The sequence below is a fragment of the Staphylococcus sp. HMSC055C03 genome (assembly GCF_001809385.1).
GTDB classification, from domain to species: domain Bacteria; phylum Bacillota; class Bacilli; order Staphylococcales; family Staphylococcaceae; genus Staphylococcus; species Staphylococcus simulans.
Genome location: NZ_KV797514.1, coordinates 230,687 through 288,357, shown reverse-complemented (window position 1 = coordinate 288,357; position 57,671 = coordinate 230,687). Strand labels below are relative to the sequence as shown.

Here is a 57,671-nt window from a genome sequence, read left to right as displayed (position 1 = left end):
GAACGTTATGAACAGTTGAACGAATTACTGAGTGATCCAGATGTGGTCAGTGATTCTGATAAACTGCGTGAATACTCAAAAGAACAATCTGATTTACAAAAAACAGTAGATGTTTATCGTGAGTATAAACAAAACAAAGAAGATATTGAAGAAATGAATGAAATGCTGAATGAAACAACAGACAAAGAAGAAGTTGACATGTTGAAATCAGATATCAGCGAATTAAAAAATACATTACCTGATTTAGAAGAACAATTAAAACTATTATTGATTCCTAAAGACCCAAATGATGACAAGAACGTTGTCGTTGAAATCCGTGCCGCAGCAGGTGGAGATGAAGCAGCCATCTTTGCGGGTGATTTATACCGTATGTATTCACGTTACAGTGAAGCACTAGGATATAAAACTGAAGTCATTGAAATGAATGACAGTGACCATGGCGGTTTCAAAGAAATCAGCTTTATTATCAATGGTCAAGGTGCTTATTCTAAATTGAAATACGAAAATGGCGCACACCGTGTACAACGTGTACCTGAAACTGAATCAGGCGGTCGTATCCATACATCAACTGCTACTGTAGCGGTACTGCCTGAAGCGGAAGATGTAGAAATTGAAATTAGAAATGAAGACTTGAAAATTGAAACATATCGTTCAAGTGGTTCAGGTGGTCAGCACGTCAATACGACTGACTCAGCAGTACGTATTACGCATTTACCAACAGGTATTATTGCGACATCATCTGAAAAATCACAAATTCAAAACCGTGAAAAAGCATTGAAAGTGTTGAAAGCACGTGTGTATGATATGAAATTACAAGAAGAACAAGAAAAATACGCATCTGAAAGAAAATCAGCAGTGGGTACTGGGGACCGTTCAGAACGTATTCGTACGTATAACTATCCACAAAATCGTGTCACTGATCACCGTATCGGTTTAACAATTCAAAAGTTAGATCAAATCATCGAAGGTAAATTAGATGAAATTATCGATGCGTTAACAATGTCAGAACAGACAGAGAAATTGAAAGAATTGAACAACGTTGAGTTATAAAGAAGCAGTTCAAGCTGCCTCAAAACAAGCGACTGCTCGTGGTTATGAATCGAAACGCGCAGAATGGCTGTTGCTAGATTTATTAGAATGGTCGTTGACGGACTATGTACTGCATATGCAGGATACCATGCCAGAAGAACATGAACGGTTATATCAACAAGCGGTCGAGCGTATGTTGACAGGGGAACCGATTCAATATATCACTGGCTTTCAAAGTTTCTTAGGAGAAAAGTTTCAAGTAGATGAACGTTGCTTAATACCAAGACCTGAAACAGAAGAAGTACTCATGTACTTTTTAGAACGTTTGCCTAAGCAAAGTGTGGTGGCAGATATTGGGACGGGAAGCGGTATTTTAGCTGTCTCCTTAAAACGTTTAGAACCAAGTTTGACAGTGTATGCGTCAGATTTATATGAAGGACCATTAACTATTGCTGAAGCTAATGCGAAGCTGCATCAAACAGAAATCACTTTTATACAAGGCAGTGATTTGGAACCTTACATTAAACAAGGTATTCGTTTAGATGGTTTGATTTCTAATCCGCCGTATATTGATGAAAGTGAATCTGTCGATATGGCCGAAACAGTTTTGGATTATGAACCACATCAAGCTTTATTCGCAGATGAACAAGGTTTAGCGATTTATCGTGCGATCATTGAAAAATTGCCGTATGTTTTAAATGATCAGGCACTTGTCGTCTTTGAAATTGGTTATAATCAAGGCGCAGTATTAAAAACGATGATTGAAACCATGTATCCAAAAGTACAAGTTGAAGTCGTCGCTGATATTAATCAAAATGATCGAATTGTCGCATTTAAATGGTCAGCTTAAACAGAGGATGAGAAGTTATGGGAGAAGAAGGGGAATCGCACATTCCCTGTTCTCGCATAACTTCTTATTTTGTTTTACAATTAAATTGAAAGGACGTGCAGCAGAAAATGATGACAAAAACATGGGATTTACGTAACCAATTACAGACAGAACAAGGTCAACGTGCTTTAAATGAAATCAGTGACATCTATCATGCGGGCGGTTTAGTCGCAATTCCGACAGAGACAGTTTATGGATTAGGAGCTAACGCATGTGATGATCAAGCCGTACGTCGTATCTATGAAGCGAAAGGACGTCCATCTGATAATCCTTTAATCATTCATATTCATGATAAAAGCCAATTGAATGATTTTGTGGCTTCTTATTCAAAAGAAGTGGAACAATTAATGGATGCGTTTTGGCCAGGGTCGATTTCTTTTATCTTACCGTTGAAACCAGGTTACTTATGTGAACGTGTCTCAGGAGGTCTTGACTCTATCGCAGTGAGAATGCCGAGTCATCCTATTGGTCGTGCTATTTTGAAATATACAAATCTGCCGATTGCTGCACCGAGTGCTAATATTAGCGGCAGACCTTCACCTACAACTTTCTCACATGTCTTTAATGATATGGACGGACGGGTAGAAGGAATAGTAAATGGTGATCAAAGTGAAGAAGGTTTAGAAAGTACAGTACTTGACTGCACACAATATCCTTATAGAATTGCAAGACCAGGTGCGATAACAGAAGAAATGATTGACTCTGTATTGCCAGGTTCTGTAGACCACGATGCACAATTAAATACAGAAAAACCAATCGCACCAGGTATGAAGTATAAACATTATTCACCACAAACACCTGTAGCGATGCTGACAAGTTTAACACAAGCTATTTCAGAGGATAAAGATTGGTCGCATACATTGTTTGCGGTACCTGCGACATTGCAGGCCTACTTGCCGAAAGATGCTATTTATCGCGAACTTGCAAAAGATGTCACTGATTTAAAATCCGCAAATCATATGCTATATCAAATTCTGCACGAGCTTGATACGGATGAATCCATTGAACAAGGTTATATTTATCGTTTTGAACCTACAGATGAAAGTACAGCTTTCTTAAATCGTTTAGAAAAAGCAACAGGTAATCAACAAATAGGAGCGGATCAACTGTGAAAATAATCTTTGTTTGTACAGGAAATACATGTCGCAGTCCAATGGCTGAAAGTATTGCGAAATCATTAATGCCTGAACATACCTTTTATTCAAGAGGTTTATTTGCGATGAATGGTCAAACTGCAGCTGCACATACACAATCCATTTTAGAAGAAAAAAATTTAGATTCGCCGACAAAGGCTTGTCAGTTGTCTGAAAGTGATTTAGATGCAGACTTGATTTTGACAATGATTGAGGGGCATAAGCAACAACTTGAAATGATGTATGCGCAACCATTACCGGTATATACGCTTTATGAGTTTGCAGGCCAAAAAGGTGAAGTTTCAGATCCCTATGGCGGAGACCTCAATCAATACCAACAGATTTATAATGAACTGAATTACTTATTGAACGAAGTGAAGTTAAGATTGGAAAAAGATGTTAATAATTAGTATGAGTTGAGCTTTAAATGCGTTATAATAGCAACTATATAGCATCGTTTGCTTTACATAAGCGAGAACTTTTCTGTTTTCGCTTGAGATGAGTTTACAAAGGGGTGGAATTAAATGGAAAATTTGAAGTTATTGCTTAATGAGTTAAAAGAACAAGATTTCTTCAAACCCGGAGAAATTTGTGTTATTGGTTGTTCAACATCTGAGGTTATCGGTGAGCGAATCGGCTCAGTCGGTTCAATGGAAGTAGCACAAGAAATCTTTGATGCTTTGATGGAAATCCGTAAAGAGACAGGTGTCACTTTTGCATTCCAAGGTTGCGAGCATATCAATAGGGCAATTACTATCGAAAGAGAACATTTCAATCCACTTACAATGGAAGAAGTTACAGTTGTGCCCGCAACGCATGCTGGCGGCAGTATGTCGACATATGCTTATCGTCACTTAGACAATCCGATGGTTGTTGAACATATCACTGCTGATTGCGGTATTGATATCGGTCAAACAATGATTGGCATGCATATCAAACATGTTGCAGTACCTGTACGTACTTCAGTGAAGCGTGTCGGGGATGCGGTCGTGACACTTGCGACTTCTAGACCTAAGCTAATCGGCGGCGAACGTGCTCACTATACTTTATAACTAAATGAATTGGGGGAATGATGTCATGTCATTTATCGAAAAGGAAGACAAAGCAGTATTTGAAGCTATTCAAAACGAATACAATCGTCAGAATAACAACATTGAATTAATCGCATCAGAAAACTTTGTGTCAGAAGCAGTAATGGAAGCACAAGGTTCAGTATTGACTAACAAGTATGCTGAAGGTTACCCAGGACGCCGTTATTATGGCGGCTGCCAATTTGTAGATGTAACAGAAACATTAGCGATTGAACGTGCGAAAGAGTTATTTGGTGCAGAACACGTTAACGTACAACCACATTCAGGTTCACAAGCAAATATGGCAGTTTATTTAGTTGCATTGGATTACGGTGACACTGTATTAGGTATGAACTTAAGCCATGGCGGTCACTTGACACATGGTGCTAAAGTCAACTTCAGCGGACAATTTTATAACTTTGTCGAATACGGTGTAGATAAAGAAACAGAACGCATCGATTACGAAGAGGTACGTCGTCTTGCGAAAGAAAACAAACCTAAATTAATCGTTGCGGGAGCATCAGCTTACCCAAGAGAAATCGACTTCAAGAAATTCAAAGAAATTGCTGATGAAGTCGGTGCTAAATTAATGGTAGACATGGCACATATCGCTGGTTTAGTAGCTGCAGGTTTACATCAAAACCCAGTAGACTATGCTGATTTTGTGACTACTACAACGCATAAAACTTTAAGAGGCCCTCGTGGCGGTATGATTCTTACTAAAAAAGAATATGCGAAACAAATTGATAAAACAATTTTCCCAGGTATTCAAGGTGGACCATTAGAACATGTTATTGCGGCAAAAGCAGTAGCATTCGGTGAAGCATTGCAACCTGAGTTCAAAGTTTATCAAGAACAAGTCATCAAAAATGCGAAAGCATTAGCTGATACGTTAATCAATGAAGGCTTCAGAGTGGTTTCTGGTGGTACAGAAAACCACTTAGTAGCGGTTGATGTTAAAGGTTCATTTGGTATTACAGGTAAAGAAGCGGAAGAAGCATTAGATGAAGTGGGCATTACTTGTAACAAAAACACAATTCCATTTGACCAAGAAAAACCATTCGTAACAAGCGGTTTACGTTTAGGTACACCAGCTGCAACAACACGTGGATTCGATGAAAAAGACTTTGAAGAAGTAGGTAAAATCATCAGCCTAGTTGTTCAAAATCCTAAAGATGAAGCGAAGTTAAAAGAAGCTTCTGAACGCGTACAAGCTTTGACTTCAAAACATCCACTATATAAATAAGAGAACTAGGAGGCTATTCCTTTATGGGAAAAGTACATGTATTTGATCATCCGTTAATTCAACATAAATTAAGTTACATCCGTGACGTCCACACTGGAACAAAAGAGTTCAGAGAGTTAGTAGACGAAGTCGGTATGTTAATGGCATATGAAGTGACAAGAGATTTGGAACTTCAAGATGTTGAAATCGAAACACCCGTGACTAAAACGGTAGCGAAAAGATTATCTGGTAAAAAACTAGCGTTTGTACCGATTCTTAGAGCTGGTTTAGGTATGACACAAGGTGTCTTAAGCTTAATCCCTGCAGCGCGTGTCGGTCATGTCGGTTTATATCGTGACCCAAAAACATTGGAAGCAGTCGAATACTTTGTTAAATTGCCTCAAGATATTGAGGAAAGACAAATTATTGTCGTAGATCCAATGTTAGCAACAGGTGCTTCAGCAATTGAAGCTATCAACTCATTGAAAAATCGTGGTGCGAAACATATTCGTTTCATGTGCTTGATTGCTGCGCCTGAAGGTGTGGAATTACTTCAAGAAGCGCACCCGGATGTTGATATTTATATTGCAGCACTTGATGAAAAATTGAATGATAAAGCATATATCATCCCAGGTTTAGGTGATGCTGGAGACCGTTTATTCGGTACAAAATAAGAAGTGTTCAGCAGTCACACATATTAACCTATGTGCATGCTTTAAATGGAAATAAGAGATAAATAGATATAAGAGTATGCAAATTGTTTAGCGTAGATGAACAGAAAGTTCAATCTGTGATGCCATAACATTGCATACTCTTTCTCTGTATAGGAGGCATTGACTTGAAGAAAATAATGACAATCTTCGGCACGCGACCTGAAGCAATCAAAATGGCGCCATTAGTCAATCAATTAAAACATGAAGAAGCGCTAGAACCTGTGGTTGTCGTTACGGCTCAACATAGAGAAATGCTTGATGCTGTACTAGAAACGTTTGATATTCAACCAGATTATGATTTAGATATTATGAAGGCAGGGCAAACGTTATCAGATATTACTTCTAGAGTTTTAAAAGGATTGGAAGCTATTATTCAACAAGAGAAACCAGATATGATATTAGTCCACGGTGATACGATGACTGCATTTGCCAGCGGTTTAGCAGCATTTTACAATCAAGTCGCTATAGGTCATGTAGAAGCTGGATTAAGAACTTGGAATAAGTATTCGCCTTATCCTGAAGAGATGAATCGCCAAATGATCAGCTGTTTATCAGATATTCATTTTGCGCCGACAAAACAAGCGAAGGCGAATCTATTAAAAGAGAATATACCTAGCGCTAAAGTTGTAATTACAGGCAACACTGCCATTGATGCTATGAATACTACAATTCAAAAGGATTATCATTCAGAAGTGATGAAACGTCATAAAGACAAGCGCGTTATTTTATTGACAGCGCATCGTAGAGAAAATTTAGGTGAACCCATGGCACATATTTTCAGTGCAGCACGAAGATTAGTGGAAGCTCATGAAGATGTGGTGTTGGTTTATCCTATGCATAAGAATCCTAAAGTACGTGAAATTGCACAACAGTATCTCAGTGATAATGATCGTATAGAATTGATAGAACCTTTAGATGTCGTAGATTTTCATAACTTTGCCCATCAGTCTTATTTGATACTGACAGATTCAGGCGGTATTCAAGAAGAAGCACCATCTTTAGGCAAACCAGTTTTAGTATTAAGAGATACAACAGAACGACCTGAAGGTGTAGAAGCGGGTACCTTGAAATTGACTGGTACGGATGAAGAAGATGTGTATCGAGAAGCTGAATTATTATTAACGGATCAAGCACTTTATCAGCAAATGAGTGAAACTGCCAATCCTTATGGTGATGGTAAAGCTTCGAAACGCATTTGTGACAATATTAAGTATTATTTTAATCTGACAAGCGAAAAACCTGTAGATTTTAATGAAAATAAAGACAATTATGAATGATTTGTTAAAAATGTGTCTAATTTGTGACAAAAATCACTCATAAGAATTGCATGTTTTGAATGTAATTGACACGCGTTCCATTGCTATATTATGATTAAAAATGTATGGATGAAATGGTTTACAAATGATTCGTATCTCCATGTGAAATGAGGCACAATAAATGAAACAGTTCAACTTAATTTTTAAGCAATATCTTCAATATTACATTTATTGGTTGTTAGCCTTGGTTGTAATAGCAATTTTTATACCAAAGCCTTTCATTATTGGTCTTATCATCGGTTCATTTGGTTCCTTGATCAATACATACATCTTTGAATTATATTTATCTCAGGCGCAGAAACAAGAAACGTCTCAGATATCTACAGGTGGGATATGGCGCTTTTTAGTGGCACTTGCTGCTTGTATTATCTGGGTTTATTTCAAAAACCAAGTGAATATTATTGGTGTAATGATTGGTTTAATGATTTCATACTTATTAATCATTTTTCGACCATTTCTTCACAAAATGTAATACAAATCAACGAATGAAAGAGGTGAGTATTATATGCAACATAAAAGCCCTGTAGTTACATGGGAGCTATTTGGTTTAGATATCAAATTCAACTTGGCTAGTATTTTAATGGTAATTATTACAGCAATTATTGTTTTAGCAATAGCCATAGCTTGTACACGTAACTTACAGAAACGACCGACTGGCAAACAGAACTTCATCGAATGGGTCTTTGACTTTGTTAGAGGCATCATCGAGAGTAACCTTGCATGGAGACATGGCGGTCAATTCCACTTCTTGGCAGTAACATTAATTATGTTTATCTTTATCGGTAACATGTTAGGACTGCCATTTGCGATAGTCATCGACCATACGCTATGGTGGAAATCTCCGACAGCTGATGCCACAGTTACTCTGACGTTGGCAATGTTAATGATTCTGTTGACACATTACTACGGTATCAAGTTGCGCGGAGCGAAAGGTTACTTTAAAAATTATGCTCAGCCTTTCTTAGCGTTAACACCTGTCAATATATTTGAAGAATTTACAAATACATTGACGCTCGGTCTACGTTTATACGGTAATATTTACGCTGGTGAAATTTTAATCGGCTTATTATCTACTTTAATCATAGGCCATGCAGCTTGGGGTTGGATTATCGGTATTCCAGGCTTAATTGCTTGGCAAGCATTCTCGATTTTCATCGGTACGATCCAAGCGTATATCTTTATCATGTTATCCATGGTATACATGTCCCACAAAGTTGCGGACGACCACTAGTTTTTCCACATTAAAATTTTATAAAAATATTTAGGAGGATTTTTTAATATGAATTTAATCGCAGCGGCAATCGCAATTGGTTTATCAGCACTTGGTGCAGGTATTGGTAACGGTCTTATTGTATCTAGAACAGTTGAAGGTGTAGCACGTCAACCAGAAGCACGTGGACAATTAATGTCAATCATGTTCATCGGTATCGGTTTAGTTGAGGCATTACCTATCCTTGGCCTTGTTATCACATTCATCGTTTTATTCATGTAATTTATACATCGATACTAACGGCGAAGTCTCACATCGACTCTCGCCATTTCTTTCGTAAACAACTATCGTAAGAGCCAATAGAGGACTTTGAATGAAAGGAGTGTCCAAGTACTGTGACTGCGACTACAAACACATTAGTTTTAGGTGCTGCAGGCGGCGGTGTTGAATGGGGTTCAGCATTAGTAACATTAATTACTTTCTTAATCCTTTTAGCATTGCTTAAAAAGTTCGCATGGGGTCCATTGAAACAAGTCATGGATAAACGTGAACGCGATATCAACAAAGATATCGATGATGCAGAACAAGCTAAAATTAATGCTCAAAAATTAGAAGAACGAAATAGACAAACACTAAGAGAAACTCAAGAAGAGGTTCAAAAAATCTTAGAAGAAGCAAAAGTTCAAGCGCGTGACCAACATGAACAAATCATTCATGAAGCTAACGTCCGTGCAAACGGCATGATTGAAACTGCACAAAGTGAAATCAACAGCCAAAAAGAACGTGCAATCTCTGAAATCAACGATGAAGTTTCTAAACTATCAGTTCTGATTGCATCTAAAATTTTACAAAAAGATATCTCAGAACAAGATCAAAAAGACTTGATCGACAAGTACATTAAAGAGGTAGGGGATAAATAATGGCAGATGTTGCTAAAAAATATGCCCAAGCACTGTATGAAACGTCACTCGATAAAGATGTTTTAGATTTAATGTACGATGAATTTGCTGTTATTGATGAAGCAGTAATTCCTTATAAAGAGAAATTAAAATCTTTCGATGAAGATCCAAAGAATATTGCACAAAACCGCAAAGCTTTTGTTGATGCAACATTCCAAGATATCAATGAATACTTAAAAAACATGTTATATGTCTTAGCTGAAAATCGTAATCTTGCGATTATCTCTGAAGTATTCAGAGCATTCCAAGGTTTATACAATCAACACTATAATCAAGACTTTGCAACGGTTGAGTCTGTATATGAGCTTTCTCCAGAAGAACTGGACAAAGTAGGGGAGTCTTTAATTCAACGTACAGGACTTGAAAGAGTCATTCTTACAAATGAAATCAATCCAGAACTCATCGGCGGTTTGAGAACAACTGTAGGAACTAAAGTATATGACGGCAGTATTCAAAATGATCTTATTAACTTAGAGAGAAGATTTACTAGAACGAAATAATAATTATAGAGGAGTGACATAGATGGCCATAAAAGCTGAAGAGATTAGTGCATTACTTCGCTCACAAATTGAAAATTATGAGTCAGAGATGTCTGTTACTGATGTTGGTACAGTAATTCAGATTGGTGACGGTATTGCATTAGTTCACGGATTAAACGACGTTATGGCTGGTGAGTTAGTAGAATTCCATAATGGTGTGCTTGGACTAGCTCAAAACTTAGAAGAATCTAACGTCGGTATTGTAATTTTAGGACCATACACTGACATTAAAGAAGGCGACGAAGTTAAACGTACAGGACGTATCATGGAGGTGCCTGTAGGTGAAGAATTAATCGGTCGTGTCGTGAATCCATTAGGTCAACCACTTGATGGACAAGGTCCAATTGAAACAAATAAAACACGCCCAGTTGAAGAAAAAGCAACAGGCGTTATGGCAAGAAAATCAGTTGACGAACCATTACAAACAGGTATCAAAGCGATTGACGCATTAGTACCAATCGGTCGTGGTCAACGTGAGTTAATCATAGGTGACCGTCAAACTGGTAAAACAACAATTGCAATCGATACAATCTTGAACCAAGCGGATCAAGACATGATTTGTATCTATGTAGCAATTGGTCAAAAAGAATCAACAGTACGTGCGACTGTAGAAAAATTAAGACAGCATGGTGCTTTAGATTACACAATCGTTGTAACTGCATCAGCAGCTGACCCAGCTCCATTATTATACATTGCGCCATATGCAGGTGTAGCAATGGGTGAAGAATTCATGTTCGACGGTAAACAAGTGTTAATCGTTTATGATGATTTAACTAAACAAGCAGCAGCTTACCGTGAACTTTCATTATTACTTCGCAGACCACCAGGTCGTGAAGCATACCCAGGTGACGTTTTCTATCTACATAGTAGATTATTAGAACGTGCAGCTAAATTGAACGATGAATTAGGTGGCGGTTCAATTACTGCATTACCTATCATTGAAACACAAGCCGGAGATATCTCTGCTTATGTTCCAACAAACGTAATCTCAATCACTGATGGACAAATCTTCTTAGAATCAGACTTGTTCTTCTCAGGGGTACGTCCAGCGATTAACGCCGGATTCTCAGTATCTCGTGTAGGTGGTTCAGCGCAAATTAAAGCAATGAAAAAAGTTGCGGGTACTTTACGTTTAGACTTAGCTTCATACCGTGAGTTAGAATCATTCGCGCAATTCGGTTCAGACTTAGATGAATTCACAGCAAGAAAATTAGAACGTGGTAAACGTACAGTTGAAGTTCTTAAACAAGGACAAGGTGAACCATTACCAGTTCAAAACGAAGTATTAATCATCTACGCATTAGTTAATGGCTTCTTAGATGATATCCCAGTTCAAGACGTTCAACGTTTTGAAGCAGAAATCATCAGCTGGACTAAAAACAATGCGCCAGAAATCTTAGATGAAATCAAAACAAAAGGTACTTTACCTGACAAAGAAAAAATGAACAGCGCAATTGAAAACTTCAAACGCAGTTTCAGTATTTCTGAAGAGTAAGATGAAGCGAAGTATAAATAAGGTGGTGAAATAATGGGATCTCTAAAGGATATTGATTCAAGAATCAAGTCGACGAAAAAAATGAATCAAATTACCAAAGCGATGAACATGGTAGCGAGTTCTAAGCTCAACAGAGCGCAACGTAACACGAACCAGTTCAAACCTTATATGGAAAAAATGCAAAATGCGATTACAGCAGTTGCAGGCCAAACGACTTCTAATCATCCGATGCTGAAGAAACGTCCGGTTAAAAAACGTGGTTACTTAGTTATTTCAAGTGATCGTGGATTAGCTGGTGCATATAACGCAAATATCTTGAAGAAAGTGGTACAAGATATCGAAGCGCGTGGTGAAAGTCAGAGCGATTATAAATTACTCGTTCTTGGTAAAGTAGGTATTGATTTCTTCAAAAACAGAGACTATGAAGTAGACTTTGCATTGCCGGATGTTCCAGATCAACCGTCATACAAAGATATTTCTTCTGTAACGAAGAAAGCAATCGATTTATATAGCAACGGTGATATTGATGAGTTGGAAATTTACTACAACAAATTCGTCAACGTTCTTGAAAATACGCCAACTGCAAGAAGAGTATTACCATTAGCAGAAGAAGATACAAGTTCAGGACATGGACAAATGTCTTCATATGAATTCGAACCAGATAAAGAATCAATTTTAAATATTATTTTGCCGCAATATGTAGAAAGCTTAATTTACGGCTCAATTCTGAATGCGAAAGCCAGCGAGCACGCATCTAGAATGACTGCCATGAAGAATGCTTCTGATAATGCGAGCGACCTTATTGACGATTTATCATTAGAATATAACCGAGCACGTCAAGCAGCAATCACACAACAAATTACTGAGATTGTCGGTGGCGCAACAGCTCTTGAATAGTATATTAAAGGAGGAAAAAAGAATGGGTGTAGGCCGCGTAACACAAATCATGGGTCCAGTTATTGACGTAAGATTCAATCATGATGAACTGCCTAAGATTAATAACGCATTAGTGCTAGATGTACCTAAGAAAGATGGCACGACTGAATCTCTTACATTAGAAGTAGCACTTGAATTAGGCGACGACGTAGTTAGAACTATCGCCATGGACTCTACAGACGGAATTAAACGTGGTGACGACGTTAAAGACACTGGTCGTCCAATCAGTGTACCTGTCGGTGAAGATACGTTAGGAAGAGTATTTAACGTTTTAGGTGATCCAATCGATAATGATGGACCGATTTCTGAATCAGTTCCACGTGAACCAATTCATAGACAACCACCTAAATTTGATGAATTATCAACAAAAGTTGAACTACTTGAAACTGGTATCAAAGTAGTAGACTTATTAGCACCATATATCAAAGGTGGTAAAGTTGGTTTATTCGGTGGTGCCGGAGTAGGTAAAACTGTATTAATCCAAGAATTAATTAATAACATCGCTCAAGAACACGGCGGTATTTCAGTATTCGCAGGTGTTGGTGAACGTACACGTGAAGGTAACGACTTGTACTTCGAAATGAGCGACAGTGGTGTTATCAAGAAAACAGCGATGGTATTCGGACAAATGAACGAACCACCTGGTGCACGTATGCGTGTAGCTTTATCAGGTTTAACAATGGCTGAATACTTCCGTGATGTTAAAGGACAAGACGTTCTTTTATTCATCGATAACATTTTCCGCTTCACACAAGCAGGTTCTGAGGTATCAGCATTGCTTGGCCGTATGCCATCAGCCGTTGGTTACCAACCAACATTGGCAACAGAAATGGGTCAATTACAAGAACGTATCACTTCTACAATGAAAGGTTCTATCACATCTATCCAAGCGGTATTCGTACCTGCCGATGACTATACTGACCCAGCGCCAGCAACAGCTTTCGCTCACTTAGACTCAACGACTAACTTAGAGCGTAAATTAACAGAAATGGGTATCTACCCAGCCGTTGACCCATTAGCGTCAACTTCACGTGCGCTTGAACCAAGCATCGTTGGTCAAGAACACTATGATGTTGCTCGTCGTGTACAATCAACATTACAAAAATACAGAGAATTACAAGATATCATCGCAATCTTAGGTATGGATGAATTATCTGATGAAGATAAGAGCACAGTTGAACGCGCAAGACGTATTCAATTCTTCTTATCTCAAAACTTCCACGTTGCAGAACAATTCACTGGTCAAAAAGGTTCATACGTACCTGTTAAGCGTACAGTTGAAGACTTCAAGGACATTCTTGAAGGTAAATACGACCACATCCCTGAAGATGCATTCCGTTTAGTCGGCAGCATGGACGATGTATTAGAAAAAGCTAAAGACATGGGTGTTGAAGTATAATATTAGGAGGTAAAGTTTAATGAACACAATGAACGTTAATATTGTTACTCCTAATGGTTCTGTTTATAACCAAGATGATGTTGAAATTGCGATTCTGCAGACAGTTGGAGGCGACATTGGTGTAATGGCCGGCCATTTACCAACTGTTACAGCAATTAAAACAGGTTATGTTAAAGTAAATTATACAGATGGGATTGATTTCATTGCGGTCAGTGATGGTTTCGTTGAAATCAGACATGAAAGCACATCAATTATTGTACAGACAGCAGAAAAAGCTGAAGATATTGATATCAGACGTGCTAAATCGGCTAAAGAAAGAGCAGAATCACATTTGAATAACAATGACGAAGATACTGACATTAACAGAGCAGAACGAGCTTTAGAACGTGCGGAAAACCGCATTAAAGTTTCGGAAATGAAATAATAACAACCATAAAGTATAGGATATATCTCACTTTGAGGTATATCCTATTTTTTAATGTCAAATTTTAGGGTAAACATATGAGTGAACAGATATTAGGATTTTGAATTTCTAAGTAAGAATGTATGATTTTACTTTATTTTCATGTACAATATGAGACAGTAAACAATTGAGGAGACGACAAAGATCATGGAATATTTAGGGCAATTTGCGATTGCGCATTTGATTATGCATGTGCTTTGTATCTGTGTCGCATATTGGGCATTGAATGCGATTAGGTTGGATCAATTCTTTAAAAAGGGTTATCCTGTCCAAGTACAAGTGTTGATTATATTTCTTGCGATTTTAATCGGGACAGGAGTTAGTAATTTCATCATAGATTTATTGCAATTTTCAACGCAACTTAAATATCTTGGCCGCTAATCGTTTGAGTGTAATTCAAATGTTTTTCCATATATAATAATAGGTAATAGAAGAGATGAGAAATTTTTAAATTGAAGATGTTCAGGAGTTAAAAAGTGGAGGAGTAGTAATGAATAGAGATAGAATGATTATTAAAGGCGGAAATCGTCTAGTAGGAGAAGTACAAGTTGAGGGAGCAAAAAATGCAGTATTGCCAATTTTAACTGCATCATTGTTAGCTTCAAAGGGAGCGAGTACATTACATAATGTGCCTGAGTTAAGCGATGTTGAAACGATTAATAATGTACTTTCAACGCTTAATGCTGAAATTGAGTATCATAAAGAGGATAACAGCGTGACAGTTGATGCGACGAAACAATTGAATTCAGAAGCACCTTATGAATATGTCAGTAAAATGCGTGCGAGTATTTTAGTCATGGGTCCATTGCTTGCACGTTTAGGTCATGCAAAAGTAGCTTTACCAGGCGGTTGCTCTATCGGAAGCAGACCGATTGAACAACATATCAAAGGATTTGAAGCACTAGGTGCCAAAATTCATTTAGAAAACGGCTTTGTCTTTGCTGAAACTGCAAATGGTTTAACAGGTGCAGAGATTCACTTAGATTTCCCAAGTGTAGGTGCTACACAAAATATCATCATGGCAGCTTCATTAGCAAAAGGTAAATCTGTTATCGAGAATGTTGCACGTGAACCAGAAATCGTTGACCTAGCAAACTACATCAACGAAATGGGCGGTAATGTAACTGGTGCAGGAACAGATACAATTACGATTCATGGTGTCGAAGCGTTACATGGTGTAGAACATGCGATTATCCCAGATCGTATTGAAGCAGGTACATTACTTGTAGCAGGCGCTATTACAAGAGGCGATGTTTTAGTTAAAGGTGCAATTAAAGAACATTTAACAAGCTTGTTGTATAAACTAGAAGAAATGGGTGTCAACTTATCATATGAAGATAAAGGTATCCGAGTATCTGCAGAAGGTGAATTGCAACCAGTGGATATCAAAACATTACCACACCCAGGATTCCCTACAGATATGCAATCACAAATGATGGCGTTATTGTTAACAGCTGAAGGACATAAAGTCATTACAGAAACTGTCTTTGAAAATCGCTTTATGCATGTTGCTGAATTCAAACGAATGAATGCTCAAATTACGGTTGAAGGACGCAATGCCAAAATTACAGGTAAAAGTCATTTACAAGGCGCACAAGTGAAAGCAACTGATTTACGCGCTGCAGCAGCATTGATTTTAGCCGGTTTAGTGGCTGAAGGTACTACTGAAGTTTCAGAATTACAACACTTAGATAGAGGTTACGTAAACTTTAACGGTAAACTTAAAGCTTTAGGTGCTGATATTGAGCGTGTTAATAAATAAGTAAGTAGGGGATTAAGATGATTAAACGCTTTTACTTTAAGGTGATAAAATTACCGATTGGTTTTCACATACTCATCGTTATGCTTATGATGCTTTTGATGTTTTTCATCGGTATGTGTATCGGTTTTATATTGAATCATCAAAATCCGCTTAATATATTTGAATACCAGACTTGGTATCATTTCAAGCAAATTTTTGGAGGCTAGTAACATGGAAACAATTTTTGACTATAACCAAATTAAAAACATTATCCCACACCGCCAACCTTTTTTATTAATTGATAAAGTTGTTGAGTATGAAGAAGGTCAACGTTGTGTGGCTATTAAACAAGTATCAGGTAATGAACCATTTTTCCAAGGTCATTTCCCAGAATACGCGGTTATGCCAGGCGTGTTGATTACTGAAGCATTAGCACAAACTGGTGCAGTTGCGATTTTAAACAGTGAACAAAACAAAGGTAAAATCGCATTATTCGCTGGTATTGATAAATGTCGTTTCAAAAGACAAGTTGTACCTGGTGATACATTACAGTTAGAAGTTGAAATTACTAAAATGCGTGGACCAATTGGTAAAGGCGCTGCGAAAGCAACTGTTGATGGTCAATTGGCATGTAGCTGTGAATTAACATTCGCAATCCAAGATGTATAAGCTGATATAAAAAGACTGAGACAATAGATATAAAGCATTGCTTTAATTCATCTATATTGTCTCAGTCTTTTTTTAATCTTCTCTTTTTTCGTCTTTTAAACGTGGTTTTGATTGCATCATACGGTTGAATGAAGTCTTCAATTCTTCACCAGATAATCCATCATCTACAAGTTGTGCTAATAAATTTTCAGCATAAACTTGTCTTAATGTATAGACGTGGCAATCAAAAATAATAGACATACGCTCATTATCGTATAATGAAATATTTTTAATCGTTGCATCGAATAATGCAGGATCATTAGAAGGACGTGTAATCACAACACGTATATCTAATAATGTTTCATCATCCATATATTCTTTCATAATATCGTAGTGGTTACTGGAGATTACAATTTCTAACAACCAGCCGGTGCCGCTTTGTTCTTTATTGATAATTACACCATCATAGAGTTCATATTCTATAACACCACCGTGTTCAGTGACAATTTGGAATCTGACTGCTTTAAATGTTTTCAATTGAAGTCACTCCAATCTTTTTAAAATCTGCAAATTTTTTCTTTCTGATTCTAGTATAGCGTAAAAGATAAAAATATTTGAGAGATAGTACAGAAAATTAACCAATCAACTATAAAATTTCTCTTAATTTGTGTTTTGACGATATGTATCAATCTGAATATGATAGTAACCAAGGAGGTGACAAAATGCTTAATAAAATCGTTATTGTAGGAAGATTGACGAAACAACCTCAATTGACAGCAAAGGAGGAATCAGACATTGTATACTTTAGTGTTGCGACAGAACGTCATTATAACTATCAAGGCCAGAACAAACAATCTGTAGACTTTATTAATTGTAAGGCTTTTGGCAAGATTGCCCGAAATATTGCCAGCTATACACAAAAAGGATCGCTTGTCGGTATTACTGGCTATATGCATTCCTACAAATATGAAAAAGATAATCAAACACATTTCGGTATGGAGCTGGTTGTAGAAACAATCAAATTTATCTCGCATCCGAATGACAATTCAAGTTGTCAATTCTCATCACACCATGCACAAACGGACACTTTGATGAGTGAATATGAAGGAAGCCCGTCCTTCGACGCCATTCATCTCTAACTACCAAGTCATCCATTGACATTATATATGCTTAACTGCATATCTCCCAAAATCAAATTGCAACAACCAGCATGATGTATCCATCTCTATCCTGTTCAAAGTATCATGCTGTCCTCTCGTTAATTAAAAGTAATTCATTATGATGTTAGAATTATCCTTCTTTCTATTATAGGAAGGTTCCTATAATCTATTCCAAACTCTATTTTTAAACTCTATTTAGTCCAACGCATAGCTTTTACTGCGAAAGATGCTTGGATTGCTCCATTTTCAATTTTGTACTTTCAACTTAATCCATAAAAAACTCTTTAAATATACTAATACTCACCAAGACTTTGCATAAATTTCACTTTATGCAGGGTCTTTTTTCATAAAAACTACGTTTGACAGAGAAGAAATCGGGTTTTATTGCGGTTTTTTCTAGAAGTTTTAGCCGATGTAAAGGGTAAAATAACCCTTCAATTATCTGAAAGATTACATAAATGTTACATAGGTTAAGAGTCAAAATTCAGTTCGAATGTGATATTAATAGGATTTGAAGTGATAGTAAGATATCTAACTATTTTATTTTAATGTAATTTACACGTAAAATTAAGCTGTATTTTTTTATTTCGTTGTAACCTACACCCTGATTTCAGATGATATAGTTGTAATTGCAAATTGATGATATTAATCACACGAAAAAACAATTACCTTATAGGAGGATTTTTAGAAATGAAAAAATTATTAGTAGCTTCATCAGCAACAGCAGCATTATTCGCAGTAGGAGTAGGAGCAGAAGCTCACGCATCTGAACAAGGAAATGCAGATCAAGCACAATTAGCAGAAACAGCATTAAACAATCCTGAACAATTAAACGAAAGCCCTGTACAAGAAGGCGCTTATAATATTAACTTTGAATATAATGATTTAGACTTCAACTTTGAATCAGATGGTCAATATTGGAGCTGGAGCTATGGTCAAGCAGGCGGTAACGCACCAGCAGCTCAAACTACAACTCAACAAGCACCAGCAGCTCAACAAGCTCCAGTAGCTGAGCAAGCAGCACCACAAGCACAAGAAGCAACAACTCAACAAGCACCAGCACAACAAGCAGCACCTCAAGCTCAACAAGCTGCTCCACAACAATCAGCAAGCACTGGTTCATCAGTTGGTTTAAATGATCACTTACGTGCAATTGCACAACGTGAATCAGGTGGCGACATCCACGCAATCAACCCATCATCAGGTGCAGCAGGTAAATTCCAATTCTTACAATCAACTTGGGATTCAGTAGCACCAGCTGAATGGGTAGGTAAATCACCAGCATCAGCACCAGAAAGCGTACAAGACGCAGCAGCTGTTAAATTATATGACGGTGGCGCAGGTGCAGGTCACTGGGTTACTGCATAATTCAGTTAACTGATTATAAATAAATAGTTAAAAATCTATCAGGCAGGTTATCTCCAATTTAGGAGGTAACCTGCCTTTTGTAATATGTATGTAAAGAAAGACACAAGAAATATATATTGTTGTAACCTATGTTATTAGGATAGATGCTATTATAAAGACATCAAATAAATGATTTAATACAAACACCTTATGGGAGGACATATTTTACATGAAGAAATTACTAGTAGCATCGACAGCGGTGACAGCTGCTGCAGCAGTATTGGCAACAGGAATTGGAACTCAAGACGTACAAGCAAAATCATCATCAAAAGCTGAACATGCGAAGAAAGTAAAAGACGCTGAAAAGTATCTAAACGAAAAAGGTGAATATACTGTAGTTAAAGGTGACACTTTAAATAAAATCGCTAAAAAATTCGACGTTAAAGTCAAAGAATTAAAAAAATGGAACGATAAAAAATCTGACTTAATCTTAGTAGATGAAAGTTTAAAAGTTAAAGAACCTAAAAAAGTTGCGACAACACAAACAGCTGTACAATCTGACAGCCACTATGCATACAATACGCAACAAGTATCTTACAATAATTATAACCAAGCGCAATCAAACAATGCGCCACAATCATCATATACAGCACCACAACAATCTTATAACGCACCACAAGCATCATACAGTGCACCATCATATGCATCTTATGGTTCAGGTTCAGTAAGATTAGCTAACGGTAATACTGCAGGTTCTACAGGTGCATACGCAGCAGCACAAATGGAAGCTCGTACAGGCGTATCTGCATCAGTATGGGAAAACATCATTGCACGTGAATCAAATGGACAATTACATGCACATAATGCATCAGGTGCACATGGTTTATTCCAAACAATGCCTGGTCATGGTTCAACAGCTTCAGTTCAAGATCAAATCAACTCAGCTGTACATGCATATAACGTACAAGGATTAAGTGCTTGGGGTTATTAATGTTAAATAGTTAAAATTCAAGTCGAGACTGAGGTCTCGGCTTTTTTTATGAAAACAGATTCATTGCAAGTATGAAAGGGCTTTGATATGTTTAGTATGTAAATAAATTAAATAAAAACTGCTAGGGGCGCCTTTTGGCTGAGATAGGAAACTAGACCCTTTAAACCTGATTTGGTTAAGACCAACGTAGGAAAGTAGATACATAGTATGCATGATGCAAAAATACTGAAACTGCACTCCTAGGTTGGAATGCAGTTTTTTTATTGGAGGAATAAAAGTGACTTTTGCTGAAACACTTGAAAGAGATGCACAACCGATTATTGATCAAATTTATGATGATAATTTCATTCAAGCATTGTTAAAAGGGAATATAGATAAAGAGTCAATTAGACAATATTTACGTGCAGATGCCTCGTATTTAAGAGAGTTTGCGAATATCTATGCATTATTAATTCCTAAAATGCCGAATTTAGAAAGTGTTCGATTTCTAGTTGATCAAATTCAATTCATTGTGAATGGTGAAGTGGAAGCACATGAATTCATGGCAGAATACGTGGGTGAACCGTATCACGAAATCGTACAACAAAAAGTGTGGCCGCCAAGTGGTGACCATTATATTAAACATATGTATTACAACGTTTATGCCCATGAAAATGCTGCATATGCGATTGCGGCAATGGCACCTTGTCCTTATGTCTATGCAGAAGTTGCAAAACGCGCAATGCAAGATGACAGATTAAATCAATCTTCTATATTGAAAAAATGGTTTGAATTCTATCAAACAGAAATGGATGCATTAATCGATGTTTTAAACCAATTAATGAATGAGTTAACAAAACATATGACAGATACAGAGAGACAAGAAGTCAGAGAGAATTATCTACAAAGTACAGTACATGAACGAAACTTCTTTAATATGGCTTATACAAAAGAACAATGGGAATTTGGAGGTAAATAATTATGAACAAACCGAAAATTGCTTTAACGATTGCAGGCACAGATCCAACAGGCGGCGCAGGTGTAATGGCTGACTTAAAGTCATTTCATGCATGCGGTGTGTACGGGATGGCCGCAATCACAAGTATCGTAGCGCAAAATACAAAAGGGGTTCAACACATTCATAACTTAGAATTATCTTGGTTAGAAGAACAGTTAGATAGTGTGTTTGATGACGAATTACCGCAAGCGATTAAAACTGGCATGATTGCGACAAAAGAAATGATGGAATTAATTCGTACTTATTTAGAAAAGCATCCTGAAATTCCATATGTCATTGATCCAGTAATGCTAGCCAAAAGTGGAGACTCTTTAATGGATGATAAAGGTAAACATGCCTTACAAAGTATCTTGTTACCACTTGCTGATGTTGCAACACCTAACTTACCTGAAGCAGAGGAAATTGTAGGATTCAAATTAGATAATGAAGATGCGATTAAAAAAGCAGGTAAAATCTTCATAGAAGAAATCGGCAGTAAAGGTGTAGTCATTAAAGGTGGTCATATCGAAGATGACAATATCGCAAAAGACTATCTATTTACGAAAGATGGTTTAGAAATTTTTGAAAGTGAAAGATATGAAACAAAACATACACATGGAACAGGTTGTACTTTTTCAGCTGTAATTGCGGCTGAGCTAGCGAAAGGGAAAACGATTTATGAAGCGGTTAAAAAAGCAAAAGACTTTATCGCATTAAGTATTAAATATACACCTGAGATCGGACAAGGCAGAGGACCAGTTAACCATTTCGCATATATGAAGAAAGTAGGATTAGATGATGAGTAAAGGTTTAGATAGAATCAGAACAGAACATCCATTAGTTATTTGTTTTACGAATGATGTCGTCAAAAATTTTACAGCTAATGGACTCTTAAGTTTAGGTGCGAGTCCAGCAATGAGCGAAGCACCAGAAGAAGCAGAAGATTTTTATCCACACGCGGGTGCAGTCTTAATTAATATTGGCACACTGACAAAAGCGAATGAACAAGCAATGTTAGAAGTTGGAAAAATTGCGAATAAAACAAACACACCGTTAGTATTTGATCCCGTTGCTGTGGGCGCATCAACGTATCGTAAACAATTCTGCAAAACATTCCTAGAGCAAGTGAAACCAACTGTAATCAAAGGAAATGCTTCAGAAATTTTAACGCTTATAGATGATACAACAACAATGAAAGGTACAGATAGTGCTGAAAGCTTAGATGTTGTATCCATTGCGAAAAAAGCACATGAACAATATCAAACTGCAATTGTGTTAACTGGTGAAACAGATGTCATTGCTCAAAACAATAAAATCGTTAAGCTGAATAATGGTTCACGTTTCTTAACACAAATTACAGGTGCAGGTTGTTTATTAGGTGCTATTGTAGGCGCATTCTTATTTAGAAATGAAAATCCAGAGATTGAAGATTTAATTGAAGCAGTTTCTGTTTATAATATTGCAGCTGAACGTGCTGAACAATTAAGTGAAAGTAAAGGACCAGGTACTTTCTTAGTTCAATTTATTGATGCCTTATATAAAATAGACAGTGAAGCAGCAGTTGAAAATCGTAAAGCACAAGAGGTGAAATAAGTGTTTCAACCAGAAGATTTAAAAGTTTACTTTATTTGCGGAACACAAGATATACCTGAAGGTCGTACGATTCATGAAGTATTAACTGAAGCATTAGAAGGCGGCATTACGATGTATCAATTTCGTGAAAAAGGGCCTAACGCTAAAACAGGTGATGCGAAGAAAGAACTGGCACAATCTTTGAAACAATTATGTAAACAATATCATGTACCTTTTATCGTAAATGATGATGTTGAATTAGCAGAGTTGATTGATGCTGATGGCATTCATGTTGGACAAGATGATGCGAAAGTGAATACTTTTAAGACACACTTTAAAAATAAAATTATCGGTTTAAGTGTCGGCAATGAAACAGAATTAGCGCAATCTGATTTAACAGATGTCGATTATATTGGCGTTGGTCCGATATTTAAAACAGGGTCTAAAGACGATGCCAGTGATCCTGTCGGCACAGAAATGATTGAAACATTGCATGAGAAAACAAATGGTATGCCGATTGTCGCAATTGGCGGTATTGCGTTAAATAATGTCGAACCGATTGCGCAAACACATGCACAAGGTGTATCAGTTATTTCAGCGATTGCTCAGAGTTCAAATGTTAAAGAAACCGTTCGCAATTTCTTACAATATTTTAAATAATGCCCTTAATTCTATGTTTTTGTTTTCTACACCTCATAGAATGTGATAAAATTATTTTTATGTGAATAATACCAATAGAGGTGGAAAAATGAATAAAAAAGCATTATTGCCTTTGCTTCTTGGGGTTATGGTTTTTCTTGCAGGATGTGATTATTCTAAACCTGAAAACAGAACAGGTTTTTTCTATAATACATTTGTGAAAAACATGGATAACATCATCCATTGGCTAGGCTCTAGTTTTAATAACGATTATGGATTAGCGATTATTGTCTTAGTTTTAGCAATCCGTATTGTCGTTCTGCCATTCATGCTTTCTAACTATAAGAACAGTCACTTAATGCGCGAAAAAATGGTGATTGCAAAACCAGATATGGACGCAGTGAAAGAGAAAGTAAAACGTGCACGCACACAAGAAGAAAAAATGGCAGCAAACCAAGAAATGATGGAAGTTTATAAAAAATACGATATGAATCCAATGCAAAGTATGCTTGGATGTTTACCAATGTTAATACAAATGCCTGTAATCATGGGCTTATTCTTCGTATTAAAATACCCATCACCAGGTGGTATTGTAGAACATCCTGATTTCTTATGGTTCAACTTAGCAAAACCGGATATTTGGATTACAATTATTGCCGGTGTGTTATACTTCCTACAAGCTTACGTATCAACATTCAGTATGCCGCCTGAACAAAAACAAATGAGTTACATGATGATGATCATTTCACCAATTATGATTATTTGGGTATCATTAAGTTCAGCAGCTGCATTAGGTTTATACTGGTCAGTCAGTGCCGCGTTCTTGATTGTTCAAACATATGTTGCGAACCAATATTACTCTAAGAAAGCGAAAGAAGAAGTCGCTCCGATGATTAGAGAATATGAAAAGAAACATGGTAAAGACGGTAAACAAAAAGGTGCGCAAGTCTTAGGTAAGAAAAACAGAAAGAAAAAATAATACATCATTGATGACTTAAAATCAGTTGCAACTAAAATTGCAGCTGATTTTTTATTTAGGATTTGTACAATAGGGAATAGTAATAGTAACTAAAAGTGTTATTTTAAAATTGGAGGGGAATACCAATGGAAATTAAATCAGTAACAACTGCTGACATTTTAGAGTTACAGAAAATCAGCTATAGAACTTTTGATGACACATTTAGAGAAATGAACAGCCCAGAAAATATTAAAGATTATTTAGATACAGCATTTACACAAGACAAACTAAGACGTGAATTAGAAGATCCACATTCGAATTTCTATTTCTTGTATGATAACGATAAAATTGTCGGATATTTAAAGTTGAATGAAGGGGATTCACAAACAGAACAAGTTTCATCTGATTGTACTGAAATAGAACGCTTATATATTTTGAAGAATTATCATGGCTATGGTTATGGTAAAAAATTATTGAACTTTGCTATAAAGACAGCAGTCGAAGATGGTAAAAAATGTGTATGGCTAGGTGTATGGGAGAAAAATGAACAAGCATTAGGTTTCTATAAACATTTAGGATTCAAGAAGATCTCAGAACATGATTTCATGATGGGGAATGATAGACAAACAGATTTAATACTAGCATATAATATCGAATAAAAAAGAAGCGGTTGAGAATTTAGATTTGTTCTCAACCGCTTCTTCATCTTATTTGCTTATTGTTCTGTAAACTGCCATTCGTTAAAGAATTGTGCGACGAAGAATTCCATAAAACGATGACGTTCTTGCGCAATTTCTGAAGCTGTTTCAGTATGCATTAAATCTTTAAGTTTAAACAATTTATCATAGAAATGCTTAATCGCTGAAGGATCATAACCTTCTAATTCGTTATCAGAACTAATACTATCAGGAATAGGCCCTTGCCACATCGGCTCATCAAAGTGACCCGCAAATTGGAACGTACGCGCTATACCAATTGCACCAATCGCATCTAAGCGATCTGCATCTCTAACAATATAACCTTCTTTGGATAAGGGGATTTCTTGATCCACATTATGACGAAAGCTGATGTTTTTGATGATATGCATAATTTTTTCTTGATCCTGTCCACTAACTTCAATACGGTTTAAAAAATCAATTAGTTGGTTTTCAGCAGCAGTTTCATCTGTTAATTTGGTATCTACCGTATCATGTAATAATGCAGCCATCTGAATAATGTAAGGATTGCCGTAGCCTTCTTGTTCAGAGATGAAGAGTGCCATTTTAACGACCCGCATGACATGGTTGATATCATGCCCTGTGTGATCTGTTTGATGGAAGTCTTTCATATATTGTTCAGCTGATTTTAATTGTTGATATTGATTCATGACTTTGTGTACTCCTTTATGATTTACAATATCGGTGAAATTAAGTTGGCAATGGCTTCTTTGAATTTCACCCATAAACTGCGTTGATTATAACGCTCTTGTGTTAATTCTGAAGATAACATTAAATCTTGATTGAACTGGTCACGCAATTGTGCCGCAATTTGACGGTCATAAATAAACGCATTGATTTCAAAATTCAGTGTAAAACTACGATGGTCCATATTCGCTGTTCCCACACTTGCGACTTCGTCATCAATAATCATCATTTTTGAATGTAAGAAACCATTGTCATAATGATAAACCTTGACGCCTGATGCCAACAGTGATGCAACATTTTTCAATGTCGCAAAGTAGACGAATGGATGGTCTGGTTTATTTGGAATCATAATCGATACATCTACACCGCCTAATGCAGCAATAGACACAGCATCCATAAAGGCTTGGTCAGGAATAAAGTAGGGCGATTGAATTTGAATCGAATTTTTCGCTGAAGTAATCATTTTCAAATAACCGTATTTGATTTGCTCCCAATCTTCATCTGGACCGCTTGATGCGATTTGGATACCGATAGAACTACCTGTATCAATGTCAGGGAAGTAGCGATCAGAATAAGTGATGTTATCACGCTTAGCTTGTGAGTTCCAATCTAAAATAAAGCGTAATTGCAAGGCATTGACCGCATCTCCGACAATACGTAAGTGCGTGTCTCTCCAGTATCCGAAACGTTTGGATAAGCCTAAATATTCTTTACCAACATTAAAACCTCCGACATATCCGATATAACCATCAATCACGACAATTTTACGGTGATTTCGGTTGTTTAATCTAAAGTTGATAAGCGGTAATTTAGAAGGGAAGAAAGATTCAACTTGTCCGCCCATTCTTCTGAACTCATCAAAGTCTTTTAAAGTTAAGCCCCTGGAACCCATATCATCGTATAACATTTTTACTTCAAGGCCTTCTTCAAGTTTTTTCTCTAAGGCAGCTAAGATACGTTTACCAAGCTTGTCATTTCTAAAAATGTAATACTCGATATGGATGTAATCTGTGGCGTTTTCTATATCTTTAATCAACGCATCAAACTTTTCATGACCATCTGTAAAAATCGTCATTTCATTATCAGTAGTTAAGAAGGCTGAGTTATTATACAACAACATTTGTACCATTGATTTATGTTTGACGATTTCATGGTTCCCTTTAGAGAACTCTTTGGTCTGTAATGCTTTTAATTGTTCATTAACAATTGCCTCTAATCCAATACGGTCTTCCTCATCTAAGGAAAAGATATGATCTCTTTGGATTTGGCGGCCCAACAATAAATAAAGTATGAACCCGATAACAGGCAAGAATACGAGTACGAGCAACCATGCCCAAATCGATCCTGCAGATCTTCTTTCCATAAATACAATAACGAAACCGAATACGAGGTTTAATATGAATAAGCCGATTAAAATAATATTGATAACTAAATTGGCTTGAAAAGGTATAAAGTCGAAATTATACATAAGTAACCTCCGTGTTGTTAATCAGCAATTATGTATGTTTTTACTTTGGCTGATGTTGAACTTATTGTAACACAGGCACACCTTTCACGATACATTTGACATATACCTATATAGGGTATATTCTAGAGGTAGAAACCTAATAGGACGGAGGTTCAAACATGACGCAAGAAGAACGCGCACATCATTCAGAAAAAATCAAATCTAACCTTAAAGCACGACTGAATCGTATAGAAGGACAAGTCAGAGCGATTAATCGCATGATAGATGAAGATGTTTATTGTGATGATGTTTTAACACAAATCAGAGCGACACGTTCAGCTTTGAATAGTGTTGCTGTAAAATTGCTGGATCATCATATGAAAGGCTGTATTTTGCATAAAGCTGAAGATGGACAAGCAGAAGCTGCAATGGAAGAATTATTAGTTACCGTCCAAAAATTAATTAAAGATTAATAAAGGAGTCAGACATGCATAGTAGTGTGATTCAAATCAGTGGTATGGAAACTGAAGAACAACAGCATATTTTGCAAGAACATTTGCAGCAAATGATTGGTATGTCAGAAGTGCAAGTGGATCTGAAATCACAAGAAGTGAAAGCGAGTTACCAGACACCAATCAGTTTAAACAATTTGGAAAAAGAAATTTATGATCAAGGTTACCAAATATTAAATTAAATAGAGGAGTGTTGTGATATGGAAAAACAATTAAAAGTTGAAGGTATGAGTTGCAGTCATTGTAAAAAAGCTGTAGAAGATGCTGTTGGTAAAGTAAATGGCGTTGACCAAGTAACGGCTACTCCAGATAATGATACAGTAGACGTAACATTCAATGGTGAAGATAAAGTATTATCTGAAGTTGAATCAGCAATTTATGACGCAGGTTATGACGTTGTAAAATAAGACAGAATTATAAAGGCTCAAGTTATCTCTATGGCTGAGCCTTCTTTTTTAAATAAAAATATACCTATGTAGGGTATAGGAGTGGGTGGAATATGGAAAAAGCAGAGTTTAAAATATCAGGTATGACTTGTGCTGCTTGCTCATCACGAATTGAACGGGTTTTGAGTCGTACAGAAGGGATCGACCAAGCGAATGTGAACTTAGTCACTGAAAAAGCATCTATCGAATATGATCAAAGCCATGTCGATATGGATCAAGTCTTTGAAAAAGTGAAACAGCTCGGTTATGAACCCATTGCGCTTGAAACTGCAGATGAAGCAAAAGCACGTAAAAACCAAGAGTTAAATCGTCAAAAAATGAAATTTATTATTGCGATGATTTTATCATTGCCATTGTTATATACCATGGTGGGGCATTTCAGCTTCTTAAGCTTCTTGCCACTCCCTCATGTGATGACAGAACTGTGGTTCCAATTTATCTTAGCAACGCCAGTCCAATTTATTCTAGGTTGGCAATTCTATAAAGGTGCGTATGGTGCATTAAGAAATAAGAGTGCTAATATGGATGTCTTGGTCGCATTAGGGACTTCCGCAGCGTACTTCTATAGTATCTATATGTGGATTATTCATGCAGGTGAAAAACACATTCCATTGTACTTTGAAACCAGTGCAGTTTTAATTACGTTAATCTTACTTGGTAAATACTTTGAGGCGAAAGCTAAAGGCCATGCGAGTGATGCGATTAATAAATTGTTATCACTTCAAGTTAAAGAAGCGCGTGTAGAACGAGATGGGGAAGCGGTCTCTTTACCAGTCGATCAAGTACAGAAAGGTGATGTTTTACTGATTAAAAGCGGTGAATATGTGCCTTTAGATGGTGAAATTATCGAAGGGGAGACTAGTTTAGATGAATCAATGTTAACTGGTGAAAGTATTCCTGTAGATAAAACGATTGGTGATGAAGTCATCGGTGCCACATTAAACCATGGAAACTTTATTAAAGTGAAAGTGACACATACAGGCGATGATTTAGTATTAAATCAAATTATTAAAATTGTTGAAGAAGCACAAGGAGAAAAACCAAATATTCAACGTTTAGCAGATAAGATTTCTGGAATCTTTGTGCCGACAGTACTCGGTATCGCGCTTGTTGTGTTTATTATTTGGTTCAGTTTTATCACACCATTTAATTTTCAATCTAGTTTAGAGGTCTTTATCGCAGTCATAGTTATTGCATGTCCATGTGCTTTAGGTCTTGCGACACCGACATCAATTATGGCTGGATCAGGACGTTCAGCAGAATTAGGTGTGTTATTCAAATCATCTGAAGCGTTAGAACAAACGCAAAATGTGGACACAATCGTATTTGATAAAACAGGCACATTAACAGAAGGGCAACCTTCAGTATACAAAGTCATCGATAATACAGATAATCAACAGTTCGGAACACTTGTAAAAAGTTTAGAAGTACAATCTGAACATCCATTATCACAAGCAATTACAGACTATTATCAAGATGCGCAAAACTTGATAGTAGAACAGTATCAAACACATCCAGGTAATGGTATCAGTGGTTATATTAATGGACAGTTTATCAAAATCGGATCACAAAGCTTTATTCAACCTGATTTGAATGATTGGGATGAGCAGCTTGAAGCAGAAATAAAAAATTTACAACATCAAGGTTCAACGGTTGTATTAGCTTCAATCGATAATCAATTCGCGGGATTGATTGCCTTAAGAGATGAACCGAAAACAAGTGCCAAAGCATTAATTGAACGCTTAAATCCACATTATGACATTGTGATGTTAAGTGGTGACAGCCAAGGTACAGCTGAAGCCATTGCTGAAGAGTTAGGCATTAACCGTGTCATCGCTGGTGTGAAACCTGATCATAAAGCTGAAGAGATTACGAAATTACAAGATGAAGGTAAAAATGTGATGATGGTCGGTGATGGTATCAATGATGCGCCAGCATTAGCAAAAAGTAACATCGGCTTGGCAATGGGTACAGGTTCTGATATTGCGATTGAAGCAGGCGACATAATGATTGTCGGTGGAGATATTGAAAAAGTAGAAGATGCGTTAGATATGAGTCAGCGTACGATGAAGAATATTAAACAAAACTTATTCTTCGCATTCTGTTACAATGCAATCGGCATTCCGATTGCGGCATTCGGTTTACTTGCCCCATGGGTGGCTGGCGCTGCAATGGCATTTAGTTCAGTCTCAGTCGTACTCAATGCATTAAGACTACAAAAAGTTAAACCACAAAAGAAAATATAAAAATAATGTAGTAAAATGAAAATTTTTAGGGTAGAATAAAAGTAACTATTCTATAGTAATACGAAGATGGGGTGAACACGAATGAATAATAATACAGATAAACTACGTAATGTCGTTCAATTGTTATCTTCGCTCGGTGTCAATATTAAGAAAACGAAATCCAGATTAGAGATTATGCATACGTTACCGAATACTTCAGTAGCGACACCAAAATTAAAGTAATAAAAAACAGGTTATCGATTCGGACATTGAATGCAATGTTCAACCGATAACCTGTTTTTTTAGTTTGTATAAGATTTAGAACGTAAGAAGTCTGGTTGATAAGGGACAGGTTGGTGATAGTAGATTGATAAGATCACACCGACACCCGTCATTAAACTCCATAAAGAGCTACCGCCGTAACTGATGAATGGAAGCGGAATACCTGTAATTGGTAATAATTGAACTGTCATTCCCATGTTTTGGACTGCATGGAATAAAACAAGTGTCATAAATCCGATAATATAAATCTTGTTGTAAATAATTGTGTTTTTATTCGCAAGACGTACCAAGTGGAACATCAGCACAATAAATAAAATGATTAATAATACAGCACCGATAAATCCGAATTCCTCACCAACAACAGAGAAGATAAAGTCAGTATGGTTTTCAGGAATATAAACTTCACCATGATTAAGTCCTTTACCTAATAATTGCCCAGAACCGATTGCTTTCAGCGACTCTGTTAAATGATAGCCATCGCCTGAACTATAAGAATAAGGATCTAACCATGAAGCGATACGCCCTAATTGATAGGTTTTAATACCGAACCCATTTTCAATTAATGATGGTTTGAAGATAATAGATAAAATAAAGAATGCACCGATTGATAAAATCGTTAAGAAAATAGGTGCAAGGATTTTCCAAGAAATCCCACTGACGATTAAAACACCTGTTAAGATTGCTAGGCAGACTAACGTTGTCCCTAAGTCATTTTGTAAAAAGATTAAAGCCATCGGAATACCTGTGACTATTAATAATTTAAAGAATAACTTAAAGTCAGTTTCTAATGATTTGTTAAATGTATATTTGTTATGACGAGATACAATCTTCGCAAGCATCAAAATCAGTATAATTTTCATAAACTCAGAAGGTTGGATACTGATCGGACCAAAACTGTACCAACTTTTTGCACCGTTGATGATAGGTGTTATCGCTGTTTCCGGCATTACCAATAAGACAATTAACAAAACACATAAAATGCCGTATAACGTATAAGTGTATTTCATAATACGCTTCGGTGAGATTACCATAATTGCAAAGGCGATTATAAAACCGAGTATGTAATAAATGATTTGTTTAATACTGAAGTTTGCGCTATATTGACCGCCGCCCATGGCAGATTTTATAAAAACGACACTAATGATAGCAAATATTACCAAAATGCCGATTAAAACCCAGTCAATACGCCGTATCCATGATTTATTAGGTTGTTGACGTGAAGCTTTCATAAATAGTCTCCTTTAATGCATGTTTTACATCAGTTCAATTGATGTTGACAGGTTACTCTTTGATAGTTGTATGTTATGTATAGTTATCCATATGAAAAACTATAGCATATTTGAACTTTCATCTGTAGCTATTTCCTATTATATACCGTTTTACCAATTATGACTTTAATTTCTCAGGTTTGACATGCAATAAATTAGGAAATCGTGATAAAATAAAGTTTAACAATGCGTTTGGAGGAAAGAACATGGCTAAAGAAAATATATGTATCATTTATGGTGGAAAAAGCGCGGAACATGATGTTTCTATTTTAACTGCGCAGAATGTCTTAAATGCTATTGATAAAGATAAGTACCAAGTAGATATTATCTACATTACAAATGATGGTGCTTGGAAAAAGAAAGATAACATCGTCGATAGTGTGGAAGATACAGAAACCTTGCGCCTAGAAGATGTAAAAGAAGGTGAAATTTCCAGCTTGCTTACAAACAGCAGTTCTGGACAGCCATATTCAGCAGTATTCCCATTATTACACGGACCGAATGGTGAAGACGGAACAATTCAAGGATTATTTGAAGTATTAGATTTACCGTATGTCGGTAATGGTGTGTTAGCAGCTTCTAGTACAATGGATAAACTTGTCATGAAACAATTATTTGCACATAGAGGTTTACCGCAATTACCATATGTCAGCTTTTTAAGAAGTGAGTATGACAAATATCAAAGCAATATTTTAAAACTTGTGCATGACAAATTAGAATATCCTGTCTTTGTAAAACCAGCAAACTTAGGTTCAAGTGTCGGTATCAGTAAATGTAACAACGAAGAAGAGTTAAAAGCAGGGATTGAAGAAGCTTTCCAATTCGATAGAAAACTTGTGATTGAACAAGGTGTCGTTGCGAGAGAAGTCGAAGTCGCGGTATTAGGTAATGATTACCCAGAAACAACGGAACCAGGGGAAGTTATCAAAGATGTGGCATTCTATGACTATAAATCTAAATATTTAGATGGTAATATCCGTTTATCTATTCCAGCTGAATTAGACAGTGAAGTACGTACAACACTTCGTAATATGGCAGTTGAAGCATTTAAAGCAACAGACTGCGCAGGCTTATTACGTGCAGATTTCTTTGTGACAGAAGATAATCAAATCTACATTAATGAAACAAATGCGATGCCAGGATTTACTAAATTCAGTATGTATCCAAGTCTGTGGGAAAGCATGGGCTTATCTTACTCTGACTTGATTACAAAATTAATTGAGTTAGCGAAAGAAAAACATATCGAAAAACAAAAGAACAAATACAAAATTGATTAAGGTCGTGTACTTACATGATAGAAGTAACTTTAAAACAAATTAAAGCGTGGATTCCTTGTGAAATTGATGAAAAATATTTAGATCATACAATTAAAGATGTCACAATCGACTCAAGAAAAATTGATGAAGGTAATTTGTTTATCCCATTTAAAGGTGAAAATACAGATGGTCATCGATTTGTAGAACAAGCATTGCAAGATGGTGCAGGCGCTGTTTTTTATCAAAAAGATGTCAAACCAGAACATCCAGTAGAAGGTCCTGTCATCTGGGTTGATGATACCTTATTAGCACTGCAAGAACTGGCGAAAGCTTACTTGCAGCACGTACAACCAAAAGTAATTGCTGTAACAGGATCTAATGGTAAGACAACAACTAAAGATATGATTGAAAGTGTCTTAAAGCCGAATTTCAAAGTGAAGAAAACACAAGGAAATTACAATAATGAAATTGGGATGCCATTAACGATTTTAGAGTTAGATGAGGATACTGAAATTTCCATTTTAGAAATGGGTATGTCAGGTTTCCATCAAATTGAACTACTATCTGAAATCGCACAACCTGATATTGCAGTGATTACCAATATCGGTGAATCACATATGCAAGATTTAGGTTCTAGAGAAGGTATTGCCCGAGCTAAATTTGAAATTGTTGCTGGTTTAAAACCAGAAGGTGTACTGCTCTATGATGGCGATGAACCTTTACTTGTACCGCATGTTCATACGTTAGAAAACAATCAAGCCATCAGTATCGGCATAAGTTCTGAGAATGAAGTGGTATGTCATGTTGAACAACATGATGCGTTAGGTATAGCGTTTAGTATCAATGATCAAGAACATTATCAAATTCCTATTTTAGGTATTCATAATATGCGTAATGCAGCAATTGCGATTACGGTCGGCAAATTGTCAGGGCTTGATTATGAAACAATTAAAACGAATATTGCGCAAGTCCAATTGACGCAAATGCGTATGGAGTTGCATCATTCTAAACAAGATGTCGCAGTAATTAATGACGCTTATAATGCCAGCCCAACAAGTATGAAAGCTGCTATTGATACGCTATCTGCAATGGATGGACGCAAAATCTTGATTTTAGCGGATGTGCTAGAATTAGGAGAAAACAGTGCAGCAATGCATGCTTCAGTAGGTGAATACTTAGAAGATAAAGGTATCGACTATTTATTGACTTACGGCGAAGAAGCGGCACATATTCATCAAGCGGGTAAAGCATTTGTAGAGACTGCCGAACATTTTGATGATAAAACACAATTAATCGAATATACGTTAGCACATGTTCAACCAAAAGATAATGTGTTGATTAAGGGTTCAAGAGGTATGGCTTTAGAAGAAGTAGCACAAGCTCTATTAGAACAAAATTAATTAGAAAGTCAGCGAGATGATGAAATTTCTTATTACGAGAAATCCTATCATCTTACTGACTTTTTTGCTTTCTAGTGAGAATTGCATGATTGCTATAATGGGCTTAAGGTGGTACTATATAGAAGTTGATGAAAAATTAAAGACAAGGTGGGGGCGGGTGCTCATTAGTTCTGTATCCATACAGAATAATTGTTAAAGTATTAACCGCTCATTTTTTATCATTTTTAGATGAAAATGAAACTGATAGATGATGTATATCTACTGAAATAAAGAGAGCACAAATTCATCAAAGTCGTCTCGACCATATATAAAGGAGAATTATTTTGCAAAAATTTATAGACTTAGGTGTTTCAGAACAAACTGCTGAAACGCTTGCTAATATGGGCTTCGAAGAACCGACTCCTATACAAAATGATAGTATTCCGTTTGCATTGCACGGTTTAGATATTTTAGGACAAGCGCAAACAGGTACAGGTAAAACGGGAGCGTTTGGTATTCCGTTAATTGAGAAAGTTGTCGGAAAAGAAGGCGTACAAGCACTGATTTTAGCACCTACACGCGAACTTGCAATGCAAGTTGCGGAACAATTACGTACATTCAGTCGCGGACAACGCGTACAAGTCGTAACAGTTTTCGGTGGTATGCCGATCGGACGCCAAATTAAAGCGTTGAAAAAAGGACCGCAAATTGTTGTAGGTACACCAGGACGTGTCATTGACCACTTGAACCGTCGTACACTTAAAACAAATGATATCCACACATTAATTATTGATGAAGCGGATGAAATGATGAACATGGGCTTCATCGACGATATGAGATTCATTATGGACCATATTCCATCAGAAAATCGTCAAACAATGTTGTTCTCAGCAACAATGCCTAAAGCCATCCAAGCTTTAGTACAACAATTCATGAAAGACCCTAAAATCGTTAAAACAATGAATAACGAAATGTCAGATCCGCAAATTGATGAATACTACACAATCGTTAAAGAATTAGAGAAATTCGAAACATTTACCAACTTCTTAGATGTCCACCAACCAGAATTAGCAATTGTCTTCGGTCGTACAAAACGTCGTGTAGACGAATTAACAAGTGCATTAATTTCAAAAGGCTACAAAGCTGAAGGTTTGCATGGTGATATTACACAAGCAAAACGTTTAGAAGTCTTGAAGAAATTTAAAAATGACCAAATCGATATTTTAGTTGCGACAGACGTTGCAGCACGTGGTTTAGATATTTCAGGTGTCAGCCATGTATACAACTTCGACATTCCTCAAGATACTGAAAGTTATACTCACCGTATCGGACGTACAGGCCGTGCCGGTAAAAAAGGTATCGCGGTTACATTCGTTAACCCGATTGAAATGGACTATATCCGTCAAATCGAAGATACAAATAATAGACGTATGAAAGCGTTAAGACCACCACATCGTAAAGAAGTATTACGTGCACGCGAAAATGATATTAAAGAAAAAGTAGAAAAATGGATGAATCAAGAACATTCAGAACGTCTACAAAATATCTCTTCTCAATTATTAAATGAATATGATGATGTAGAATTAGTAGCTGCATTATTACAAGAATTAGTAGAGTCAAATGATGAAGTAGAAGTTCAATTAACATTCGAAAAACCACTTGCACGCAAAGGTCGTCATAATGCGAAAGGTCCTCGTCGTGGAGGCAAACCTTCTAATAAACGTTCAAACAATAAATTTGATAACAAAAACCGTCGCGGTAAAGGCAAATTTAATGGTAAAAAACAAAAACACGATAAAAAAGATCATAAAAAACCGATTAAAGGTCGTACATTCGCAGACATGCAAAAATAAGAATACCCAATGATTTCAAACCGTTTCGAAGAAATTCGAAGCGGTTTTCTATTTATAGAAATCTATAAATTTTTAACAAAATAATGTTAATCATTGTTAAAATATGACTGATAGCTAAAATACATAGAAAGGTGCGAAGTGACCTTATGTCTAAAAAAAGTCCACGCCGCGTAGTAGGGTACTATTACATCCGCTATTTCATTGAGTTTTTAATAGAAATATTAGTTTTTAGCGGCTTAGTATTCTTGTATCATCATTTTACGTGGTCACCTTGGGTGCTAAACCTGCTTATCATTTTATTGGCCATGAGTTTCCTATATAAAATCATCCATCCTTGGATTATATGGAACTATCGCTTTTATCTATTGCAAGAACATTATGTATCAATTGAGTCACGATTCTTCTTTCAAAAGCAACAAGTGCTTAAATATGACAGAATACAATATGTAGAAAGAGAAAGTGGCCCTATTTTATTAGCGTTCAAACTTTATAAACTTTCTATTATTACTGCAGGTCATGTTGTCACATTACCGATATTGACAGAAGATGAAGCAATATCTATAGAATCCGTTTGTATGCGCCGACTTGAGGAGGTAGATGCAGATGTATAGTCCACAAAGGTTGCACCCGTTGTCTTATCTCACAGGATTGATTACTACAATTAAGCAAAATATAGTCGTCATTGTTATTTTTATTTTCAATATCAACAACTTTAACTTTACCGATGTAAAATCGTATATATGGCCAGCTTTTTTAACAGCTATATTTTTATTTTCTTTTATCTATAATGCATTAGAAGTGTATTCTACACGCTATTGGATAGAAGGGCATCATTTCGTTGTGACAAAAGGTGTGTTTAATAAAAAGCGTAAAGAGTTGGATATTCAAAGAATACAAGCCTTTGATTCCTCACAAGATATCGTCAATCGAATCTTCGGTGGTGTTATCATGGAAATTAAAACACCGAGTGATGGCATTACGTTACAAATTGTGTCTAAGCAGCAGTTCAATCTGATAGAGCAAGCAGTCAGATCAGAACAAACATCAAAAGATTATAAAGAAGAAACAACGCATGTACCGATTGATGAGGAACAACAAGTTTCACATGACTTGGAGCCAGACAAGCCTGAACACATATTTAATCTCTCGCTGAAAGAGTTGATTTTTATGGCGTTGTCTAGCGGGTCTATTGGTATTGCGTTATTTACTTTAGCACCATTATTAGGAAGCTTCCAAGAAATTATTCCTTGGGATGAAGTGTTCCATCAATTTGATTGGATAGCAGAAGCTGCATATGTAGTGGTTGCAGGTATGATTATATTATCCTTACTTTTAGCATATATCATTGGTGTCATCATCGAATTTGTAAGGTATTACGGTTATACCCTGAGTGAGAAAAATGAACAACTGCATATACAATATGGCTTGTTGAATGTGAAGACGATAAATGTGGCAACACGCCGTATTCAAGCAGTAGTAGAAAAACAATCATTTATTCGTCGCTTTATCGGTTATACGTCTGTATATTTTATTATTACAAGTGACGCAAAACAGACAGAAGGTTCCACAACGGCTTCTGGTGATATAATGATTTTGCCTTTTGTAAAACGACAAAAAGCCTATCGTATGATTGAACAATTAGTTCCTTCCATTGCGTTTGAAGAAGTTGAAACAGGATTGTCATTTGGCGGTATTCGTCGTCATGCACAAATTGGGATGGGCATGCTTTTAATTGCTGGTATTATAAGTACATATTTTTGGTCATGGTGGTATTTAGCACTAGCGCTAATTGCATGTCTTTTAGTCTTGATTAACAGTATTATTACGGTTCGTTACTCAGGATTTAAAACAGATCGAACAACTTTAACTGTAAAAAAATCTCAATTAATGAGAACACGTTATTATTATGCGAAAAGAGATAGGTTGATTGGGTTTGAAAAATCACAGAATTGGTTTATGAAACGTGTCGGCTTAGCTGATTTCTCATTTTCGGCCGCAAAAGGGCAAGGTCAAATAGATATCGGTTTGCGCTTTATCAATAATGATGCTGCAGAACAACTAAAACAATGGTATGTAAAGGAGGACAACTATGAATAGAATGGCTCAAGATGGAAAGAAAGTGTTGTTTATTTCAGGTTTAATTCAAACAGGACTGATTGTTTTAGTGTTTTCTGTATTAATTACGGCAGAATATCTGTGGTTGCATCTATTATCCAAAGATGCATTGAAATGGGTTAGTCTGATTGCGGTTATACTCACATTATTTGTCTTTATATGGACCTGTCTTCTTAATCCGTGGTTGAAAAATAAGCAACACAGTTATTTGTTGGAAGCGAAACAAATTATTGTTCAAGAAGGTATGATTTTTGTAAGTTTAAAACATATCCCTTTATTCAGAATTCAAAATATAGATATTAATGAAGGTTGGCTGATGCGTAAATGGCAATTAGCAACTTTGACACTATCAACAGCAGGCGGAGATAGTGAGATATTGTTGATAAATAAAGCAACAGCCCAACAAATTATGTATGATATTAAACATATTCATGATAAGAATGAGATGTCAGAAGAAGAAGCGGGTGAATAATGTGATTTATGGTATAGGTATCGATTTGATTGAAATCGATCGTATCAAAACAATGTTAGAACGTCAGAAGAGATTTCCAGAAAAAGTATTGAGTCAAGATGAACTGGACAAGTTCCATTCATTTTCACATCCACAACGACAAGCAGAATTTTTAGCTGGACGTTTTGCATGTAAAGAAGCGTTCAGTAAAGCGTTAGGTACAGGCATCGGCAAACAAATCAGTTTCCATGATATTAATTGTAAGAATGATGAATTAGGTCGTCCTTATATTCACTTTGAAGGATTCAAAGTTCATGTCAGTATCTCTCACACGAAAAATTATGCGACAAGCCAAGTATTGCTTGAAAAAATATAAAATAAATTGAGTATTGATAAAATGAGTCAGAAAGTATTATAGTAGTAATACATTTTACTTGGTTAAAGGAGATGACGCTATGGCGGATAAATTTTATCGCCCTACGTATTTAAAGGTAGACTTAGAAGCGATTTTAAAAAACTACCGAGTACTAGGAAAACTACAACCAAACAAAACAGTAATGCCTGTCATTAAAGCAAATGCATATGGACTGGGCAGTGTGAAAGTTGCACATTATCTAGAAAAACACGGTGCAGAATTTTTTGCGGTCGCTACATTAGACGAAGCAATTGAATTGCGCATGCATGGGATAGACGCCAAAATTTTAATATTAGGTGTCGTTATGCCGAATGATATTAATAAAGCGATTCAACATCGTGTTGCCTTAACCGTTCCTTCATACCAATGGTTGGAAGCGTTAATAGAGCAGATTGAGCCTGAAAATAAAAAAGATTTATGGCTGCATGTCAAAATTGATACAGGTATGGGGCGCCTAGGTATTAAGACACTTGAGGATTATCAAAAAATCGTTGATACAATCAATCAACATGATCAATTAGTTTTTGAAGGTGTGTTTACTCATTTTGCCCAAGCAGATGAAGATTCACCACATACACATGAACAATATCAAGTATTTGAAGATTGGGTGAATACATTACCACATCCTCCTTATGTCCATTCTCAAAATTCTGCAGGGACAATTCTGCATGAAGCGCCTATTTGTAATATGGTGCGTACTGGTATTTCGTTATATGGTTATTACCCGTCTGAATATGTAGAAGAAGTGACAAATGCAGTGCTTTATCCAAGCGCTTACTGGGCAACCGAAATTATGGAAATCAAACGTTTAAACTTAGGGGATACTGTCAGCTATGGTTCTACCTTTACTGCTGACCGAGCATTGAAAATCGCTATTTTAGGTGTGGGTTATGCAGATGGATTCCCACGCATGATGCAAGGAGCAACAGTAGAAATCAATGGCCATCATTGTGAAATTATCGGACGCGTTTGTATGGATCAAATGATGGTGGTTTTACCAGAAGATGACACATTTGAAGTTGGGGATACAGCAACGTTATTGAACCGCGAACATCAAGGACCTGAATCATTAACTTCATTGGCACATCAACAACAAACTATCAATTATGAAGTGCTTTGTCGTATCGGTAGACGTGTGCCAAGAATCTACGAACCAGAAAAAGAATTTGATATTGTCAACGAATTGCAAAAATAGTATGGTCATGAATTTTGAAATTTGTTATGATTAATTTGAATATTAGTTTAGAAGTTCTTTATTTCTTGGAGGTCTTACCTATGTCAACTTTTAATCAGAATAGAAGCTATAGTTTGGAACAGTCATTAAAAGAAGGCTATTCACAAATGGCTGATTTGAATCTCTCCCTAGCAACGGAGGCATTTTCAGTGGAATGTGAAGCCTGTGATTGCAATGAATCTTATCTTACATTTGATAAGGATGAATGATGAGGAGAGGCGATGTTTATTTAGCTGATTTATCACCAGTGCAAGGTTCTGAACAAGGGGGAGTTAGACCTGTTGTAATTATACAAAATGACACTGGCAATAAGTACAGTCCGACGGTAATTGTAGCCGCGATTACTGGGCGTATTAATAAGGCGAAAATTCCAACACATGTTGAAATTGAAAAGAGTAAATACAAATTAGACAAAGATTCTGTTATATTACTTGAACAGATTAGAACAGTTGATAAAAAACGTTTGAAAGAGAAATTGACTTATCTTTCAGATGAGAAGATGAAAGAAATTGATAACGCGATTGGAATTAGTTTAGGCTTGACACATAAAAATTAGGAACCGATTTCAATCATATGTGTAAACAACTAAATGAGAAGTGGTTGTATCAGTTTATGCTGAACAATCCAGTTCATTCAAATGAACGATTTAAAAGAGGTGAAGCAACATTTTCAGCCTGCTTAGCAACTTTGCTTATTGCTCGATTTTTATCATAGTGTGATACAGCATTTTACTATGGTGCTGAAATGTGACTTTCGACCTCTTTTTATTTCATCAAACAAGATTTAAATAAGTATGTGTGGTTACTGGGTAGACAGCGAAACTGGTATAAAGAGAGGGACAACGCAATTGGAAAATTTCAAAAAAAGATATATGCAATTAATGAAGTCTTATGTAGAGTCCTATAATAAGGAAACGGTTATTAAGCAATTTGAAGGCTTCGGTCAAGAAATTTTAGAAAAACATATCCATGCAGAAGATGTACTTGATATTCATAGAGAATGTGCCATAGAAATGGACTTAACTAAAGAACAAGTCTTCGCTACATTTGAGTTATTGAAAATTATCGCAAGTATTTTCGGATATAGCTATCAAGATTATCAAGAAATGGTAGATAAACTCTATTACCATGATAAAGAAATGGATTTAGCTTCACGTTTACAACAAACGATGCTGCAAACTGAGATACCTCAATTCGACAGTATTCAAATTGGGGTTATTTCTGTTGCAGCGCAAAAAGTAAGTGGGGACTACTTTAATTTAATTGATCATAAAGATGGAACGATGAGTTTTGCGGTAGCAGATGTCATTGGTAAAGGTATTCCTGCAGCGCTCGCAATGAGTATGATTAAATTCGGAATGGATTCATATGGGCATTCACAATTACCAAGTGATGGTTTAAAACGTCTGAATCGTGTAGTTGAGAAAAACGTCAACCAAGATATGTTTGTGACAATGTTCTATGGCTTATATGAAGAAATGAATCATTTATTATACTGCAGTTCGGCAGGTCATGAACCAGGTTATATTTTCAGAGCTGCCGAAGACAGATTTGAAGAAATCTCTGTCAAAGGACGTGTACTTGGCGTTAGACAATTAGAACGCTACAAGCAGCAGGAAATTCAAATTCATTTAAATGATTTGATTATTATCTTTACTGATGGTGTGACTGAAATCAGGGATGAAAACGGTAAATTTATAGAGACAGATTATTTATTAGATTTTATACATAAGTATAAAAATCTGCATCCGCAAGATATTGTACAGTTATTGTATGAAGATTTACTTGGCATTCAAAAGTCAGGCAAGCGTGATGACTTAACAATCTTAATTATTAAGCGAGTAAATTAAATAAAAATGATTAACCTTTAAACAAAATGGGTAAACTAGTGTTTGAAATATGAACAGACTGGAGTGTATCACTGAATGAATTTGAATATAGAGACACAAGAACATGATGGGTATTATGAAATTAAAGTCGGAGGAGAACTAGACGTTTATACTGTACCTGAATTGGAACAAGTTTTAACACCAATTAAACAAGAGGGTACACATGACGTATATGTTAACTTGACGAATGTAAGTTACATGGATTCCACTGGACTTGGTTTATTTGTAGGAACATTGAAAGCATTAAATCAAAATGATAAAGAATTATATATTATCGGCGCTTCAGAACGTATCAGCCGTTTATTCGAAATTACAGGTTTAAGCGACTTGATGCACGTAGATGAAGGATCGGAGGTAGAATGACATGGAAGCGAAGCGGAATGTAATTGAAATGAAGCTGCCGGCACAAGCTGAATATGTCAGTTTAATCCGATTAACATTATCGGGCGTGTTTTCACGTGCGGGTGCTTCATATGAAGATATCGAAGATGCTAAAATTGCGGTAAGTGAAGCAGTCACAAATGCTGTAAAACATGCATACAAAGAAGAAGAAATCGATCCCTCTATTTATTTATGTTTTGAAATTTACGATGATAAAATTAGAGTTGTTATTTCTGACCAAGGCAAGAGCTTCGATTACGAAGAGAAGAAAAAAGAACTTGGTCCATACAGTGAAAATGAAAATATAGACTTCTTAAGAGAAGGCGGATTAGGTTTATTCTTGATTGAGTCATTGATGGATGAAGTTAAAGTAAACAAGGACAATGGTGTAACGATAAGCATGATCAAGTATATAAAAAAAGAGCAGGTGCACAATAATGGCGAAAGAGTCGAAATCAACTAACGATATTTCACCACAACAAATCAACGAATGGATCAGACAACATCAGAATGAAGAAAATACCAGTGCCCAAGACAAACTTGTCAGACATTATCAAAAATTGATTGAATCTTTAGCTTTCAAATATTCAAAAGGACAATCACACCATGAAGACTTGGTTCAAGTAGGAATGGTAGGACTTATCGGTGCCATAAATCGATTTGATATCAATTTTGGCAGAAAGTTCGAAGCCTTCTTGGTGCCTACGGTAATCGGTGAAATTAAAAGATACTTAAGAGATAAGACTTGGAGCGTTCATGTTCCAAGACGTATCAAAGAAATTGGTCCAAGAATTAAAAAGACCACTGATGAATTAACAAATGAACTTGAACGTTCGCCATCAATTGCCGAAATCGCAGATAGATTAGAAGTTACAGAAGAAGAAGTATTAGAAGCGATGGAAATGGGACAAAGTTACAATGCGTTAAGTGTAGACCACTCCATTGAGGCAGATAAGGATGGTTCAACGGTCACGTTACTTGATATTATGGGTGAGCAAGAAGATGGTTATGATTTAACCGAGAAACGAATGATTTTAGAAAGAATCTTACCTATTTTATCTGATCGTGAACGTGAAATTATTCAATGTACTTTCATTGAAGGGTTAAGTCAGAAAGAAACAGGTGAACGCATTGGCTTAAGTCAAATGCATGTCTCACGATTGCAACGTAATGCAATTAAAAAGTTACAACAAGCGGCGAAGAAATAATGCCGAAAATAAAGAATCGCAATCTTTAGAAAGGGCTGAGATACATTATGTATTTCAGTCTTTTTCTATTCTTATGATACTATGGAAACAAGAAAATGAATTTGAGGTGCAGATATTGAATAACGAATTAATCAACTCAATTGAAAAACAACATCACTTTTCAAAAAAACAAATTACTGAAGTGCTAGCATTACTAGAAGAAAATAACACAGTTCCATTCATCGCACGTTATCGAAAAGAGCGTACAGGTGGACTAGATGAGGTCGAAATTAAAAAGATTGCCGACGAATATCATTACATGCAACAGCTTCAAAAGAGAAAAGAAGAAGTTTTACATAACATAGAACAACAAGGTTTATTAGATGACCAGTTAAAAGCGGATATTTTAAAACAAACGAAGTTGCAACGTGTGGAAGATTTATATAGACCGTTTAAACAAAAGAAAAAAACACGTGCAACAGAAGCTAAACGAAAAGGATTAGAACCTTTAGCAAAATGGTTGATGCAAAGTAGTATTGATCAATCACCTAAAACTTATGCAGAAGCATTTTTAAATGAAGAAGTGACATCAGCTGCTGATGCGTTAGCAGGTGCACAAGATATTATTGCAGAATGGGTTTCTGATAATCCTAAATACAGAAATAAAATTTTGACACAGACACAAAAACGAGGACTCATCACAAGTCAGAAAAAGAAAAAAGCAGAAGATGAGAAAAAGACATATGAAATGTACTATGAATTTTCAGAGCCGATTCATAAAATAGCCAACCATAGAATATTAGCGATGAATCGCGGCGAAAAAGAAAAAGTATTATCAATGAAGATTGAAATGGATACAGATTCATTAGAAAGAGAAATTGCACGCCAAGAAATTAAAGGTCAGCATGAAGGTACAACTTATATTGAAACGGCAATTAAAGATAGTATGAAACGTTTGATTATGCCATCAATCGAGCGAGAAATTCGCACTGATTTGACGACTAAAGCTGAGAATCATGCGATTGATGTATTCAGTGTTAACTTAAAACATTTATTATTACAACCACCATTGAAAGGAAAACAAATTTTAGGTGTTGACCCTGCATTTAGAACAGGGTGCAAATTGGCTGTAATTAATCCGTATGGTACGTTTATTGCAAAAGGTGTGATGTATCCGCATCCGCCAGTTTCAAAAACAGCGCAAGCAGAAAAAACATTTTTACAATTTATCAATGATTATGATGTTAAATTAGTAGCCATTGGTAATGGTACGGCAAGTCGTGAAACTGAACAATTTGTGGCTGACTTAATTCAAAAACATAACTTAGATGTTCAATTTATTATTGTGAACGAAGCGGGTGCGTCTGTTTATTCTGCATCTGAAATCGCAAGAACAGAATTTCCTGATTTCCAAGTAGAAGAAAGAAGTGCTGTTTCCATAGGACGTCGTGTACAAGATCCGTTGAGTGAATTAGTAAAAATTGATCCAAAATCAATTGGTGTAGGTCAATATCAACATGATGTTAACCAAAAAGCACTTGAAAATGCTTTAAATTTCGTAGTAGAAACAGCCGTTAACCAAGTTGGCGTAGATGTGAATACAGCTTCACGTTCATTATTGCAACATGTTTCAGGTTTATCACCGCAAATCGCACAAAACATTATTGATTATCGCGAAGAAAATGGTGTCATTAACCATCACAAACAAATTGCCAAAGTAAAACGTCTAGGCCCTAAAACATTTGAACAAAGTATCGGATTCTTACGTATTGTAAATGGTAAAGAGCCGTTAGATAATACATCAATTCACCCTGAGAGTTATGCGATTGCATATCAATTATTAGAGCAACAAGGTTTGAGTGCAGAAGATCTAGGTACAACACATCTTAAAGAGGTATTGAACAAACTAGACTTAAAACAATCTGCTGAGCAATTAAACGTAGGTCTACCAACTTTAGAAGACATTGTGGCTGCGTTGATAGCACCTAATCGAGATCCACGTGATGAATATGAAACGCCGATTTTAAAATCCAACGTATTATCTTTAGAAGATTTAACCAAAGGAATGAAATTGAGCGGTACTGTTCGAAACGTCGTTGACTTTGGTGCATTTGTAGATGTCGGTGTTAAACAAGATGGCTTAGTGCATATATCTCAATTAGCGAAACGTTTCGTGAAAAATCCAATGGATATTGTCAATGTAGGAGATATTGTAGATGTTTGGGTACTTGATACAGATACAGTAAAAAATAAAGTTTCATTGACAATGATTAATCCTAATGAGTAATAACTGGATGGATAATGAGAAGTTGCAACAACTTACAGAGAAAATTTCCAGACAATCATTTGGATGGGAATTCAAACACGAGGCTTATTTCAATAATAGGTTAAGAACAACAGGCGGAAGATATTTGTTGCAGTCTCATAATATCGAAATCAATCCGAAACAATATGAACAGTTTGGAGAAGCGGCTATTATTGATATTATCAAACATGAACTATGTCATTATCATCTCCATCTGCAAACACGAGGTTACCAACATAAAGACAAAGATTTTAAGAAGTTAAGTCAAAAAGTTGGTGCACCAAGATTTTGCAGTGCTGTTAAAAGTTATGAAGAACGAGCGAACTATGTATATCAATGTCAATCATGCAAAAAATCTTTCTTGCGCATTAAAAAAGTGAATACACGAAAGATGGTTTGTGGTCATTGTCACGGCAAGTTAAAACTACAAAAGAAATTATAGTAATCAATACCGAGTATCTAAGGTGTTATGCCTTGGATGCTCGGTTTTTTACTACGATTAAAATAAAAATAAGGAAATATGAACTTTAGTGTTGACTCAACTCTGAGAATGTTATATGATAGTTCATGTCCTAAAAAAAACGACATTAAATATTTGAAACGAACTTTAACGCTATGTTAAAAACTTTTAAAAAGTTATTGACATGATATTACGAGAGTGTTACAATAGAGTACGTTGTTAAAATAAATGATTAATGAAATCAAACCCAAGCGGTCGTGGCGGAATGGCAGACGCGCTAGGTTGAGGGCCTAGTGGGAGAGATCCCGTGGAGGTTCAAGTCCTCTCGGCCGCATCAACATTTCATTAATTAACGAATATATGCGGGTGTAGTTTAATGGCAAAACCTCAGCCTTCCAAGCTGATGTTGTGGGTTCGATTCCCATCACCCGCTCCAAATTACTTATTATTCCACAGTAGCTCAGTGGTAGAGCTATCGGCTGTTAACCGATCGGTCGTAGGTTCGAGTCCTACCTGTGGAGCCACGGCTCCTTGGTCAAGCGGTTAAGACACCGCCCTTTCACGGCGGTAACACGGGTTCGAGTCCCGTAGGAGTCATTCAATCAGAAACGAATTATCGTTTCTGATTTTTTAATTTGTATACATGGAGAGTTGTCCGAGTTGGCCGAAGGAGCACGCCTGGAAAGTGTGTAGGCGCCACAAGCGTCTCGAGGGTTCGAATCCCTCACTCTCCGTTATTATCATAAGACTAAATTGAAATTAATTATAACTTACGTTTTAACTCAATATAGATGCTTTGTTTTTCTCTAACTTCTTGGATATCAAGGGGTTAGAGTTTTTTGTTTTAGAATCTTTTTTATTTTAAAGAATTGGATTAAGTAAAGCTGTCAAAAGAGAAGTGTTTTTAGATATTTGAACGTAGAAAAATGAGGATATAGACATAATATAAATAAAACTACTGCTAAAATCGTATTATAGCAGTAGTTTTACAAAATATTAATTAGAATTAATAACCTAATAATTATTCATGTGGAACAGCATCATCTTTTGGCAGTCCAGTTTCTGGATCTAGTTGATCATCTGAATATGCTGGACCTTCTGAAATTCCAAAATTTCCATTAGGAATACCTGTGTAGCCATGTTGTTTAGCTATATTTGCATTAGCACGCATCTGTTGTTCTATTGAAGGTTCTTGTAAACCATAAGGTGATTGTTTACTTAATTCTCTTAAACGCTCGATTTCTGCATCCGATGGATTATCCATATCTATCCCTTCGTTGATTGCTTGTTGTCTTGCTTGGTTAACTGGTAATTGTTGTTGGTGTATTTGTTCATTAGCTTGAGGACTATCTTGATATTGTTCATTAGTACTTCGCTGTGAATTTGGTGCTCCTAAATTTGCTTGATCGTTTACAGACTCTTCATTAACTTGTTCTGTAGATTCGCTATTTTCTTGTTTTTCTTGATTATTATTTTGTTCATTTTTTTTCTTCTGTGTTTTTTCATTATTTTTATTCTCTTTTTCATGTGTTTTAGTTTCGTTTTTCGCAGTTTCTTTATTACTTTCATCACTATTACCACAAGCAGTTAATAGTAATAGGGAACTAAATAACGGTATAAGTAACTTTTTCATGATTGGTTCTTCCTTTTCTATGTATTTAGTTATTTAATACCCATTTAAGTTAAAAGGAATCAACTAAATCAATTTTAATGTGAACTATTATTTGTTATCATTATAAAATTTCTTGTGTCGAAAATAACGCTTAGTGTATAATGCATTTGAATACAACACATGTGAATAAAAGTAGGAGTATACATGCCTATTTAAGTTGAATGATTCAAAAAGGAGAGTTCATGCCTGTTTAAAGTTGAAGATTTCTAAAGAGGAGAGTTCATGCCTACTTAAGTTGAATTTTTAAAAGTAGTAGCAAATTGATGCATAATCATTTGGCTTTTTTATTTTTGTGAAGAGTCCTTTTCCCTTTGTAACTGGTCAATAGTACAAATAAATAGGTATTTACTAAAAATAACCACTTTCATAAATTGTTGATGAAAGTGGTTATATCTCATTGAATCATTTATTTTAATTTTAATGTGAAAGCATTAATCGCAACGATAATTGTACTTAAAGACATGAGTATTGCTCCGACAGCAGGTGAGAGTATTATACCCATAAAGGCTAGTACACCAGCTACAAGAGGTACTGCAATGATGTTATATCCAGCACCCCACCATAAGTTTTGAACCATTTTCCGCATTGTATTTTTTGATAGGGTAAGGAAGTTAATAATATCAGAAGGATTACTTTTGACAAGTATGACATCACCTGATTCAACAGCTACGTCTGTACCTGCACCGATTGCCATTCCGATGTCTGCTCTGACTAAACTTGGCGCATCATTAATGCCATCGCCGACCATCATTACTTTACTGCCTTTTTTCTGATAATCTTTTATGATTCTTTCTTTATCTTCAGGCATTAATTGCGCATGAACATCTTTAATTCCCAATTCTTTAGCCACTGCTTGTGCTACTTCATGATTATCTCCTGTAAGCATAACTGGTGTGATGTTTTTCGCTATTAAATCTGAGACCATTTGTTTTGAACTTTCTTTGATTTGATCTCCTAGGGCGATAATGCCAATCACTTGTTGTTCATAAATTAAATAACTAATAGAGTTACCTTGCTGAGCAAGTTCTTTAAATTGTTTTTTATTATACTTCAAATCCTTTTTATCTAAATATGAGGCATTTACAATTTTAATTTCTTTACCATCAACACTGCCTTCTAATCCCACACCTGAAATATTATTAACATCTTCAGGATATGAATAAGAAATGTTTTCTTCTTTTGCATATTCGACAATTCCAACAGCGAGCGGATGTTCAGAGCTGCTTTCTAATGAAGCAAACAAACTTAATATTTCTTTATGACTAAATTCGTCAGTAAAACTTTCATAATGGTTAACTGAAAAAATTCCTTCAGTTAATGTACCTGTTTTATCCATCATAATATAATCGATGTGTTGTGCGATTTCTACAGATTCTCTATTTTTTATAATTAATCCATTATGTGCACCTATAGAAGTAGAACGTGCTGTAACTAAAGGTATAGCTAAACCTAAAGCGTGCGGACAAGCAATGACCAATACAGTTACTAAGCGTTCAAGCGCAAAATCAATATCGTTTTGTATCAGCATCCAAACAATAAACGCAATTAATCCACTAATTACTGCAAAATAAAATAAGTACCCTGCGACTTTATCAGAAAGAAGTTCAGCATCTGATTTATCATTTTGAGCTTGGCTTACTAACCCCATAACTTGAGATAAATAGCCATCTTCTCCAGTTGCAGTTACTTTAACTTGAATTGTACCAGAACCATTCATTGAACCACCGATGACTTTATCGTTCTTGTTTTTTAGAACTTTTTTAGATTCTCCAGTAACTAATGATTCATCAATCGATGTTTTACCTTCAACAATTACTCCGTCTGTTGGAATACTTTCACCAGCTTTGATTTCTACAATATCACCACTATGAATATCCGAGATTTTAAGTTTTTGACGTTGACCATCCTCAGTTACCTTAACTGCAGTATTGGGGAGTAGTTCGGCCATTTTTTTAAGGGCACTACTAGCACTGCCTACTGCGTTCATCTCAATCCAGTGGCCTAATAACATAATTATAATTAAAGTTGCTAACTCCCAGAAGAAATCCATTGTATGCGACGATGAATCACTAAAGTTATTCATGTAAAATGCATATAAACTATAGAAATAAGCTACTGAAATACCAAGTGCTACTAATGTCATCATGCCTGGTTTTTTAGAAGCGATTTCATCCTTAGCGCCTGATAAGAAGGGCATACCACCATAAAAGAATAAAATGGTCGATAGAATTAAAACAATCCAGTCTGATCCAGAAAAAGTAACTTGAAATGGTAATTGAATACCCATCATAGGTGATAAAATAATAATCGGTATCGTGAAAATTAAAGAAATAAAGAATTTACGCTTAAAATTCCCATGATGATGCATGTGATGATCGTGACCGTTATCAGTCGTATGTTCATGGTGTTTATGTTGTTCATTTTTATGTGTATGTTCATGACTCGACAAAATAATACCTCCTAAATATATTGATATAGTAAATACAACTTTAGTATAACATATACGGTATAGGGGTATGGAGTATATGCAATTATGTTTCTTTTCGTTAAGCAATCATCCACTCAGAATTACGTTTCAATCAATAGCAATTATGTTCATTCAAAGAGCGTTTGCTTATTTTGTTATGAGCTATATAGGTTCATATAACGCTAAGTAGTAGATAGTTAAAGAAATAAAAACATCCACTCCGATATGAAGTGGATGCATCTTATGGTTTATTTTCTTTTTCTGTTGTATTGATCTCTGGATGATTGATCTCATCAACACTTTTTTGGCTGAAACGATAGATTTTTACCATTGCTGGTTTGGATAATGCCAAGAATGATAAAAATGTTGCTAAGAATGAAAAGTGTGTCACGTTTAGTACGAATAACATCGGCACAAAAATTAAGACAAAAAGTGCAATGAATAATATCAATGGCAGTATTTTGATTAATATATTTTTAACTGTACCTTTAGTTAGGCGAGTCAGTATGAACAGGATTATCCCGATTAGAAATAAGGGGATAATGATTGTAGTCAAAGTTGCGACATAAGCTTCAGCATATCTATTCCAATCAAGATGAATAATGTAATACATAGAAGAATCAGTTGGAATATCTAGTCTGAATAAGTTACTACCGTAATTTTTGTATAAATAGTAGACGATAAGTAGTAATAATATAATTGAGCCGCAATATTTCATGATAGTGCGTGGCATTTTATTAGATGATTGGCGCAAAACAATTTCCTCATTTCAAGCAATTTCTATTATTATCTTATAACTCTATATTGAATACAATAGAAATAGAGAAATAGATACGACTTTTATACGAGGTTCATGATGAATACGCGTGGTACAATAGTGGTAAGAGTAATATAAGAAAAACTTTAACATTATTTCGAAATAAGGTGATAGACATGAAACGCTCAGATAGAAATCAACCTGATTATGACCGCTATAATCGAGACCCACGTGACTCAAGAGATGGACACGATCCAAGATATCGTGATACACGTGAAGAAGAGTACCGCAGACGTTCTGATGAAGATGGTCGTTATTATAATGAACGTGATTACAGACGTGAACGTATGTTGGAAGATGAGAATCGTAAAAATAGTAAATGGAAAAAAGGTTTGGCCGCAATTGTAGTTATCTTATTGATTGTTGTAGCAATATTTATAGTTAGAAATATGATGCAGCCAAAAGATAGCACAGAAACCGCAAATCAAAATGCGCAAACACAACAAACACAACCTAATAGCTCACAAACTCAAAAACCAGTGACAAATAACTATAAAGAAATCATTCGTGAGAAAGAAACAGTCATTAAAGAAAAAATTGAAAGTGCTAAAAACAACATTCAAAATGGTCAAAATAGCCAGAATGCGATTGAATCTGCACAAAATGAAGTTAACCAATTAAAAGATAAAGCTTCAAATGCGACAGATCAAAATGTCACTGACCAATATCAAAATGCGGTTGATAAATTAAAACAAGCAAACCAAGCGCAACAAAATGGTGAAAATCAATCTAAAATAGACAGTTTATTAAATGATATCGATAGTAAACTACAAACGATTAAAGATAAACTAAGTCAACTGTTCAATTAAATATGAAAGAAATGAGAGGGTGTAACGCGCATCCTCTTTTTTCAATTCGAAAATTAAGGGAAACTACTTGAATTTTGTTATGATAGATAGGTAGAGATTATGGGAGGAAGATAGTATGGATTTTTGGTTAAAACAAAGCGCAGAGCGTGTTCCTGAAAATATCGCATTAGACGATGGAGCAACAAAACTTACATACGCGAGCGTGTATCAATCAGCAAAACAATATGCATATGTATTTAAACAACTGAATCAAAAGAGAATTGCATTTTATATAGATAATCGTATAGATGCGGCTTTAATGATTTATGGTGCATGGTTAGCTGGTATAGAAGCAGTCATGATTAATACACGACTTACATACAAAGAAATTAAAGCGCAACTTAAATCTGTACACACAGATATAATCATTGCCACATTACCATTAGAATTAGATGATTTTACCATTATAAATTGGAGTGAAGTTGAACAACGTCGCTCAACACAAACTTATGAGACTGAACTGGATTTAAACCGTATCGCTTCGATTATGTTTACTTCAGGAACGACAGGTCCGCAAAAGGCAGTACCCCAAACTTTTAATAACCATTTAGCGAGCGCGAATGGATGCAGAGAAAGCTTAGGTTTTGATAGTAATACGAAATGGTTATCCGTCTTGCCGATTTATCACATTTCAGGTTTAAGTGTGTTACTGCGCAGTATCATTGAAGGTTTTACAGTCAGATTAATGCAGAAATTTGAAACAAAAACGGTATTAAAAGCGATTCAAAGTGAACAGATTACCCACATTTCACTCGTGCCGCAAACTTTAGGTTGGATGATGGACGCAGGTTTAACACGACCTTATCAACTTCAAAAAATACTGCTTGGCGGTGCGAAATTATCTGATGATTTAATTCATAACGCCTTGAAAGCGGATTTACCGATTTATAATTCATTTGGTATGACAGAAACGTGTTCACAATTTTTAACCGCTTCTTCATCCATGCTTAAACAAAATCCTAACACAGTAGGGAAACCGAGCCCTAACGTTCAAGTTAAGATTATCAATCCAAACCATGAAGGACATGGAGAACTCTTATTAAAAGGTGACAACGTTATGGAAGGTTATCTATATCCTGAAAATTTGACAGATGTATTTGAAGATGGCTACTTTAAAACAGGTGATATCGCAAGTGTAGATATGGATGGCTTTGTGATGGTTTATGACCGCAGAAAAGATTTGATTATCAGCGGTGGAGAAAACATTTATCCTTATGAAATCGAAACAGTTGTGAAACGTTTTGACGGTATTACAGATGCAATGTGTTATGCCAAAGATGATAATACTTGGGGACAAGTGCCGGCATTATATTATACGAGTGAAAAAGATATAAATCATGACGCATTAGATACCTTTTTAAAAGAGGAATTAGCGAAATATAAAGTGCCGAAATATTATCAACAAGTGACAACATTGCCTTATACATCTACAGGTAAATTAAAACGTGGAAAGCTAGAGGAATAAGCATGCGTTTTGAATCTATTCTATTTTATACGTATGAAGCAGCATTTAAGCATCAGATTAAAACGCCTAAAGTCACTCTAGAAACAAGAAAAGTCTTAGTGATCGGATTGAAAAATGAGCACGGACAAACATATTTCGGTGAATGTAATGCCTTTGAAACAGATTGGTATGATAAAGAGACAATAGAGAGTGTGTATGAAACATTGAAACAATGGTTTAATACAGTCCTCAAAGATAAAGAGATAGAAACCTTTGATGAAGCTAAAGTATTGTTGAACCACTTGAATCACGTACCCGCAGCGAGAGGTACTGTTGCGATGGCGTTATATCAAGTTTTCCATCATCTTCCTTCATTCGAGGTTCAGTATGGTGCAACGATAAGTGGTTTATCAACTGAAAATTATCAGCAATTATTAGAAACAAAACCAAAGCGTATTAAATTAAAGTGGTCGCCAAAAGTTATTGCTGACATCGAACAGCTACAAAATTTACCATTTAACCCATGGATCGCATTAGATGCGAATGAATCTTTAACGAATCAAGATATAGCAACTTTAAAAAAAGTTCAAAACCTTGAAGATATCTTGTATATCGAGGAGCCTTTTAAGGATTTAGAAATGTTGAAAACCTTATCTCCAAAAGTTATCCCACCTGTAGCAATAGATGAGAAAGCAAGAGATGTCTCAAGCATTTTAACCTTGATTGAACAATATCCGATTGATACAGTGATTTTAAAGCCTTTCAGACTTGGCGGCATAGATAAAATATTAGATGCGATAGACAGCTTGCATCGACAAAACATTAAAGTAGTGATCGGCGGTATGTATGAATATGGATTAAGCCGCTATTTTACTGCTTATCTAAGTCAGTATGCTGACTATCCTGGGGATGTAACGCCTTATGGCTATTATTTTGATCAGGAGTTTACACAAGAAAACGGCATATTAAAAAGGGGACACTTATACTTTGCGCCCCCTGAAATTGATGTGGATCAATTAAAAATTTATTCATGATGATGGTGATGATGACAATGTTGATGTTTGTCATGCTTTAATGGCACTGGGTCAAATCCACCTTTATGAAGCGGATGACATTTTGAAATACGTTTGATACCAAGCCATGTTCCTTTGATTGGGCCATGGATTTCAATAGCTTCTTTTGTATAGTTTGAACATGTAGGGTAGAAGCGGCATGTAGGAGGTGTCAACGGTGAAATAAAATGTTGATATACCCATATTAAGCCGAGTAATAGCTTCTTCAAATTAATCCCTCCAACTGATTTGTCTCAATTCGTAACGAATCTATTTTAGCATATATAATAAAAGGATGTGATAGAACGTGATTATACATGATCAATTTGATAAAGAAATTCGGTTGAATTTTACACAACCACAAGATAAACCAAATGGGGAACACGTTCTTGCGATCGCATTTCTCAATGATAGTTATCTTTTAACTAGACATAAAAAAAGAGGTATAGAATTTCCAGGTGGGAAAATAGAACAGGGTGAAAGTAGCGAATCAGCAATTGTTCGTGAAGTCTATGAAGAAACTGGCGGGATTGTTGCTGAGATGACGTATGTTGCGCAATATACCGTATATCACCCAGAAGGAACGAAATGGTTTACGAAAGATGTCTTTGCGGTGCAAGTAGACACTTTAGAAAGTAAAGACGATTATTTAGAAACGGCAGGCCCTGTGACGTGTAAACATTTAGATGAAATTTCGGATGAAGAAAAGAGTTTCTTATTAGAAGACGAAGCGATATTAAAATGTGTAGAAAGAGTGATAGAACTTGGACTTTATCAAAAGAAAGAGGATGCCGATTGATCTCACAACGCATCGTGGTGAAGAAGTAACTTACCTTGTAGATAATTTACGAGTCAAAGGACTTATGATTACACCTAAACAGTCTGTAAAGCGCATTGTAGTCTATTTACGTGGCGGTAAAGGAAAAGTAGGGCGTGTCAGAACTGGACGTTTATTACAGTTTGCGAATGATCATACATTAGTTTTCGGACCTTACTATCGCGGTAACAATGGCAGTGAAGGCAGAGATGAATTCAGTGGTGATGATTTGCATGATGTGACACAAGCGATCCGTATATTAAAAATATTATATCCAGAAACTTTTGTGCATATAATTGGTTTCTCTCGAGGTGGATTACAAGGATTATTAACATTCCAAGATTTACCAGCAGACAGCTATATTACTTGGGGCGGTGTATCTGACTTGCATTTGATGTATGAAGAGCGAGTGGATTTAAGAGGGATGTTACGTCGTATGGTAGGGCATCCTAAAAAAGATTTAGCTGCTTATCAAGAAAGAGAAGCTTTACAATATATTGACGCAAATAGTTCACCGATTTTAATTATTCATGGCGGTGAAGATATTCAAGTTGGTATTCATCAAGCTTATTATTTAGAAAATTACTTGAAAAAAATCGGACATCGTTATCAAACGTATTATCAACCTAAGGAAGGACATATTCCGAGACCGAAAGCATTAAAACAAGTATTACAAGTGATACATCAATGGATGGACGATGTTGAAGCAAAAAAGATATAAAAATTCCGAGAAAGGGGTGACCTCTCTCGGAATTTTTTATTTCTATATTTAATTAGGCTTGGAATCCGCCTTTTTCAGCGATTTCATCGTTTTCTTCACCGAATTTCTTAAAGTTTTCAACGAAACGTGATTTCAAGTCTTCAGCTTGTTCACGGTATGCGTCTTTATCACTCCAAGCGTTGATTGGTTGTAGAATTGAATTTGGTACGTCTTCAATTTCAGTTGGAATACTTAAACCGAATGCTTCGTCTTTTTCGAATGCAGCATCTTTTAAGTCGCCTTTAATCGCAGCGTCTACCATGCGACGTGTATATTTAAGGCTGATACGACGACCTACGCCGTATTTTCCACCAGTCCAGCCTGTATTCACTAAGTAAACATCCACATCGTGTTTATCGATTAATTCACCTAATAATTCTGCATAAACTTTAGGGTTTAATGGCAAGAACGGTGCACCGAAGCAAGTTGAGAATGAAGGAACTGGTTCAGTAATACCACGTTCAGTACCTGCAAGCTTAGATGTGAAACCACTTAAGAAGTGATACAGTGCTTGTGCTTTGTTTAATTTAGAGATTGGCGGTAACACACCAAATGCATCTGCAGTAAGGAAGATGATTGTATTTGGGTGTGCAGCTTTAGATGGTTTAGCAATGTTTTTAATGTAATCAATCGGATAAGCAGCACGTGTATTTTCAGTGTGCTCGTTATCATCGAAATCAACTGAACCATCATCAGCAACGACTACGTTTTCTAAAATTGTACCGTAGCGGATTGCGTTGAAAATTTCAGGTTCTTTCGTTTTTGAAAGGTTGATTGCTTTAGCGTAGCAGCCGCCTTCAATGTTGAAAATACCATTTTGGTTCCAACCGTGTTCATCATCTCCGATTAATTTACGGTCAGGTGCTGCAGATAATGTTG

At 36.0% G+C, this 57,671-nt stretch carries 65 protein-coding genes, 5 tRNA genes and 1 riboswitch (2 of these 71 running past the window's edge); of the genes, 61 read left to right on the top strand and 9 right to left on the bottom strand.

Annotated features, from left to right (window positions below; translation table 11 throughout):
- The 21 genes from prfA to fabZ form a co-directional block, all read left to right on the top strand.
- Positions 1-1,050, top strand: the 3' portion of a protein-coding gene (gene prfA / locus HMPREF2603_RS11835) for a peptide chain release factor 1 (RefSeq protein ID WP_023016117.1). 27 nt of this gene lie to the left of the window's left edge; the window shows 1,050 of its 1,077 coding nt (coding positions 28-1,077); its start codon lies off the left edge, out of view; it ends in the stop codon at positions 1,048-1,050.
- On the top strand, positions 1,040-1,879 hold the full coding sequence (prmC, locus tag HMPREF2603_RS11830) for a peptide chain release factor N(5)-glutamine methyltransferase (RefSeq protein ID WP_070462642.1): 840 nt from the start codon (positions 1,040-1,042) through the stop codon (positions 1,877-1,879). The genes prfA and prmC overlap by 11 nt, the downstream gene beginning before the upstream one ends.
- A 107-nt stretch (positions 1,880-1,986) precedes the next feature.
- Positions 1,987-3,030 (top strand): L-threonylcarbamoyladenylate synthase, encoded by a 1,044-nt coding sequence (locus HMPREF2603_RS11825; protein WP_060804041.1) that lies wholly within the window; start codon positions 1,987-1,989, stop codon positions 3,028-3,030.
- Positions 3,027-3,461, top strand: a complete 435-nt coding sequence (locus tag HMPREF2603_RS11820) for a low molecular weight protein arginine phosphatase (RefSeq protein ID WP_060804042.1) — start codon at positions 3,027-3,029, stop codon at positions 3,459-3,461. Before HMPREF2603_RS11825 ends, HMPREF2603_RS11820 begins: the two co-directional genes overlap by 4 nt.
- 114 nt (positions 3,462-3,575) lie before the next feature.
- Positions 3,576-4,103 carry a TIGR01440 family protein gene (locus HMPREF2603_RS11815; RefSeq protein WP_023016114.1) on the top strand — a complete coding sequence of 176 codons (528 nt, stop codon included), beginning with the start codon at positions 3,576-3,578 and terminating at the stop codon, positions 4,101-4,103.
- 25 nt (positions 4,104-4,128) lie between these two features.
- Positions 4,129-5,367: a serine hydroxymethyltransferase gene (gene glyA, locus HMPREF2603_RS11810; RefSeq protein ID WP_002481793.1), complete on the top strand. Its 1,239-nt coding sequence runs from the start codon at positions 4,129-4,131 to the stop codon at positions 5,365-5,367.
- A gap of 23 nt (positions 5,368-5,390) precedes the next feature.
- Positions 5,391-6,020 carry a uracil phosphoribosyltransferase gene (gene upp / locus HMPREF2603_RS11805; protein ID WP_060804043.1) on the top strand — a complete coding sequence of 210 codons (630 nt, stop codon included), beginning with the start codon at positions 5,391-5,393 and terminating at the stop codon, positions 6,018-6,020.
- Positions 6,021-6,184: 164 nt separating this feature from the next.
- The gene (wecB, locus tag HMPREF2603_RS11800; protein ID WP_060804044.1) at positions 6,185-7,336 is read left to right on the top strand and encodes a non-hydrolyzing UDP-N-acetylglucosamine 2-epimerase; all 1,152 of its coding nucleotides are present in this window, start codon (positions 6,185-6,187) and stop codon (positions 7,334-7,336) included.
- A 160-nt stretch (positions 7,337-7,496) separates the two neighbouring features.
- On the top strand, positions 7,497-7,847 hold the full coding sequence (locus HMPREF2603_RS11795) for an ATP synthase subunit I (protein ID WP_002481790.1): 351 nt from the start codon (positions 7,497-7,499) through the stop codon (positions 7,845-7,847).
- A 33-nt stretch (positions 7,848-7,880) separates the two neighbouring features.
- A complete protein-coding gene (gene atpB, locus HMPREF2603_RS11790) occupies positions 7,881-8,606 on the top strand; it encodes a F0F1 ATP synthase subunit A (RefSeq protein WP_002481789.1) in 726 nt (241 codons plus the stop codon).
- 48 nt (positions 8,607-8,654) lie between these two features.
- Positions 8,655-8,867, top strand: coding sequence for a F0F1 ATP synthase subunit C (gene atpE, locus HMPREF2603_RS11785; RefSeq protein WP_002481788.1), 213 nt, complete (start codon positions 8,655-8,657; stop codon positions 8,865-8,867).
- Between the two features lie 113 nt (positions 8,868-8,980).
- Complete coding sequence (locus HMPREF2603_RS11780; RefSeq protein ID WP_002481787.1) at positions 8,981-9,505, top strand: F0F1 ATP synthase subunit B; 525 nt, start codon at positions 8,981-8,983, stop codon at positions 9,503-9,505.
- On the top strand, positions 9,505-10,044 hold the full coding sequence (locus tag HMPREF2603_RS11775; protein WP_060804045.1) for a F0F1 ATP synthase subunit delta: 540 nt from the start codon (positions 9,505-9,507) through the stop codon (positions 10,042-10,044). Before HMPREF2603_RS11780 ends, HMPREF2603_RS11775 begins: the two co-directional genes overlap by 1 nt.
- A 22-nt stretch (positions 10,045-10,066) precedes the next feature.
- A complete protein-coding gene (gene atpA / locus HMPREF2603_RS11770) occupies positions 10,067-11,578 on the top strand; it encodes a F0F1 ATP synthase subunit alpha (protein ID WP_002481785.1) in 1,512 nt (503 codons plus the stop codon).
- 33 nt (positions 11,579-11,611) lie between these two features.
- A complete protein-coding gene (gene atpG, locus HMPREF2603_RS11765) occupies positions 11,612-12,475 on the top strand; it encodes an ATP synthase F1 subunit gamma (RefSeq protein WP_002481784.1) in 864 nt (287 codons plus the stop codon).
- A 22-nt stretch (positions 12,476-12,497) separates the two neighbouring features.
- Positions 12,498-13,913: a F0F1 ATP synthase subunit beta gene (atpD, locus tag HMPREF2603_RS11760; protein ID WP_002481783.1), complete on the top strand. Its 1,416-nt coding sequence runs from the start codon at positions 12,498-12,500 to the stop codon at positions 13,911-13,913.
- A 19-nt stretch (positions 13,914-13,932) separates the two neighbouring features.
- Entirely contained in the window at positions 13,933-14,337 is a 405-nt protein-coding gene (locus tag HMPREF2603_RS11755) for a F0F1 ATP synthase subunit epsilon (protein ID WP_002481782.1), read from the top strand.
- A 186-nt stretch (positions 14,338-14,523) separates the two neighbouring features.
- On the top strand, positions 14,524-14,757 hold the full coding sequence (locus HMPREF2603_RS11750; RefSeq protein ID WP_002481781.1) for a DUF1146 family protein: 234 nt from the start codon (positions 14,524-14,526) through the stop codon (positions 14,755-14,757).
- 109 nt (positions 14,758-14,866) lie between these two features.
- A complete protein-coding gene (murA, locus tag HMPREF2603_RS11745; RefSeq protein WP_002481780.1) occupies positions 14,867-16,138 on the top strand; it encodes a UDP-N-acetylglucosamine 1-carboxyvinyltransferase in 1,272 nt (423 codons plus the stop codon).
- A 17-nt stretch (positions 16,139-16,155) separates the two neighbouring features.
- On the top strand, positions 16,156-16,344 hold the full coding sequence (locus HMPREF2603_RS13855) for a DNA-directed RNA polymerase subunit beta (RefSeq protein ID WP_002481779.1): 189 nt from the start codon (positions 16,156-16,158) through the stop codon (positions 16,342-16,344).
- A 4-nt stretch (positions 16,345-16,348) separates the two neighbouring features.
- Positions 16,349-16,786 carry a 3-hydroxyacyl-ACP dehydratase FabZ gene (gene fabZ, locus HMPREF2603_RS11735; protein WP_060804047.1) on the top strand — a complete coding sequence of 146 codons (438 nt, stop codon included), beginning with the start codon at positions 16,349-16,351 and terminating at the stop codon, positions 16,784-16,786.
- A gap of 72 nt (positions 16,787-16,858) precedes the next feature.
- Here fabZ and HMPREF2603_RS11730 read toward each other — a convergent pair whose 3' ends face one another.
- Positions 16,859-17,302, bottom strand: a complete 444-nt coding sequence (locus HMPREF2603_RS11730; protein ID WP_002481777.1) for a YwpF family protein — start codon at positions 17,300-17,302, stop codon at positions 16,859-16,861.
- A gap of 185 nt (positions 17,303-17,487) precedes the next feature.
- Here HMPREF2603_RS11730 and HMPREF2603_RS11725 point away from each other — a divergent pair, with 185 nt between their 5' ends.
- From HMPREF2603_RS11725 to HMPREF2603_RS11685, 9 genes are all read left to right on the top strand, one after another.
- Positions 17,488-17,904 carry a single-stranded DNA-binding protein gene (locus tag HMPREF2603_RS11725; RefSeq protein ID WP_060804048.1) on the top strand — a complete coding sequence of 139 codons (417 nt, stop codon included), beginning with the start codon at positions 17,488-17,490 and terminating at the stop codon, positions 17,902-17,904.
- A 711-nt stretch (positions 17,905-18,615) separates the two neighbouring features.
- Complete coding sequence (locus HMPREF2603_RS11720) at positions 18,616-19,293, top strand: transglycosylase family protein (RefSeq protein WP_060804049.1); 678 nt, start codon at positions 18,616-18,618, stop codon at positions 19,291-19,293.
- 208 nt (positions 19,294-19,501) lie between these two features.
- A complete protein-coding gene (locus HMPREF2603_RS13785) occupies positions 19,502-20,263 on the top strand; it encodes a LysM peptidoglycan-binding domain-containing protein (RefSeq protein WP_060804050.1) in 762 nt (253 codons plus the stop codon).
- A 113-nt stretch (positions 20,264-20,376) separates the two neighbouring features.
- A riboswitch (TPP riboswitch) is annotated at positions 20,377-20,473 on the top strand.
- A gap of 67 nt (positions 20,474-20,540) precedes the next feature.
- Complete coding sequence (tenA, locus tag HMPREF2603_RS11710) at positions 20,541-21,221, top strand: thiaminase II (RefSeq protein WP_060804051.1); 681 nt, start codon at positions 20,541-20,543, stop codon at positions 21,219-21,221.
- A gap of 2 nt (positions 21,222-21,223) precedes the next feature.
- Positions 21,224-22,045 (top strand): bifunctional hydroxymethylpyrimidine kinase/phosphomethylpyrimidine kinase, encoded by an 822-nt coding sequence (gene thiD / locus HMPREF2603_RS11705; RefSeq protein ID WP_002481772.1) that lies wholly within the window; start codon positions 21,224-21,226, stop codon positions 22,043-22,045.
- Positions 22,038-22,832 carry a hydroxyethylthiazole kinase gene (gene thiM / locus HMPREF2603_RS11700; protein WP_060804052.1) on the top strand — a complete coding sequence of 265 codons (795 nt, stop codon included), beginning with the start codon at positions 22,038-22,040 and terminating at the stop codon, positions 22,830-22,832. Before thiD ends, thiM begins: the two co-directional genes overlap by 8 nt.
- Complete coding sequence (gene thiE, locus HMPREF2603_RS11695) at positions 22,833-23,471, top strand: thiamine phosphate synthase (RefSeq protein ID WP_060804053.1); 639 nt, start codon at positions 22,833-22,835, stop codon at positions 23,469-23,471.
- A gap of 88 nt (positions 23,472-23,559) precedes the next feature.
- Positions 23,560-24,429 (top strand): membrane protein insertase YidC, encoded by an 870-nt coding sequence (gene yidC / locus HMPREF2603_RS11690; RefSeq protein WP_002481769.1) that lies wholly within the window; start codon positions 23,560-23,562, stop codon positions 24,427-24,429.
- A gap of 125 nt (positions 24,430-24,554) precedes the next feature.
- Positions 24,555-25,067: a GNAT family N-acetyltransferase gene (locus HMPREF2603_RS11685; protein ID WP_002481768.1), complete on the top strand. Its 513-nt coding sequence runs from the start codon at positions 24,555-24,557 to the stop codon at positions 25,065-25,067.
- Between the two features lie 56 nt (positions 25,068-25,123).
- Here HMPREF2603_RS11685 and HMPREF2603_RS11680 read toward each other — a convergent pair whose 3' ends face one another.
- Positions 25,124-25,774 carry an HD domain-containing protein gene (locus tag HMPREF2603_RS11680; protein WP_060804054.1) on the bottom strand — a complete coding sequence of 217 codons (651 nt, stop codon included), beginning with the start codon at positions 25,772-25,774 and terminating at the stop codon, positions 25,124-25,126.
- A gap of 23 nt (positions 25,775-25,797) precedes the next feature.
- Entirely contained in the window at positions 25,798-27,279 is a 1,482-nt protein-coding gene (gene cls / locus HMPREF2603_RS11675; RefSeq protein WP_060804055.1) for a cardiolipin synthase, read from the bottom strand.
- A gap of 158 nt (positions 27,280-27,437) precedes the next feature.
- Here cls and csoR point away from each other — a divergent pair, with 158 nt between their 5' ends.
- The 5 genes from csoR to HMPREF2603_RS13470 all read left to right on the top strand — a co-directional run bounded on the left by csoR (position 27,438) and on the right by HMPREF2603_RS13470 (position 30,684).
- Positions 27,438-27,731, top strand: coding sequence for a copper-sensing transcriptional repressor CsoR (csoR, locus tag HMPREF2603_RS11670; protein WP_002481765.1), 294 nt, complete (start codon positions 27,438-27,440; stop codon positions 27,729-27,731).
- Between the two features lie 14 nt (positions 27,732-27,745).
- Entirely contained in the window at positions 27,746-27,952 is a 207-nt protein-coding gene (gene csoZ / locus HMPREF2603_RS11665; RefSeq protein ID WP_002481764.1) for a putative copper chaperone CsoZ, read from the top strand.
- A gap of 18 nt (positions 27,953-27,970) precedes the next feature.
- A complete protein-coding gene (locus HMPREF2603_RS11660) occupies positions 27,971-28,177 on the top strand; it encodes a copper ion binding protein (protein ID WP_002481763.1) in 207 nt (68 codons plus the stop codon).
- A 92-nt stretch (positions 28,178-28,269) separates the two neighbouring features.
- The gene (locus HMPREF2603_RS11655) at positions 28,270-30,462 is read left to right on the top strand and encodes a heavy metal translocating P-type ATPase (protein WP_070462656.1); all 2,193 of its coding nucleotides are present in this window, start codon (positions 28,270-28,272) and stop codon (positions 30,460-30,462) included.
- Between the two features lie 81 nt (positions 30,463-30,543).
- A complete protein-coding gene (locus tag HMPREF2603_RS13470; RefSeq protein ID WP_023016106.1) occupies positions 30,544-30,684 on the top strand; it encodes an Lmo0850 family protein in 141 nt (46 codons plus the stop codon).
- A 59-nt stretch (positions 30,685-30,743) separates the two neighbouring features.
- On the opposite strand, the gene HMPREF2603_RS11650 is transcribed toward HMPREF2603_RS13470, so the two are convergent.
- On the bottom strand, positions 30,744-31,952 hold the full coding sequence (locus HMPREF2603_RS11650) for an FtsW/RodA/SpoVE family cell cycle protein (protein ID WP_002481760.1): 1,209 nt from the start codon (positions 31,950-31,952) through the stop codon (positions 30,744-30,746).
- Between the two features lie 245 nt (positions 31,953-32,197).
- Here HMPREF2603_RS11650 and HMPREF2603_RS11645 point away from each other — a divergent pair, with 245 nt between their 5' ends.
- The 21 genes from HMPREF2603_RS11645 to HMPREF2603_RS11545 all read left to right on the top strand — a co-directional run bounded on the left by HMPREF2603_RS11645 (position 32,198) and on the right by HMPREF2603_RS11545 (position 47,649).
- Positions 32,198-33,268: a D-alanine--D-alanine ligase gene (locus HMPREF2603_RS11645; RefSeq protein WP_002481759.1), complete on the top strand. Its 1,071-nt coding sequence runs from the start codon at positions 32,198-32,200 to the stop codon at positions 33,266-33,268.
- A gap of 14 nt (positions 33,269-33,282) precedes the next feature.
- Positions 33,283-34,647, top strand: a complete 1,365-nt coding sequence (gene murF / locus HMPREF2603_RS11640; protein ID WP_070469037.1) for a UDP-N-acetylmuramoyl-tripeptide--D-alanyl-D-alanine ligase — start codon at positions 33,283-33,285, stop codon at positions 34,645-34,647.
- Between the two features lie 323 nt (positions 34,648-34,970).
- Positions 34,971-36,479, top strand: coding sequence for a degradosome RNA helicase CshA (gene cshA / locus HMPREF2603_RS11635; protein WP_060804058.1), 1,509 nt, complete (start codon positions 34,971-34,973; stop codon positions 36,477-36,479).
- A gap of 146 nt (positions 36,480-36,625) precedes the next feature.
- Positions 36,626-37,090, top strand: coding sequence for a PH domain-containing protein (locus tag HMPREF2603_RS11630; protein ID WP_060804059.1), 465 nt, complete (start codon positions 36,626-36,628; stop codon positions 37,088-37,090).
- Positions 37,083-38,576, top strand: coding sequence for a PH domain-containing protein (locus HMPREF2603_RS11625; RefSeq protein ID WP_060804060.1), 1,494 nt, complete (start codon positions 37,083-37,085; stop codon positions 38,574-38,576). Before HMPREF2603_RS11630 ends, HMPREF2603_RS11625 begins: the two co-directional genes overlap by 8 nt.
- Positions 38,569-39,066 (top strand): PH domain-containing protein, encoded by a 498-nt coding sequence (locus tag HMPREF2603_RS11620; RefSeq protein WP_060804061.1) that lies wholly within the window; start codon positions 38,569-38,571, stop codon positions 39,064-39,066. The genes HMPREF2603_RS11625 and HMPREF2603_RS11620 overlap by 8 nt, the downstream gene beginning before the upstream one ends.
- A gap of 1 nt (position 39,067) precedes the next feature.
- Positions 39,068-39,421, top strand: coding sequence for a holo-ACP synthase (gene acpS, locus HMPREF2603_RS11615; protein WP_031262810.1), 354 nt, complete (start codon positions 39,068-39,070; stop codon positions 39,419-39,421).
- A 79-nt stretch (positions 39,422-39,500) separates the two neighbouring features.
- Positions 39,501-40,655 (top strand): alanine racemase, encoded by a 1,155-nt coding sequence (gene alr / locus HMPREF2603_RS11610; protein WP_060804062.1) that lies wholly within the window; start codon positions 39,501-39,503, stop codon positions 40,653-40,655.
- Positions 40,656-40,735: 80 nt separating this feature from the next.
- The gene (mazE, locus tag HMPREF2603_RS11605) at positions 40,736-40,903 is read left to right on the top strand and encodes a type II toxin-antitoxin system antitoxin MazE (protein WP_023016097.1); all 168 of its coding nucleotides are present in this window, start codon (positions 40,736-40,738) and stop codon (positions 40,901-40,903) included.
- Positions 40,900-41,250 (top strand): type II toxin-antitoxin system PemK/MazF family toxin, encoded by a 351-nt coding sequence (locus tag HMPREF2603_RS11600; protein WP_031262808.1) that lies wholly within the window; start codon positions 40,900-40,902, stop codon positions 41,248-41,250. The genes mazE and HMPREF2603_RS11600 overlap by 4 nt, the downstream gene beginning before the upstream one ends.
- 291 nt (positions 41,251-41,541) lie before the next feature.
- Positions 41,542-42,543, top strand: a complete 1,002-nt coding sequence (locus HMPREF2603_RS11595) for a SpoIIE family protein phosphatase (RefSeq protein WP_060804063.1) — start codon at positions 41,542-41,544, stop codon at positions 42,541-42,543.
- A 75-nt stretch (positions 42,544-42,618) separates the two neighbouring features.
- Complete coding sequence (locus HMPREF2603_RS11590) at positions 42,619-42,945, top strand: anti-sigma factor antagonist (RefSeq protein ID WP_060804064.1); 327 nt, start codon at positions 42,619-42,621, stop codon at positions 42,943-42,945.
- Between the two features lies 1 nt (position 42,946).
- Positions 42,947-43,426 carry an anti-sigma B factor RsbW gene (rsbW, locus tag HMPREF2603_RS11585; RefSeq protein ID WP_023016096.1) on the top strand — a complete coding sequence of 160 codons (480 nt, stop codon included), beginning with the start codon at positions 42,947-42,949 and terminating at the stop codon, positions 43,424-43,426.
- Positions 43,401-44,171 (top strand): RNA polymerase sigma factor SigB, encoded by a 771-nt coding sequence (gene sigB / locus HMPREF2603_RS11580; RefSeq protein WP_002481747.1) that lies wholly within the window; start codon positions 43,401-43,403, stop codon positions 44,169-44,171. The genes rsbW and sigB overlap by 26 nt, the downstream gene beginning before the upstream one ends.
- A gap of 115 nt (positions 44,172-44,286) precedes the next feature.
- On the top strand, positions 44,287-46,437 hold the full coding sequence (locus HMPREF2603_RS11575) for a Tex family protein (RefSeq protein ID WP_060804065.1): 2,151 nt from the start codon (positions 44,287-44,289) through the stop codon (positions 46,435-46,437).
- A gap of 7 nt (positions 46,438-46,444) precedes the next feature.
- Positions 46,445-46,897, top strand: a complete 453-nt coding sequence (locus HMPREF2603_RS11570; protein ID WP_060804066.1) for a SprT family protein — start codon at positions 46,445-46,447, stop codon at positions 46,895-46,897.
- Positions 46,898-47,166: 269 nt separating this feature from the next.
- Positions 47,167-47,249 (top strand) — tRNA-Leu (locus tag HMPREF2603_RS11565).
- A 28-nt stretch (positions 47,250-47,277) separates the two neighbouring features.
- A tRNA-Gly gene (locus HMPREF2603_RS11560) sits at positions 47,278-47,351 on the top strand.
- 13 nt (positions 47,352-47,364) lie between these two features.
- Positions 47,365-47,439 (top strand) — tRNA-Asn (locus tag HMPREF2603_RS11555).
- A 1-nt stretch (position 47,440) separates the two neighbouring features.
- Positions 47,441-47,512, top strand: a tRNA-Glu gene (locus HMPREF2603_RS11550).
- A gap of 48 nt (positions 47,513-47,560) precedes the next feature.
- Positions 47,561-47,649, top strand: a tRNA-Ser gene (locus tag HMPREF2603_RS11545).
- A gap of 287 nt (positions 47,650-47,936) precedes the next feature.
- On the opposite strand, the gene HMPREF2603_RS11540 is transcribed toward HMPREF2603_RS11545, so the two are convergent.
- From HMPREF2603_RS11540 to HMPREF2603_RS11530, 3 genes are all read right to left on the bottom strand, one after another.
- Positions 47,937-48,548, bottom strand: coding sequence for a hypothetical protein (locus HMPREF2603_RS11540; protein ID WP_070469034.1), 612 nt, complete (start codon positions 48,546-48,548; stop codon positions 47,937-47,939).
- Positions 48,549-48,993: 445 nt separating this feature from the next.
- On the bottom strand, positions 48,994-51,036 hold the full coding sequence (locus tag HMPREF2603_RS11535) for a heavy metal translocating P-type ATPase (protein WP_070502117.1): 2,043 nt from the start codon (positions 51,034-51,036) through the stop codon (positions 48,994-48,996).
- A 259-nt stretch (positions 51,037-51,295) separates the two neighbouring features.
- The gene (locus HMPREF2603_RS11530; RefSeq protein ID WP_261676392.1) at positions 51,296-51,787 is read right to left on the bottom strand and encodes a hypothetical protein; all 492 of its coding nucleotides are present in this window, start codon (positions 51,785-51,787) and stop codon (positions 51,296-51,298) included.
- Between the two features lie 200 nt (positions 51,788-51,987).
- Between HMPREF2603_RS11530 and HMPREF2603_RS11525 the strand changes: the two genes are divergently transcribed.
- The 3 genes from HMPREF2603_RS11525 (at position 51,988) to menC (ending at position 55,197) form a co-directional block, all read left to right on the top strand.
- Positions 51,988-52,680, top strand: coding sequence for a hypothetical protein (locus HMPREF2603_RS11525; RefSeq protein WP_070469032.1), 693 nt, complete (start codon positions 51,988-51,990; stop codon positions 52,678-52,680).
- 115 nt (positions 52,681-52,795) lie between these two features.
- On the top strand, positions 52,796-54,184 hold the full coding sequence (gene menE, locus HMPREF2603_RS11520; protein WP_060804839.1) for an o-succinylbenzoate--CoA ligase: 1,389 nt from the start codon (positions 52,796-52,798) through the stop codon (positions 54,182-54,184).
- A 2-nt stretch (positions 54,185-54,186) separates the two neighbouring features.
- Positions 54,187-55,197, top strand: a complete 1,011-nt coding sequence (gene menC / locus HMPREF2603_RS11515; RefSeq protein WP_060804838.1) for an o-succinylbenzoate synthase — start codon at positions 54,187-54,189, stop codon at positions 55,195-55,197.
- Here the strand turns inward: menC and yidD are convergent.
- A complete protein-coding gene (gene yidD, locus HMPREF2603_RS11510; protein WP_060804837.1) occupies positions 55,188-55,445 on the bottom strand; it encodes a membrane protein insertion efficiency factor YidD in 258 nt (85 codons plus the stop codon). The genes menC and yidD overlap by 10 nt on opposite strands.
- Before the next feature lie 77 nt (positions 55,446-55,522).
- On the opposite strand from yidD, the gene ytkD reads away from it, so the two are divergent.
- On the top strand, positions 55,523-56,014 hold the full coding sequence (gene ytkD / locus HMPREF2603_RS11505) for an RNA deprotection pyrophosphohydrolase (protein ID WP_057509770.1): 492 nt from the start codon (positions 55,523-55,525) through the stop codon (positions 56,012-56,014).
- Complete coding sequence (locus HMPREF2603_RS11500) at positions 55,980-56,753, top strand: alpha/beta hydrolase family protein (RefSeq protein ID WP_060804836.1); 774 nt, start codon at positions 55,980-55,982, stop codon at positions 56,751-56,753. Before ytkD ends, HMPREF2603_RS11500 begins: the two co-directional genes overlap by 35 nt.
- A gap of 52 nt (positions 56,754-56,805) precedes the next feature.
- Here the strand turns inward: HMPREF2603_RS11500 and pckA are convergent, their stop codons facing one another.
- Positions 56,806-57,671: the 3' portion of a phosphoenolpyruvate carboxykinase (ATP) gene (gene pckA, locus HMPREF2603_RS11495; protein ID WP_002481257.1), read on the bottom strand. Its footprint extends 727 nt past the window's final position; only the last 866 of its 1,593 coding nucleotides appear in the window; its start codon lies off the right edge, out of view — the gene reads right to left on this strand; the stop codon is at positions 56,806-56,808.

What these genes read in the sequence shown, in the direction of transcription:
- HMPREF2603_RS11590 (WP_060804064.1), top strand. Translation starts at nt 42,619, where the DNA reads ATGAATTTGAATATAGAGACACAAGAACATGATGGGTATTATGAAATT.
- yidC (WP_002481769.1), top strand. Translation starts at nt 23,560, where the DNA reads ATGAATAAAAAAGCATTATTGCCTTTGCTTCTTGGGGTTATGGTTTTT.
- upp (WP_060804043.1), top strand. Translation starts at nt 5,391, where the DNA reads ATGGGAAAAGTACATGTATTTGATCATCCGTTAATTCAACATAAATTA.
- thiD (WP_002481772.1), top strand. Translation starts at nt 21,224, where the DNA reads ATGAACAAACCGAAAATTGCTTTAACGATTGCAGGCACAGATCCAACA.
- glyA (WP_002481793.1), top strand. Translation starts at nt 4,129, where the DNA reads ATGTCATTTATCGAAAAGGAAGACAAAGCAGTATTTGAAGCTATTCAA.
- HMPREF2603_RS11625 (WP_060804060.1), top strand. Translation starts at nt 37,083, where the DNA reads ATGTATAGTCCACAAAGGTTGCACCCGTTGTCTTATCTCACAGGATTG.
- HMPREF2603_RS11630 (WP_060804059.1), top strand. Translation starts at nt 36,626, where the DNA reads ATGTCTAAAAAAAGTCCACGCCGCGTAGTAGGGTACTATTACATCCGC.
- sigB (WP_002481747.1), top strand. Translation starts at nt 43,401, where the DNA reads ATGGCGAAAGAGTCGAAATCAACTAACGATATTTCACCACAACAAATC.
- atpE (WP_002481788.1), top strand. Translation starts at nt 8,655, where the DNA reads ATGAATTTAATCGCAGCGGCAATCGCAATTGGTTTATCAGCACTTGGT.
- HMPREF2603_RS11815 (WP_023016114.1), top strand. Translation starts at nt 3,576, where the DNA reads ATGGAAAATTTGAAGTTATTGCTTAATGAGTTAAAAGAACAAGATTTC.
- HMPREF2603_RS11650 (WP_002481760.1), bottom strand. Translation starts at nt 31,952, where the DNA reads ATGAAAGCTTCACGTCAACAACCTAATAAATCATGGATACGGCGTATT.
- murF (WP_070469037.1), top strand. Translation starts at nt 33,283, where the DNA reads ATGATAGAAGTAACTTTAAAACAAATTAAAGCGTGGATTCCTTGTGAA.
- alr (WP_060804062.1), top strand. Translation starts at nt 39,501, where the DNA reads ATGGCGGATAAATTTTATCGCCCTACGTATTTAAAGGTAGACTTAGAA.
- rsbW (WP_023016096.1), top strand. Translation starts at nt 42,947, where the DNA reads ATGGAAGCGAAGCGGAATGTAATTGAAATGAAGCTGCCGGCACAAGCT.
- HMPREF2603_RS13855 (WP_002481779.1), top strand. Translation starts at nt 16,156, where the DNA reads ATGATTAAACGCTTTTACTTTAAGGTGATAAAATTACCGATTGGTTTT.
- csoR (WP_002481765.1), top strand. Translation starts at nt 27,438, where the DNA reads ATGACGCAAGAAGAACGCGCACATCATTCAGAAAAAATCAAATCTAAC.
- thiM (WP_060804052.1), top strand. Translation starts at nt 22,038, where the DNA reads ATGAGTAAAGGTTTAGATAGAATCAGAACAGAACATCCATTAGTTATT.
- HMPREF2603_RS11755 (WP_002481782.1), top strand. Translation starts at nt 13,933, where the DNA reads ATGAACACAATGAACGTTAATATTGTTACTCCTAATGGTTCTGTTTAT.
- fabZ (WP_060804047.1), top strand. Translation starts at nt 16,349, where the DNA reads ATGGAAACAATTTTTGACTATAACCAAATTAAAAACATTATCCCACAC.
- murA (WP_002481780.1), top strand. Translation starts at nt 14,867, where the DNA reads ATGAATAGAGATAGAATGATTATTAAAGGCGGAAATCGTCTAGTAGGA.
- HMPREF2603_RS11620 (WP_060804061.1), top strand. Translation starts at nt 38,569, where the DNA reads ATGAATAGAATGGCTCAAGATGGAAAGAAAGTGTTGTTTATTTCAGGT.
- HMPREF2603_RS11750 (WP_002481781.1), top strand. Translation starts at nt 14,524, where the DNA reads ATGGAATATTTAGGGCAATTTGCGATTGCGCATTTGATTATGCATGTG.
- atpB (WP_002481789.1), top strand. Translation starts at nt 7,881, where the DNA reads ATGCAACATAAAAGCCCTGTAGTTACATGGGAGCTATTTGGTTTAGAT.
- HMPREF2603_RS11660 (WP_002481763.1), top strand. Translation starts at nt 27,971, where the DNA reads ATGGAAAAACAATTAAAAGTTGAAGGTATGAGTTGCAGTCATTGTAAA.
- csoZ (WP_002481764.1), top strand. Translation starts at nt 27,746, where the DNA reads ATGCATAGTAGTGTGATTCAAATCAGTGGTATGGAAACTGAAGAACAA.
- HMPREF2603_RS13470 (WP_023016106.1), top strand. Translation starts at nt 30,544, where the DNA reads ATGAATAATAATACAGATAAACTACGTAATGTCGTTCAATTGTTATCT.
- HMPREF2603_RS11600 (WP_031262808.1), top strand. Translation starts at nt 40,900, where the DNA reads ATGATGAGGAGAGGCGATGTTTATTTAGCTGATTTATCACCAGTGCAA.
- HMPREF2603_RS11725 (WP_060804048.1), top strand. Translation starts at nt 17,488, where the DNA reads ATGCTTAATAAAATCGTTATTGTAGGAAGATTGACGAAACAACCTCAA.
- HMPREF2603_RS11775 (WP_060804045.1), top strand. Translation starts at nt 9,505, where the DNA reads ATGGCAGATGTTGCTAAAAAATATGCCCAAGCACTGTATGAAACGTCA.
- HMPREF2603_RS11720 (WP_060804049.1), top strand. Translation starts at nt 18,616, where the DNA reads ATGAAAAAATTATTAGTAGCTTCATCAGCAACAGCAGCATTATTCGCA.
- HMPREF2603_RS13785 (WP_060804050.1), top strand. Translation starts at nt 19,502, where the DNA reads ATGAAGAAATTACTAGTAGCATCGACAGCGGTGACAGCTGCTGCAGCA.
- HMPREF2603_RS11525 (WP_070469032.1), top strand. Translation starts at nt 51,988, where the DNA reads ATGAAACGCTCAGATAGAAATCAACCTGATTATGACCGCTATAATCGA.
- atpG (WP_002481784.1), top strand. Translation starts at nt 11,612, where the DNA reads ATGGGATCTCTAAAGGATATTGATTCAAGAATCAAGTCGACGAAAAAA.
- HMPREF2603_RS11570 (WP_060804066.1), top strand. Translation starts at nt 46,445, where the DNA reads ATGGATAATGAGAAGTTGCAACAACTTACAGAGAAAATTTCCAGACAA.
- HMPREF2603_RS11530 (WP_261676392.1), bottom strand. Translation starts at nt 51,787, where the DNA reads ATGCCACGCACTATCATGAAATATTGCGGCTCAATTATATTATTACTA.
- atpA (WP_002481785.1), top strand. Translation starts at nt 10,067, where the DNA reads ATGGCCATAAAAGCTGAAGAGATTAGTGCATTACTTCGCTCACAAATT.
- HMPREF2603_RS11685 (WP_002481768.1), top strand. Translation starts at nt 24,555, where the DNA reads ATGGAAATTAAATCAGTAACAACTGCTGACATTTTAGAGTTACAGAAA.
- cls (WP_060804055.1), bottom strand. Translation starts at nt 27,279, where the DNA reads ATGTATAATTTCGACTTTATACCTTTTCAAGCCAATTTAGTTATCAAT.
- menE (WP_060804839.1), top strand. Translation starts at nt 52,796, where the DNA reads ATGGATTTTTGGTTAAAACAAAGCGCAGAGCGTGTTCCTGAAAATATC.
- mazE (WP_023016097.1), top strand. Translation starts at nt 40,736, where the DNA reads ATGTCAACTTTTAATCAGAATAGAAGCTATAGTTTGGAACAGTCATTA.
- HMPREF2603_RS11795 (WP_002481790.1), top strand. Translation starts at nt 7,497, where the DNA reads ATGAAACAGTTCAACTTAATTTTTAAGCAATATCTTCAATATTACATT.
- HMPREF2603_RS11540 (WP_070469034.1), bottom strand. Translation starts at nt 48,548, where the DNA reads ATGAAAAAGTTACTTATACCGTTATTTAGTTCCCTATTACTATTAACT.
- HMPREF2603_RS11680 (WP_060804054.1), bottom strand. Translation starts at nt 25,774, where the DNA reads ATGAATCAATATCAACAATTAAAATCAGCTGAACAATATATGAAAGAC.
- atpD (WP_002481783.1), top strand. Translation starts at nt 12,498, where the DNA reads ATGGGTGTAGGCCGCGTAACACAAATCATGGGTCCAGTTATTGACGTA.
- HMPREF2603_RS11645 (WP_002481759.1), top strand. Translation starts at nt 32,198, where the DNA reads ATGGCTAAAGAAAATATATGTATCATTTATGGTGGAAAAAGCGCGGAA.
- HMPREF2603_RS11825 (WP_060804041.1), top strand. Translation starts at nt 1,987, where the DNA reads ATGATGACAAAAACATGGGATTTACGTAACCAATTACAGACAGAACAA.
- menC (WP_060804838.1), top strand. Translation starts at nt 54,187, where the DNA reads ATGCGTTTTGAATCTATTCTATTTTATACGTATGAAGCAGCATTTAAG.
- HMPREF2603_RS11655 (WP_070462656.1), top strand. Translation starts at nt 28,270, where the DNA reads ATGGAAAAAGCAGAGTTTAAAATATCAGGTATGACTTGTGCTGCTTGC.